Origin of the sequence: Niveibacterium sp. (genome assembly GCF_041909475.1) — a bacterium.
Classification (GTDB): domain Bacteria; phylum Pseudomonadota; class Gammaproteobacteria; order Burkholderiales; family Rhodocyclaceae; genus Niveibacterium.
Window position 1 is genome coordinate 1 of record NZ_JAYRDJ010000007.1, and the last position, 56,680, is coordinate 56,680.

Genomic DNA, 56,680 nt, shown 5'->3' on the forward strand with positions numbered 1-56,680 from the left:
CTTCATGGTGATCATCTCCAAAATCCTGCTCAAAAAATGAGCAGACGAGTTAATCACCCTGGTCAATTTTCAGCGCGCACTACCTCGCTTTTCTGGTCAGTTTTCAACGAGCGTCAACAAACTAACCCGCTGATGGCGCGCGCCGCCTGCGCGGCCTTCGCCCTGCCAGGGTTGCCCTCCGTCGCATTGTCATCATCGGCGCAAAGTATCAGCCGCAAGTCGGGGAACTTCGCCCGCAAGGCCAGCGCCACCGGCTCAAGGTTTCCCGCGTTGAACGCAACGGCGACGGGGAGCCCTGTTGCTTCGTGGATCGTCGCGCCGGTTGCGAAACCTTCGGCGATGCACAGCGCCGCCGCGCCTTGTGGGTTGCCGATGCTGAAATAGCATCCTTTGACCTTGCCACCCGGCAGAAATCTCTTTTCGCCGTTGGCGGCGATGAACTGCAGGGAATGAAGGGCGCCGTCGGATCGCATCGGCACCAGCAAGCGTCCATCCTTGAAGCGTGCGCCATGCGGCTTCACTCCCTTGCGGGCGAGATACGGAAAGTCCGCCGGGGCGGCGCTGGCGCAGTTCCACTCATCGGCCGCACGCAATGCGGCGGAAGCCTGGCGGCGGGCTTCCTCGGCTTCTCTGGCTTGGCGCATTGCAGCCACCTTGGCGCGGTGCGCCGCTTCCTCGCCTGGTGTAAGCGTGCGGCCAATGTCCGCGCGCCATGTTTGCGTGAAACCCGTTCGCCAGTCGCCAAAACTGCCGGCGGGGATGCCGTCGCCGTGCAAGAGATACCATCCGGCATCGTCGCCGCGTTTGCCGTTGCTGGCGAAGCGGCGAAGCTGGCCGTCGGTCTCGATTTCATCCGGGGGCGTAAGACCGGCGGCGCTGATTGCAGTGCGGAACTGTGCGATGGCGTCAGACATAGGCGCCGCCGATCCGCAACAGCGCAAGCACGATGCAGGCGCCGGCCTGTTTCCATAGTTGCCCGTTTGCTGCTGCGCTTTGGCGGGCTTCTTCCAGCCTGAAACTCGAAACCCAAACGGCGCGCTCGATTTTCGCAATCATTGCGCACCTCCTTTGTTCAGGTGGGTGCCGTCGATGCTGTACCGCTTGGCGCGCAATCGGGTTTCGCTCAAGTGGGATTCGCGGATGGTGTGCCACCCGCAGCGAATGGGCAGTTCGTCGCGGAGTTTGGCGATTGCCGCCACCGCGAATGGGCGGCGCTCCGCGTCAAAGTCAATAAGCTGAACTGCCTTGCCGGCTTCCAAGTCGGCCTTGATTGCGTCGCAAGCTGAGGTGAAAATGGCGCTGTCGCTCGCGCTCGGTTTGGCTTCGGTCAGCCGGGCGTTTTTCTTCTCCATGCCCGCCCCCGTCAAGCCCTTGCGATGAGGGCGCGAATGTCTTCAACGCGCCAAAAGGTTGAGCGGCCGTTTCCGATTTTGACGGGCTTCGGGAAACGGCCTGATTTGACGCCATCCCACCAGCAAGACTTCTTCACCGGGATGATCGGGGGAATTGGCGGCTCTGCTTTGGGGTTGCCTATGATCTGTGGTAGGCGCAGAAAACCGGTTTCAGGTAGTTGGTTCATTGCATCCGTCCTTGTCCAAGTTAAGACGGGTGCATCCTCCTTCTTCCGGCGGCGCGAATCACCGCAATTGCGGCGGAGGCCACCGCAGTTGCGGTATCGGCTCAGGATGCGGCTAGACTTTTTCTTGCGGCCGCAAACTTCTCTTGCAGCGTTCGAAGTTTTATTCCCGGTACATTTGGATGGTGCGCAACTAGCGCATCGGCGATTGCGTCTTGGCTTTTGAATACCGACTGCGGTGTGCCCCCCGGTGTCCTGCTGAGCATGATTGAGAGCAGCGCTCCGATGATATTTAGCAAGGTGGTTTCGGCTCGTTTGTTTATGGCGACGTCGCTATCGACCAAACTGTTTGAGGATTGCTCTGTGCCGCGAGGGGTATCACGGTGCGTCATGAAAGCGTGTTTCATCAGCCAATCCGCCATCACGAACGCGTCGATTTGACCCGTCAGCCCTTCATCTGCAATGAATCGCTTTAGCTCCTTGAGCGTGCAAGGAAACTGCAAGGCGGGTTCAAGGAGATTTCCCGTTGGATGAGACGTCAGGCCAGCTGCCTCGGCTCCGGTCAGCTCTGAGTCTTGAGGCTCTACCATCTTGTAGACCCCGTCAGCCCGAAGTTCTAGCCATTCTTCTTTCAATTCTCGCGGGGTGAGGTCCGTGAGTGCCCTGAAGTCCGCGTATCCGATTTTCAGTTCCATGGTTATGCCTATCTGTGCGCGCATTGATTTCATTACTGCTGCATCACGAAGGTTCGGCCACGCCTACTGTCGCCGACATGATCGGTTCAAGCGATACATCTTCAGTCTAAGGCAATCAACCCGGAAGGCATGTGCTTCGCGTGCAATTCCCGCGTTCGGTGCTATTACCAGAGTGCCGATGCGCGTCATCCCGTCAGCCTCGTATTGCGCCATAACGCGCCCCTCCCCAGCAGGGTGGAGCTGCCAGGTTAGCTGGCGCCGTAGCGGTCCGCTTCGCCTGAGACAGTTAGGCCCGGTTCTTGAGCGTCACCACGTTATCGGCGGCGCTGGTCAGTAGTTCGATCCGTTCGCCAAGCATTTGCCAGGCTTCGCGCATTTCGCGGGCGTAGTCGTGCCGCTGGTAGATCCGCTTCATGCGGTTTTGCTCAAGGTGGTTCAGGCAGCGTTCGACGACTTCCGGCAGCACGCCTAGCGCCACCATCATCGTGGCGCCTGTGCGACGTAGATCGTGCGGTGTCCATTTGCCTCCGGGCAGAATGAGCGCATCAGTGCTGGATGTGCGATTGCTCATGGCGCCCCGGTCGCCCCGCTGGCGGTCGCCGATCTGTTTGGCGATGGATTTCACGCATAGGTGCTGGTCGTGGTGCTTTGCGGGCATGACCCACGGCGATGGAATCAGTCGGCCCGCGTCGTCGGTGACAGCGCCTGACAGGGGGCGCAGCTCTTCGAAGCAGCGTAGGGCGAAGTCCGATAGATAGACGACGTGCTCGCGCCCGTTCTTGGCAACTTCTGGCGGAATCGTCCAGGTGCGGGCTTCGAGGTCGATGTGCTCCCAGCGCGCTTGCGTGATTTCACCGACACGGCAACACGTCGTCAGCATGATCCAGATGGATAGCTCGGTGGTCTTCAGCAGTTTGCCGGCCCTGAGTGCAGCGGGCAGGGCTCGGATTTCAGCATCGGACAGCACCCGCTCGCGTTCGTCGGCTTTGGCACCAATATCGGTGCGTTTGATCGCGGCGGCGGGGCTGGCCTCGATCCAGTCGAAACCCACGCAGTAATCGAAGAACTGCCGCAGGTCGGCGGTCATGTGGCGCGCGAGAACCAGGGCTCCGCGCTGTTCGATAGCGGCCAGCAGTTCGCGCACGGAGCCCTTCGTGACATCGGCCAGCGCCAAGGCACCGATCTTGGGGAACACGTCCCGCTCAAAGCGGCGGATCAGTTCGTCGCTTTTGGGTTTACCGCTGCGCTTGCCGGGGGCCGCGAACCAGTGGCGGGCGGCCTGTTCAACGGTGCGGCGCCGGGCAATGCGCTGCTGTTCTGCCGCCGCTGCGGCCCGCTCGGCAAGGTGCCTTGCCTCGTCGGCCTCGCGTTGGGCTTGTTCCAGCCGCGCGATCTGCTCCAAGTGATCGCGAACATTTTTGACGCCGCTTTGATAAAGCTTCGACAACTCGCCGGCCTTGGCTCGCGCCTGCGCCAGCGTAAAGCCATGCACTCCCTTCGGGTCGTACTTGCCAATTGGATAGCGGTCCTGTTTGCCTTCCGCATCGTTGTATCGGAAGTAGAACGCGGCAGCGCCGCCGCGCGTGATGCGGGCGGTGAGGCGCCCGGTCCCCTTGGTGCCGGGGTCCGTGAGCCAGTTTGACGCTTTGCCGTCCTCGGGCCCCGTCTTCAGCTCTTTGTCGGTGATATTGCCCATAGTGCGCCACCCTTGTACCTGTTTGTGCCTGTACTGTGCCTGTTTGGTGCTGGCTCTTACGGGATTCTGCCGGACAGAGGTGGACGATGCAATCGGCCTTAAGCCAACAAATACGGGTGTTTTTGATGTTGTCGAGGGATGGGGTGGATTTGGCTGGACGGACTTTTACCTGTCTACGAACCAGGGGGTAGGGCGTTCGAATCGCTCCGGGTGTACCAACTATTCAGGCAAAAGGCCCAATCTTCGGATTGGGCCTTTTGTTTTTTCTGAGGTAAAAATGAGCGCTCGAACGCGGTCCCGGCACGTCAGGCGCTCACGAATCAAATAAGCGCTTTGTTTTCAGGGCTTGGCGCGGTGGCCGGAGGTCTGTTCTTCCGGTTCGGCCGCTTCCACCGCCTGGGCGGCGAGCAGCGCGTTCTGGTACGGGCCGAGACGGCGGGCATCTGTCCAGCCGAGCGGGTAACCAAACCAGGTGCCATCGCGTTCACGCGCGACGCCGCCGTGGTCGAGATGCAGCCACCAGTGACGATCGGCGCGAATCCATCGCGGCGGCATCTTCAGGCGGGTGGGGGTGCCAGTATCCACGGTCTCCGACGTGGGTGCCGGCATGACGGTTTCGTGGTCGTGGATGTTGGGCGCGTGTTTCATGGCGCAAAATTCTATGCCTGCGTCAGCGTTGCGGGTATCGGCGATTGTTCTATGACACGAAGATTTGCAGTCTGGGTAAAGCGCCTTTGATCACACCGAGGTTTGCCGGCGGCGCGAGCAGCATTTTTGGTGTGCTACCCTGCGCGTCGCCCACTGATGTTGCAGTGCGGCGTTCCCCCCGATGGTCTGGAGTTCGCATGGATTTGCTCGTTCAGTTTTTCGATATCGTGCTGCACCTCGACAAGCACCTAGCCATTCTGGTGGCGCAGTACGGCACCTGGATCTACGCGATCCTGTTCTTGATCGTGTTCTGTGAAACCGGTTTGGTGGTGACGCCTTTTCTGCCGGGGGACTCGTTGCTGTTTGTCGCGGGGGCGCTGGCTGCAACCGGGGGTATGGACATCGCGGTATTGTCCGGTTCGCTGTTTGCGGCCGCGGTGCTGGGGGATAACTGCAACTACTGGATCGGGCGCTGGATCGGGCCGCGGGTGTTCCGTTGGGAGAACTCTCGGCTCTTCAATCGCAAGGCCTTCGACACGACGCACGCGTTCTTCGAGACGCACGGCGGCAAGACCATCATCATTGCCCGTTTCATGCCGCTCGCGCGGACTTTTGCGCCGTTCGTTGCGGGCGTGGCGCGCATGACCTATCGGCGCTTCCTGCCGCTGGATATCCTTGGTGGTGGCCTGTGGATCTTCTCGCTGACGCTGGCGGGCTACTGGTTCGGTAACCTCGCATGGGTGAAGGCGAACCTGAGCCTGGTGATCGTGGGCATCATCGGCATTTCGCTGATCCCGCTGGCGCTCGGCTACATCAAGGGGCGTTTGTCCAGTCGCGCCGTCGCTTGAACCTTGCCCCGCCGCGGCGGGTTAAACTAGGAGGCCGACCGGCAAACCCGGCCGGCCTTTTCATTTCTGACATGAAGAAACTCGTTATCCTAATTTCGGGGCGTGGCTCCAACATGGAAGCCATCGTCCGTGCGTCGATTCCCGACGCGATGATTGCGGCGGTGATCGCGAACAAGCCAACGGCTGCGGGGCTGGACTTCGCACGTGCGCAGGGCATCGAGGCGCAGGTGGTCGACCATACTGGCTACGCGAATCGCGATGCCTTCGATGAGGCGCTGGCCGCAGCGATCGATCGCCACGAGCCGGATCTCGTCGTGCTGGCCGGTTTCATGCGCGTGCTTGGCGATGATTTCGTGCGGCGCTACGAAGGCCGCATGATCAACATCCATCCGTCGCTGTTGCCGAGCTTTCCCGGCCTGCATACGCACCGCAAGGCGATCGAGGCCGGGGTGCGCTTGCATGGCGCCACGGTGCATTTCGTCACTCCGACACTCGATTGCGGCCCGATCATCGCGCAGACGGCGGTTGCGGTGAGTGCGGACGACTCCGAGGCATCGCTGGCCGAGAAGGTGCTGGCGCAAGAGCACATCATCTATCCGCAGGCGGTGCGCTGGTTTGTGGAAGGGCGCTTGCGCGTGGACGGCAATCGCGTGACGGTAACCGATGCCCGTCTGCCCTGCGAAGGGTGGATCGTGCCGTTGCCGGATGCCTGAGGAAGCGAACCGATTGGTGCGATGGCGCCGGCGCTGGATGCGCCCGCTGCCGCTGGCGATTGCAGCATCAGTTCTGCTGCACTTGCTGCTGTTGTCCGCGCCTGGGTGGGATCTGTCGGTGGTGGCGGAGCCGGTGCGTATCGAGGCGACTCTGCAGTTGCCGCCTGTGCAGAAGACTTCGGTCGCGCGCGCCGAGCCGCAGAAACTGCCTGAGGCAGCCCCGCGTCCGCACGTCAAACCGGCGCGCAGCGCGCCGGCGCAACGCACGCTGGCAGTGCCGCGGGAGCAAGGGGCTCAGGCGTCGGTGCCGCCTGCGCAGGTGGCGGAGGAATCCCCGAAACCTTCGGGCGCGGCGGAGGCCGTGTCGGATGTGCCTGCTGCGCCCGAGGTGGCCGAGGCGCCGAAAGACCCGATTCCCGTATCGGTGGATCCGGCGGCGACGCAGGCATGGCCGCGCGAGGGGCGGATCCGCTTCCAGGTGCGTTACGGCGAGACGATCGAGGTGGGCGAGATGATCCACACCTGGTCGCACGACGGTGAGCGCTACACGATGCGCAGCGATGCGGCGACCGTGGGCCTGGCACGTTTGATCAAGCGCTTCAACGGTGTGCAGCAGAGCCAGGGGCGCGTGGGGCCGGAGGGGCTGGCGCCGACCGGTTTTCAGGAAGATCTGAACGGCAAGCAGTCACATGCGGTGTTTGACTGGGCGCAGCGCAAGGTGTTTCTGTCGCGCCCGGATCGTGTTCGGGAAGTGGCGTTTGAGGGCATGGCAGAAGACATCCTGAGCCTTGCGCATCATCTGGCCTTCCAGCCCGATGGCGTGACCAGCATGTCGCTTTACGTCGTCGGGGGGCGTTGGGGCGCGGAAGCGACCCTGAGCCAGGTGGCCAACGAGTTGCTGCGATTGCCCTGGGGCAGTATAGAAACGCGCCATTTCCACTGCGAGGCGCGCAACGGCGAGTTCGTTGTGGATTTATGGCTTTCGCGCCAGCACCGCAATGCACCAGTGCGCATCCGGGTGGATGATCGCAAGCAGGGGCATGTGGTGGACGAGATCGCGCGCGAGATCGAACTGGATGGCGTGAAGGCGGATATCCTGCCTTCGCGTGAAGTGAACGATTCCTACAAGGGTTGATGATGCATATCACCAAGAACCGCCTCGACGAGGCCACTGAAGTCCTGTCCGAGGTGCTGCGCTTCGAGCATCCGGCCGACGCTGTACTGTCGAGCTTCTTCCGCGAGCACAAATCCTTGGGGCATCGAGACCGTGGCGTGATTGCGGAGACGGTGTATGCCGTACTGCGCAACCGTCGCCGGCTCGAAGCCTGGTGCGGCGATCGTGCAACCGGCCGGCGTCTGCTGCTGGCTGCCTTGATCCGCGTGCAGGGGATTTCCTCGCGCCAGCTCGAAGAAGTGGTGTCCGCGACCGAGCAACGTTGGCTGGCCGAGCGCCAGGCTGCCGCGGCGCCGCAACTCAGCTACGCCGAGCAGGCTGACCTGCCGGACTGGCTCGCCGGCCGCCTGGCCGATGTGCATGGCGAAGAGCGTGCGCTGCGCCTGGCGCAAGCGCTCAACCGCCCGGCGCCGCTCGATCTGCGGGTGAATCCGCTGAAGGCCAAGCGCGAAGAGGTTATCGAGCAGTTGCGCGCCGACGGCATCAACTGCGAGGCTGGCCAGTTTTCGCCGCTGGCGATCCGGCTTGCCGAAAAGCCTTCGCTTGCGAAGCACCCGCTGTTCCTCGACGGTTCGATCGAGGTGCAGGACGAAGGCAGCCAGCTACTCGGTTTCCTCGTTGCGCCGAAGCGCGGCGAGATGGTGGCGGATTTCTGCGCCGGCGCCGGTGGCAAGACGCTGCTGTTGGGTGGCCTGATGCGCTCGACCGGCCGCCTGTACGCGTTTGACACTGCCGAGCGCCGTTTAGCGCGCCTGAAACCGCGGGTTGCGCGCTCGGGGCTCTCCAACGTGCATACCTCGGCCATCGCGCATGAGAACGACGCGCGCCTCAAGCGCCTCGCGGGCAAACTCGACCGCGTGCTGGTCGATGCACCGTGCAGCGGACTCGGCACGCTGCGGCGCAACCCGGATCTGAAGTGGCGGCAGTCGCCGGTGGCGGTCGAAGAACTCACCGCGAAGCAGTTGTCGATCCTGTCGGGCGCGGCTCGTCTGTTGAAGAAGGGCGGGCGTCTCGTCTATGCAACCTGCAGCGTGTTGCCGGAAGAGAACGACGCCATCGTCGACGCCTTCCTCGCTGCGCACCCGGGCTTCCGCATCGTGTCGGCGCAAGATGTGCTGACCACCCAGGGAATCAAACTCGCTTGTGGCGAACGCTTGCGACTCGACCCGCTCGAGCACGGTACGGATGGTTTCTTCGCGGTGGCGATGGAGCGGGTTGAATGAGCTCACCGGAAAGCACCGAACAGGCCAGTAACGCCCTGATTGCCGCCGTCCAGGCTGTCATTGCAGAGCTCTCTACGACCGCCTCCCAGCTGCAGCTGTTGAGCGTGGTCGTGATTCTGGTGGTTTCCGGCTTTATTGCCCGGCGCGTAGTTGCCCATTTTTCGGCTCCGACCACCATGGCGCGGCTGATCCGCGCTGTTGCATGGCCACTCGGGGCCGTGTTGTTGTTGTTGGTCGCGCGTGCAGGCTTCCGCTTGGCTGGGTATCGTGGTACCGAAGTCGGCATTGCGATGCAGCTGGCGTTTGCACTTTGTGTGCTGCGCCTGATTGAAGTCGCGCTGCGCCAGGTGTTTTTCAAGTCGTCCTGGCTCAAGGGCGTTGAGCGTTACATCGCGGTCGGGGTTTGGGCGGTGGTTGCGCTGGATCTGCTCGGCCTGCTGCCGGAGCTGATTGACTGGCTCGACAGCATGCGCCTGCACATGGGCAAGCAGCAGGTATCGCTGTGGATGCTGATCAATGGCGCCTTGTCGGCGGCAGCGACCATCGTGACTGCGATGTGGGTGGCCGGCATTATCGAAGACCGCCTGATGGCTTCGCGCCGCATGGACAGCAGCGTTCAGGCGGTGCTGGCCCGCGTGTCGCGGGCGCTGCTGCTATTCGTCGGCGTGATTGCGGCGATGTCGCTGGTCGGGCTGGACTTCACCGCGCTGTCGGTTTTCTCCGGTGCGCTGGGCGTGGGTATCGGCCTGGGTATGCAGAAGATCGCAGCCAACTACATTTCGGGCTTCATCATCCTGCTCGATCGTTCGATCCGCATCGGCAACATGATCTCAGTTGGTGCTGATCGTGGTGAGGTTCAGCAGATCACCACCCGCTACACGGTGCTGCGCGCACCGACCGGCATCAACGTGATCGTGCCGAACGAGACCCTGATCGGCGCGGTGGTGCAAAACGAAACCTACGCCGACAAGAATGTCTGGATCGGCATACCGGTGCAGGTGAGCTATAGCTGTGAAGTGGAACGGGCGCTTGCCTTGCTGGTCGAATGTGCTGCGGCGGGTGGTGATCGGGTTCTGAAGGATCCCCCGCCGGTGGCTCACCTTGTGGCATTTGCCGACAGCGGTATCAACCTTCAGTTGGGCCTGTGGATCTATGACCCGCTGCAGGGCACCATGGGTATCAAGTCGAATATCAATCGCGAGATCTGGCGCCGCTTCCGCGAAGAGGGCATCGAGATTCCCTTCCCGCAGCGCGAGGTTCGCGTGGTGGGGCCGGTGCCCGCCGAGGTGCCGCCAGCCGCGATCGCTCAAGCTGGCGCGGCCTGAACCCGTTATCTTGAGACTGGGCCGGTGATTCGCTGACATGGCGCGTCGCCTTTACTTCGCATAAAATCAATAACTTATAAACACAACCCTGAGGGGAAACGTTTGATGTTTGCTGGAATTTTCGACCTGCCCTGGTGGGGCTATGTGTTGGTAGTGCTGGGCCTGACGCATATCACGATTGCGTCGGTCACCATCTTCCTGCACCGCCACCAAGCACACCGCGCGCTCGATCTGCACGCCATTCCGAGCCACTTCTTCCGGCTCTGGCTGTGGATGACGACCGGCATGGTCACCAAGGAATGGGCGGCGATTCACCGCAAGCACCACGCCAAGTGTGAAACCGCTGAAGACCCGCACAGCCCGCAGATCCTTGGCATCCATCGTGTGCTGTGGGGCGGCGTATTCCTGTATGTGAAGGAATCGCGCAACAAGGACACCATGGAGCGCTACGGCCATGGCACGCCGGACGACTGGATGGAGCGCAACATCTACACGCCGGGCCAGAAGGTTGGCATCGTGCTGATGCTGGCGATCGACATGGCGCTGTTCGGCGTGGTGCCGGGTGCGGTGATGTGGGGCGTGCAGATGATCTGGATCCCGTTCTGGGCGGCCGGCGTCATCAATGGCCTGGGGCACTTCTGGGGCTACCGCAACTATGACTGCGTGGATGCCTCCACGAACCTTGTCCCGTGGGGCATCCTGATCGGTGGTGAAGAGCTGCACAACAACCACCACAGTTTTGCGACCTCGGCCAAGCTGTCGTCGAAGTGGTACGAGTTCGACATCGGCTGGATGTACATCCGCATCATGGAGATGCTGGGGCTGGCCAAGGTCAAGAAGACGATTCCGCAGCCGAAGTTCGCAGACGCCAAGAACATGGTCGACCTCGAGACGCTGCAGGCGATCGTTACGCACCGCTACGACGTGATGCGTCGCTACGCGAACAGCCTCAAGGATGTGTACCGTGAGGAAATGGCGAAACTTGCGCAGAGCGAGAGCAAGATCGATCTCAAGCAACTGCGTCGCTGGCTGGCCGCCGAGCGCACCGAAGGCTTCCCCGCCAAGCTGCAGCAGCAGTTTGAAAAGGCCGTGGCCGACAGCCCGCGCCTGCAGCAGTTGGTGACGATGAAGCAGGAACTGGTCGCGATCTGGGCACGCTCCAGTGCATCGCGTGAGCAACTGGTGAAACAGTTGCAGGACTGGTGCGCGCGCGCGGAGGCGAGCGGCATCCGTCAGCTCGAAGAGTTCTCGCAGCGTCTGCGTCGTTACGCAGTCTGAACTCTGCACTGCACATGAAAACGGGCACCTCAGGGTGCCCGTTTTATTTTGGCGGCGCGCAAACCCCTAGCTACGTCACCCGGCCGGCTTGCGATTCGCCGTGAGGGCTTGGTGCAAGGCCAGATCTTTTTCCAGCTCCCGTGCGACGGAGTCGCAAACCAGCGAGCACAGGTCATAGATGGCCGGGTCCGCCACGCTGATTACGGTGGTGGTGCCACGTGGTGTGCGGGCCACGATGCCAGCGTCGGAAAGCACGCGCAGATGCTTTGAGACGTTGGCCTGGCTGCATTGCGCGATGTCCGTCAGCTCGCCTACCGAGCGTTCGTTCTCACGCAGGGCGTTGAGGATCCGCAGGCGGGTTGGGTCCGACAGCGCCTTGAAATACAGCGCGACACGGTCGATAGCTTGCTCGGGTAAAGCCATTGGGGGTTTATCCATCATCGAATTCTTGCCTCTAATATATCCCAGTGGTTATCAAGCGAACAAGTCTTGAATAAATCGCTTTGTGGTTATATATTGATAGCAGACTTGGAAGAATTCAACGAGGACAAGCTGCAATGAAAATCCGAAATCTGCTTTGGCTGGTGTGGGGCGTGAGCTTCGCGGGTGTCGCGGCCGACGCGGTGCCGGTTGCCGCCGTGGTGCGATCAAGCTCGGCAGGGATGTACCAGGCCGACGCGACGATTCAGGCGGTCACGCAGAGCGTACTAGCCGCGCAGGTGCAGGGCAGGGTGCTGCAGCTCGCGGTGCGGGCGGGCGACCGGGTCAAGGCAGGCCAGTTGATTGCGCGTATCGACGATCGTGAGCTGGGCGCCGCCGAGGCCGCGATCCAGGCTTCGGTGGCCGAAGCACAGGCGAACCTCGCAAAGGCCGAGTTCGACCTCAAGCGCAGCCAGACGCTCGCGAAACAGAACTTTGTCAGCCCGTCGGCCGTGGAGCAGAACGAGGCGCAGGTAAAGGCGTTGCGTGCGCGGGTCGACGCCATGCGCGCGAGTGTTGGTGCCGCCAGTGCAAGCCGCAGCAACACGGTGCTGGTTGCGCCGTATGACGGCATTGTCGCCGCGACGCATGTCGAGGCGGGTGACATGGCCATGCCCGGCAAACCGATCGCGACTGTTTTCCAGCCTGGTGCTCTGCGCGCAGTCGTGTATCTGCCTGAGGTGCAGTTGGCGGCGGTGCGGTCGGCGTTGGCGAAGGGCGCCACGCCGGAAATCGAGATCAGCGGCAAGGTGCTCAGCGGTGTGCGCACCACGGTGTTGCCGGCCGCGGACCCGACGACCCGTACGACGGAAGTGCGCGTCGATCTGCCCGCATCGACGGGCGCCGCGCCAGGCCAGTTCGCGCGGGCCCGCTTTGTACTCGGTGATGCGCAGCGCCTTGCGATTCCGCAGGCTGCCGTGCTCAAGCGCAGCGAGCTGAACGCGGTGTATGTGAAGACCGCCGACGGGCATTTTCAGCAACGACAAGTGCGCTTGGGCGAACGCCTGGGTGAGGGCCGCGTCGAGGTGCTGGCGGGCTTGAAGGCGGGCGAATCGGTGGCGCTGGAGCCCGTCAAGGCCGCCATTGCGGCCGCAGCGAAGTGAGGGTGAGCGAATGAGCCACACCGACAAGCGCTTGGGTATTTCCGGCCGCATCGCGGCACTGTTCCAGCGCAACGCGATCACGCCGCTGCTCGCCCTCGTGCTGTTCCTGCTCGGCGTTTTCGCCGCGGGCATCACGCCGCGCGAAGAAGAGCCGCAGATCAATGTGACGATGGCCAACGTGCTGATCCCCTTCCCGGGGGCATCGAGCACCGACGTCGAGCGTCTGGTGGCCGGGCCGGCCGAGCAGGTGCTTGACCAGATCGCCGGTGTCGAGCACATCTTCTCGGTGTCTCGCCCCGGCGTTGCGATCCTGACCGTGCAATTCAAGGTCGGCGTGCCGCGCACCGAAGCGCTGGTCCGCCTCTACGACACCCTGCATAGCAATCGCGACTGGCTGCCGGCTGGGCTCGGCGTGATGGAGCCTATCGTCAAGCCCAAGGGCATCGACGACGTGCCGATCGTCGCGCTGACGCTGTGGACCAAGGACCAGGACGCCGGCGCCTTTGAGCTCGAAAGCGTGGCGCATGCGCTGGAAGCCGAGATCAAGCGGGTGAAGGGCACACGCGAAGTCAGCACCCTCGGCGGCCCCGGCAACGCAGTGAACGTCTGGCTGGATGCCGATCGCCTCGCGGCGGTCGGCCTGTCGGTCGGTCAAGTCACTCAGGCCTTGCAGGCGCGCAACCTGGTGCTGCCGGGCGGTGAGCTGGCAGCGGACAGCAAGCTGCTGCGCGTCGAGGTCGGCACCTACCTGGCCGATGCGCGCGAAGTGGCGGAAGTGGTGATCGGCAGCCGCAATGGGCGGCCCGTCTATCTGTCTGACGTCGCCCGCGTCGAGGCCGGCGCACCGATGCCGGGCCGCTATGTGTGGCATGGCGTCACCGGCAAGGCCGCCGGGGAATTCCCTGCAGTAACTTTGCAGGTGACCAAGAAGGCGGGTGAAAACGCGGTGGACGTGGCTGCCGCTGTGATCCAGCGCGTTGAGGCGCTGCACAACCAGCTCGTGCCGTCGAACGTCGAACTGACGGTGACCCGCAACTACGGTCAGACGGCCGACGACAAGGCCACCAAGCTGATCCAGAAGCTCGCCTTCGCCACTGCCTCGGTGATCGCGCTGGTGTGGTTCGCGCTCGGCCGGCGAGAGGCGGCGATCGTGGGCACGGCGGTGATCCTGACCCTGGCTGCGACGCTGTTCGCGAGCTGGGCCTGGGGCTTCACCTTGAATCGGGTATCGCTGTTCGCGCTGATCTTCTCGATCGGCATCCTGGTCGATGACGCGATCGTGGTCGTCGAGAACATCCATCGCCACCGCGCGCTAGAGCCGGACAAACCGCTGTGGGAGATCATTCCGCAGGCGGTGGATGAAGTCGGCGGCCCGACCATCCTCGCGACGCTGACGGTGATCGCCGCGCTGTTGCCGATGGCCTTCGTCAGCGGGCTGATGGGGCCGTACATGAGCCCGATCCCGATCAACTCCAGCATGGGCATGCTGCTGTCGCTCGCGATCGCCTTCATCGTCACGCCCTGGCTTGCCAACAAATGGTTGGGTGCCCACCACGGCGGCGCCGGCGAGGCGCATGCCGAAGAAGCCCGAGAAGGCAAGGTGATGGGGCTTGCCCGCAAGGTGCTCGGGCCCTTCCTTGATCCGCACTCCGGCAAATCGGCGCGGCGCAAGCTGTGGGCGGGCGTTGGCGGCGCGATCGTGATCTCGCTCGCACTGCCGGTGATGGAGTGGGTGGTGCTGAAGATGCTGCCCTTCGACAACAAGAGCGAGTTCCAGGTGGTGGTCGACATGCCGCCGGGCACGCCGGTGGAAGACACCGCCGCAGTGCTGCGTGAGATGGGTGCAGCGATCGCCAAGGTGCCGGAGGTTACGGACTACCAGGCCTACGCCGGCACGGCGAGCCCGATCAACTTCAACGGCCTGGTGCGCCAGTACTACCTGCGCGCCTCGGCGGAGCTGGGCGACATTCAGGTGAACCTGGTCGACAAGCATCACCGCAGTCGCAAGAGCCACGAGATCGCGCTGGCGGTGCGGCCCGCGCTGCAGGCCATCGCGAAGCGCCACGGCGCGCGGGTGAAGGTGGTGGAAGTGCCGCCGGGGCCGCCGGTGCTGAGCCCGATCGTCGCCGAGGTCTACGGCCCGGACGACGCCGGCCGTCGCGCGGTGGCGAAGAAGGTGCTGGCAGCCTTTGAGGACACCGCCGACATCGTCGATACCGACAGCACCGACACCGCCGTGTCGCCGCAGGTAACGTTGCGCGTGAAGCAGGGCAAGGCGGCGCAGCTGGGCGTGAGCCAGTCGCAGATCGCGCAGACGCTGTACGCCGCAGGGCAGGGCGCGGACGCGACCTACCTGCACGACGGGCAGAGCAAGTACGCGGTGCCGGTGCGGCTGCAGTTGCCGCCCGAGAAGCTGTCGAACCTCGACGCACTGCTGAAGCTGCCGCTCAACACGGCGGACGGCCGCACCGTGCCGCTGGCCGATCTCGTCGACGTCATTCACGGCGAGCGCGACCGGGTCATCTACCACAAGGACCTGATGCCGGTGACCTATGTGGTTGGCGACATGGCCGGCAAGCTCGACAGCCCGCTCTACGGCATGTTCGGTATCCGCGCGAAGCTCAACGACCTGAAGCTGGACGAGGGCGGCACGCTGGGCCAGACCTTCATCCGCCAGCCGGACGACGCTTGGCAGGGCTATGCGCTGAAGTGGGACGGCGAGTGGCAGGTCACCTACGAGACCTTCCGCGACATGGGCGCGGCTTATGCGGTCGGCCTGATCCTGATCTACCTGCTGGTGGTCGCGCAGTTCAAGAGCTACCTGACGCCGCTGGTGATCATGGCGCCGATCCCGCTCACGATCGTCGGCGTGATGCCAGGGCATGCCTTGCTCGGCGCGCAATACACCGCGACATCAATGATCGGCATGATCGCGCTGGCCGGCATCATCGTGCGCAACTCGATCCTGCTGGTCGACTTCATCAACCTGCAGGTCGAGCAGGGCATCGCCTTCCGCGAAGCGGTGATCCGCTCGGCCGGCGTGCGGGCGCAGCCGATTGTGCTGACCGCGGTGGCGGCCATGCTCGGCGCGCTGTTCATCCTCGACGACCCGATCTTCAACGGGCTCGCGGTGTCGCTGCTGTTCGGCATTGCGGTGTCCACCCTGCTCACCCTCGTGGTGATTCCGATCCTGTACTACGCGCTCAACCAGCGCCGCTTTGCCTGAACTGAAGGAGCTACATCCATGACCACCGAACGCCTCATCCGCATCATCGCCGGCGCCTTTGTAATGCTCTCGCTCGCGCTGGGCATCCCCGGCAGCCCGATCTTCCACAGCCAGTGGTGGCTCGCTTTTACCGCCTTCGTCGGCGTGAATCTCTTCCAGAGCGGCATCACTCGCTGGTGCCTGATGGAAGACATCCTCACGAAGCTCGGTGTGAAGCGCGGCGGTATCCATGGCTGATTGAAGCCAGCTCGACGCGGCGACAGACCGGCAAACGGCGCGCTGCCTGAATGACTGCCATCACGAGGAGACAAACATGGCACACGTCGTTGTTCTCGGCGCCGGTATCGGCGGCATGCCCGCCGCCTATGAGCTGAGGAGTCGTCTTGGCGCCGAACACCGCATCACGGTGGTGGGCGCCCAGCATTACTTCCAGTTCGTGCCGTCCAATCCTTGGGTGGCGGTGGGTTGGCGCAAACGCGCCGACATCGTGCTCGATGTGGCGCCGCTGCTTGCCCGCAAGGGCATCGAGTTCGTCGGCAAGCGGGCCGAGCGCATCGACGCGGCGGCGAATACCCTGGTGCTAGAGGGGGGCGACACGCTGAGCTACGACTACCTCGTGATTACCACGGGGCCGAAGCTCGCGTTCGACGAGGTACCGGGCGCCGGGCCGCATTCAGGGCATACGCATTCGGTGTGCACGGTCGAGCATGCCGAGGAGTTCTGGGCCGACTATCAGGCCTTTCTGCAGAACCCCGGGCCGGTGGTGGTGGGCGCGATGCCGGGGGCGAGCTGCTTCGGCCCCGCCTATGAGTTCGCCTTCATCCTCGACGCCGACCTGCGCAAGCGCAAGCTGCGCCACAAGGTGCCGATGACCTACGTCAGCAGCGAGCCCTACATCGGGCACCTGGGGCTGGGTGGGGTGGGCGATTCCAAGTCGATGCTGGAGAGCGAGTTCCGCAACCACGACATCAAGTGGATCACCAATGCGAAGACGACCCGCGTCGACGCCGGCAAGCTCTTTGTCTCCGAACTGAACGCCAAGGGCGAAGTCGATCGTGAGCATGAAGTGCCGTTCAAGCTTGCGATGATGCTGCCGGCCTTCCGCGGCGTCGATGCTGTGGCCGGCGTCGAAGGCTTGTGCAATCCGCGCGGCTTCGTGTTGATCGACGAGTTCCAGCGCAGCAAGGCCCACCGCAACATTTTCGCGGCCGGCGTTTGCGTGGCGATACCGCCGGTGGAGGTCACCCCAGTTGCCACCGGCGCCCCGAAGACGGGCTACATGATCGAGACCATGGTGACCGCAATCGTCGAGAACATTGCGGCCGACCTGGAAGGGCGCCCCGCGACCGCCAAGGGCACCTGGAACGCGATCTGCCTTGCCGACATGGGCGACACCGGTGCGGCCTTCGTTGCCCTACCGCAGATTCCGCCGCGTAACGTCAATTGGTTCAGGAAGGGCAAGTGGGTGCATCTGGCCAAGATCGCCTTCGAAAAATACTTCCTGCACAAGATGAAATCCGGCAGTTCCGAACCCATATACGAGAAATACGTACTGAAGGCGCTGGGCATCCTGCGCCTGGAGAAATGAAAGGACACTCATGCAACTTGTTTGCCCCCACTGCACCGCGCTGAACCGTGTTCCGGCTGATCGCGTGAAGGACTCGCCCAACTGCGGCCAATGCAAGCAGCCGTTGCTGACCGGCGAGCCTGTTGAACTGACCGAAGCCAACTTTGAAGCCTTTGCCACCAAGAGCGATCTGCCGGTGCTGATCGACTTCTGGGCAGCGTGGTGCGCACCGTGCAGAATGATGGCGCCGCAGTTTGCGCTGGCGGCGAAAGAGATGGCCGGCGAAGTCGTGTTTGCGAAACTCGATACCGAATCCCAGCAACGCATCGCCGGCATGTTCAATGTGCGCAGCATCCCCACCCTGTCACTGGTGAGAGGTGGGCAGGAGCTCGCGCGCGAAGCAGGGGCCCGGCCCGCAGCCGAGATCGTGCGTTGGGCACGCGCTGCGGTCGCCAGCGCCTGAGTGTGTTTGAACGGAGTCAGTCATGAGCGATACCGGTTTCAAACTGCGCCTGACGCAGCAACAGAACTTCCAGTTCCTCGTCGAGTTCCTCGACACCGAGATTCCGCCGATCACGACGGACGAGCCGCCACCGCTGGGTGAGAACGCCGGCCCGAACCCGTCGCGCATGCTCGCGGCCGCGGTGGCGAATTGCCTTGCGGCAAGCCTGATGTTCGCGCTGAAGAAGTTCAAGAACGAGCCCGATCCAGTGACGGTAGAGGTCGACGTCGAGATGGTCCGCAACGAGGCCAAGCGCCTGCGTGTCGGCGCGGTGAATGTCGCGATCCAGCTGGGCAAGTCGGGCGCGCAGTTCGAGCATCTCGACCGCGTGCTCGCGCAGTTCGAGGACTTCTGCGTGGTCACGCAGAGCGTGCGCGACGGCTTCGACGTCAACGTCGCGGTGCGCGATTCGGAGGGCGTTTTGTTGAAAGGCTGAATCCCCAGCTTCTGGGGATCAGCCTGTGGATATCGTCAGGGCAGTTGAGACAAGTCCCTGCCACGAAAGGAAAATCTGCTCGTGCCTAATAATTGGGCACGGTACGCGCCAAGCTGGTGAAGATGTCCCCACAGACTGGGGGCGAAGCTGTGGATTGTCGCTGTATTCCAGTGCTAGTGCTTTGATATGAAAGAAAAATGACGGGCTGCTCAAAGATTGGGCAATCCGTCATTTTCTGTTGATGGGATGCCGCGCGGCTTTAGCTTCCCCAGAGGGCGACCGCCTGTGCACAGGGGCGGTCGTGCTACCGCCCGCCCCGAGTCGAGTGCCGTTTACAGCATCGTCGGTACTGACGAGTCGTCGCGGCTCATCAGCACGCCGTTTTCAACGCGGACCTTGTCCCCGCTATGCCATGCGGGCGCGCTGGTCTGTTTGATCGTGCGCCGGCTGCCATCGTCCATGCGTACGGTGATCTCGTAGTGGCTGTTCGTGCGCATGCGCTTCTCAGCCTCGTTGCCTGCGAAGCCGCCGAGGATGGCGCCACCAATCCGCGCGATCTGCTTGCCGGTGCCTTCACCAACCTGGTGGCCCAGTACGCCACCGAGGACGGCACCACCGATCGCACCGAGGCCGGTGCCTTCTCCTGCCTGTTCGACCGTCCGCACGCTCTCGACCACGCCGCAATCATCGCAGCGCGCAACGCGGGTCGTGCGCGGTGTGCTGTCCGGCGTGCGCGTCGGGATGCCGCCGGCCGCCGTCTGCTGGGGTTCGTTACGCTCAGTCTCCTGCGCGGTACTCGCCGGCACCTGATGCGTGTGGGGTTTGCTTGCGACCGGCTTGTGTGCCGGTTTTTGCGCAGGCTTGGTTTTCACCACGGGCGCTTCGTCGGTAGTGGCTGCGCTGGCGATGACGGGTGCTGACGCGGTGGCGACCGGGGCAACCGGCGCCGGCGCGATGGTCGCGGGCTGTTCCGCCTTGATCGGTTCGTTGATGGGTGTCGCGCTCTGCGGAATCGGCAGCACGCCGAGCATTGCGCCGATGCCGGCCAGGCTGAAGAGGGTAACGGAGCCGGCCGCGATCCACATCATCGGATGCATGCGGGGCGGGTGTTGGCTGACTGCAGACATGACTGGCCTCCTGAGTTGGGGGGTACAGTCAAGATAACGCCCGCAACGGCGTCTGGAGGACGGGGCTTACCTGCGCTTACATCTGTATCCGGGGCCCTACGGACGCAGGCCCGGATACAGTCTTGAACGGGCTCAGATCTCGGCGATCGGCGCGCTGCGGATCTTGCGGAACAGGAAGCGCGCCGGGTCCACGCGGTCGGCCAGCGAATCCGGCAGGGGTGAGGGCTCGTTGCAGATCTGGCTCGCGACGTATTCCGCCAGCAGCGAACACCACACCAGCCCACGCGCGCCAAAGCCCGAAAGCATATAAAGCCCCGCATGGCGCGGCACGCTGGCCATGTCGAAACCACGGCCGCTCATCACCGACGGCATTTCACCCGCGATCGGCATGCGGTCGAGCGACACCGGGCGTTGCCCGACACGGCCACTGAGGCGATCCATCGGCACGTTCTTCGCGAAGCCGGGCAACATTTTCTGCAACTTGTCGAGATTTTCCAGGTGGTCGCCGAGCCGGACATGCGTGGATTCGTCGTCGGCGAAGAAGGTGGCGCCGGCGCAGGTCACGCCATCAATTGCCGGCGTGGCATAGCCTTGCCCGCAAACCACCGTCTTGAGTGCCGGAACGGCATCTTCCGGCAGATGCGAGACTTGCCCACGCGCCACCCGCAGCGGCATCCAGTCGGCGAGCGCGAGGCGCTTGGCGTCGGCCGCGTTGGCAAGCACCACGATCGGCGCTTCGGCGAGTAACTGGCCGTCTGCGGCCACCGCACGCCACATCTTGCCGACGCGTTGCAGGCGTGCAACCGGCGAGCTGTAGCGGCCGGTGATGCGACCCGGAAAGCGCGCCAGATTCGCAACACACAGGCTCGGCGGGTTGATCCAGCCACCGAGCTGGAAGAACCAGCCTCCGTAAGCGACCGGCGCGCCGGCAATGCGTTCGGCATGGCGGCGGTCCACGAAGCGAACGAAGTCCTGCGGTGCCTGGATTGATTCAACGATCGCGCGTTGCTTCTCTTCCTGCTCGGCGTCGCGCGCCAGGTGCAGCACGCCGCACGGCGCCCAGCGGACCTGAAGTTCCTCGGCCTGCAGGCCCTTGATGTGGCGTAGGCCGTACAGGAAGCCTGCACGGGTCATCTGGAACAGGCGGCCGTCGTCTGCCGATGGCAGCGGCCGGAAGGCGCCCGCGAGGTTGCCCGACGCGCCCTGCGCAGGCTGCGAGGCGGATTCCAGCAACTGCACATCCCAGCCACGCGATGCGAGCCGTTCCGCCATCGAAGTGCCCGCGAGGCCGGAACCGATGACGATGGCGCGACGATCCGTCGGCGACAGGCGACGCTCCGAGATCGTCGTCGCACGGCCACACAGCATCTCGCGTTTGCCGGCAAAGCCGGCCTGTTTGTCGGTCAGGAAACCCGCCTCGGCCAGCGCAGTGCGCACCCAGGCCGACACCGACCAGGTTGCGATGCGGGTGTCGGAGTGCGAACGCTCGGCGAGCGCTTCGAACACGGCCGGCGACCACATGTCCGGGTTCTTCCCCGGTGCAAAGCCATCCAGGTAGATCGCGTCCGCCTGTGCATGCAGTTCGGGCAGCAGCATGTGCGCTTCGCCGAAGAGCAGCGTCAGCGTGACGCGGTCTTCGTCGAAATGCATCCGGTGAAAGCCGGGCATCGCCAGCGGCCACTGCGCACGCAGCTTCGCGGCGAGATCCGGCGGCGCGCCAGAGGCGGCGTGGGCTTCGGCAAGATCAGTCACCGGGAACGGGTGCTTCTCGACCGATATGAAGTGCAGCCGGCGGCTGCGTTTCGGATCTGCACGCCACGCTTCCCAGGTGGCCAGGAAGTTATGCCCGAGCCCGAAACCGGTTTCAAGCACGACGTAGTCGTCCTGGCCCTGCCAGCCTGCAGGCAGCCCGCATCCACCCAGGAACACATGGCGCGCCTGGCCCATCGCACCTGCATGTGGGTGATAGACATCGTCGTACTTGATCGAGTACGGCGTGCCGTCTTCGCCAAATTGAAGACTGGCGGTATCGAGTGGGCGGTAATCGGTGCTCACGCTTGCAGGCTCTATCTTTTTGGGGGGATCGGATACGGATTCTTCCGGATGCATCCGCATCCCGGAAAGACCAAGTGCAAACCATCTTGGCGCAAGGGCTCAACCCCGGTCTGGAGAGATGCCGCCTGTGCGCCCGCTACGGTTTGCACCTTAGGGTGATTCTATCCGCGTTCGACGATTTTGCGGCTCTTGCACCGCCGCCACCGGACGGGCGGTTCGTCGTGCACGGTCACGGGCATGCCGAGGCGCACCGCGCTTTGGGGGGGCCGCGGCGCTTAAACACAGACACCACGGCGACGCGCGGCAATCATGCCGCGAACCTGCTCGGCACTGATTTCGCGCGCAATCTGCTCCACCGCAGTTTCGGGCGATGTGTGCTGCAACACCCAAGCAGTCTTGCCGCTATCAATCAGCTTCAGCGCCAGCGAAGAATAGGCTTCGATTAAGCGCGCCACTTCGCACGCGATCGGGTTGTCGCCATCGGGTGTGGCAAGCGCTGCTTCGACTTCCGAGCGCGACAGGGCGGAGAAATTCGGGTCCGGTCTGAGCTGGTTCATGGGCGGGGGCTCCATCCGTCGATTCAAGCTTGGCAATCTAATGCGCGAAACTTACGGATGCGCCACGGCGACTGTGAAGTGATGTCAAATCACCGCACGCGCTTGCAGACCAAACGAAGCGCGTGGCCTGCGCGTCGCGATGTACGCGATGAACACTTCTGGGCATGCTCAAAGCGAGCAATCACGGACACACATCGCCCGCCCCGCGCCCCTAGACTGGCGCCTCGCTCAGACCAGACCAACATGCGCAGACCTGTTGAACTCTCGTATCGCCGCCGCATCAACCTGGTCATCGCCCATGTTGGCCGGCACCTCGATCATTCGCTCGACGGCAGTGAACTCGCGGGCGTGGCTTCAATGTCGCGTTTTCATTTCCACCGCGTGTTTGCGGCGATGACCGGGCTTACGCCTGCCGAATATGTGTTCCTCGCCCGCATGTCGCGCACCATCGAGCGTCTGCGTAGCAGCCGCGATAGCGTTACGCGAATCGCGCTCGACATCGGTTTCGAAAGCGGCCCCGCGCTTGCAAAGGCGCTACGCCGGCATTTCGGCATGAACGCCAGCGAGATCCGCGAGTCGCCGGTGGACCCCAGGCTTGGCATGGTCGGTGAGCACACCTATTCGCGTCGAAGAAAGGACTTGACCATGCTTACCCCCGAGATTACCTCGCTGCCTGAACAACGCGTGCTGTGTGCCACTGAGCGGGGGCGCGTCAACAACGGTATGGGTGTTGCTGCGCGGCGCGCATTCGGCCGGTTGCAGGCGGGCGCAGCAGCCATGGCGGTGATGCCACAGGTTCAACGTGCGATCGCCATGGCGCCGGATTGCCCGCGAGGCCCCGACGACCCCGATCAGCGCTTCATTGCCGGCTACGTGATGGACGGCGAGTTGCCGGCACTGGCGGACGGCCTGCATCTCGAAACGCTGCCGGCTGGGCGTTGGGCGGTATTCCGCCACCTCGGCCCCTACACCACCTTGTGGCAGGCGTGGACCAGCGTTTATCGCGACTGGGTACCGCGCGCAGGTCACGCGTTGCGCGACGCCATGCCGTGCGAGCACTTCGTCAACGATCCGCGTGAAGTTGCGCCAGAACAAGTCATCACCGACCTCTACATTCCGATCGAGTGACGGCGCTCAGTGTGGCGCAGCGCGGACTGTTGCCAGGGATGTCTGCATTGCTTTCTTAGGTGACATCGATGCTGCTCGGCTAGCCAGAGGGTCTGGCTGTTCCCTGCGCAGGACACAAAAAAAACCGCACGGCTTTCGCGTGCGGTTTCTGTTTCACGCCGAAGCGGCGGGCGCGTCGATTACTCGGGTCGCATTTGCGGGAACAGGATCACGTCGCGGATGGCGGGGCTGTCGGTCAGCAGCATGACGAGGCGGTCGATGCCGATGCCGCATCCGCCGGTGGGCGGTAGGCCGAATTCGAGTGCGCGGACGTAGTCGGCGTCGTAGTACATCGCCTCGTCGTCGCCGGCTTCCTTGGCCTTGACCTGCTCCAGGAAACGCTCGGCCTGGTCTTCCGGATCGTTGAGCTCCGAGAAACCGTTGGCGATTTCGCGGCCGACGATGAATAGTTCGAAACGCTCGGTGATTTCCGGGCGGGTGTCGGACTTGCGGGCCAGCGGGCTGATCTCGGTCGGGTAGTCGACGATGAAGGTCGGTTCCCACAGTTCCGCTTCGGTGTTCTCTTCGAACATCAAGAGTTGCAGGGTGCCGAGGCCGGCGTCGCCCTTCACATCGACCTTCATGGCGGTCAGCTTCTCGCGCAGCCAGGCGGCGTCGTTGAGCTGGGCCATCGTGAATCCTGGGTGGTACTTGTGGATCGCCTCGGCCATCGTCAGGCGATGGAACGGCTTGGAGAGATCCAGCTCGCGCCCTTGGTACTGGAACACTTCGGTACCCAGCGCTTCACGCGCGGCGTGGCGCAGCAGGCCTTCGGTGAAGTTCATCAGCAGCGTGTAGTCCGCGTACGCCTCGTAGAACTCCATCATCGTGAACTCGGGGTTGTGCCGCGTGGACGTCCCCTCGTTACGGAAGTTGCGGTTGATTTCGAAGACCTTCTCGAAGCCACCGACCACCAGACGCTTCAGGTACAGCTCCGGCGCGATGCGCAGGAAGAGCTCCATATCCAGCGTGTTGTGATGCGTCACGAAGGGCTTGGCAGAGGCGCCGCCGGGGATCGGGTGCATCATCGGCGTCTCGACTTCGAGGAAGCCGTGGCCGTTCATGTAGTTGCGGATCGACTGCACCAGGCGGCTGCGCGCGACGAAGGTGTAGCGCGATTCTTCCGAGGTGATCAGATCGAGGTAGCGCTGACGGTACTTGGTCTCGACGTCGGTCAGGCCCTTGTGCTTTTCCGGCAGCGGGCGCAGACACTTCGAGAGCAGGCGGATCTCGTTGGCCTTGACCGACAGCTCACCGGTCTTGGTCTTGAACAGGGTGCCGACGCAACCAACGATGTCGCCCAAGTCCCAGGTCTTGAAGTCGGCATACACGTCTTCGCCGACGGCGTCGCGCGTGACATACAGCTGGATGCGGCCGGAGAGATCCTGGATCGTGATGAACGAAGCCTTGCCCATGACGCGCTTGAGCATCACGCGGCCGGCGACCTTTACTTCGACCGGGGTCGCTTCCAGCGTTTCGTTGTCCTTGTCGCCATACAGCTCGTCGAGCTTGCCGGCGGTGTTCTCACGGCGGAAGTCGTTCGGATAGGATTTGCCGGATTCCCGCCATTTCGCGAGCTTTGCGCGACGCTCGGCAATGATGTGGTTCTCGTCCTGAGGGACTTGGGATTCGTTGTTTTCGGACATGGCGGAAGCTCAAGGCAGGGCACGCGGCGACCGGCGAAGGCCGGACGTCCGGGGCACGGGCGCCCCGCGGGTGCAAAGGGCGTAATTTTGACATATTCGGCGCCCCCTGTGGCTTTGACAGGGCTCAGGCGCGATAAGGGCTGCCTGTAACGCCGCCCTGGCGCGCGTCAGTCGAACAGCGCGTCGATATCGGCCTGCAAGTCCGTGTTGTCAGCCTGCTTCGGGCCTTCGAGCAAGCCGCGCGCGACCAGATCCTCGTAGCAGTTCACTTGGTTGCGGCCGTTTTCCTTCGAGAAGTACAGGGCCTCGTCGGCGTGGCCGAGCATTTCGGCCGGCGGTAGCGTCGGGTCGATGCGGGTGATGCCGGCCGATGCGGTGACCTGACCGACTTGCGGGAATTCGTGGGTTTCCACCGCGATGCGGAAGCGTTCGAAGATCGCGCGGGCATCCGCTTCGCTGACGTTGCGCAGCAGCACGACGAACTCTTCGCCACCAAAGCGGAACAGCTTGTCGCGCTGGCGGAACGAGTGTTTCATGACTTCGGCAACGCGCAGCAGCACTTCGTCGCCGAACAGGTGGCCGAAGGTGTCGTTGATGCGCTTGAACTTGTCGATATCGATCACGCCCATCCACGAGGGCCGGGCCGCGAGGTCGTCCTGCTGCCGGCGCTCGGGGTCGGTCTGCTGGGCGCGGCCGACGCTAGCGATGAAGCGGTCGAAGTTCTCGTCGAAAGTCTTGCGGTTGAGGAGCTTCGTCAGCGTGTCGAGTTCTGCGTAGTCGAGCAGATCGAGCTGGTTCTGATAGAAGTGCGCAACATGCAGGAAGGCGTCGCGGACGCGCGCTTCGGGCGCTACATCGCAACGTGCGACGAGCAGGGCGTGTGGGTTGCCCGCGTCCCCCATCGCCAGTGCCAGCCGGTAGATGCCATCCGTGTTGCTTTCGGCTACGCCATCGCTGGAGCGAATTGCGCCGTCGAGGAAGGCATCTTCATGAAGCGCGACCGGCGGATGATCTTCATCCTCATTCGCGACCTGCTCATGGTCGGGCCGCGCGACGGCAACGATTGCGCCGACCGGGCCTTTCGGCGACGCGCTGACGGCGTAGAGCGTGACTTCCGAGGCGCCGAGCACATCGCGCATCGCGGTCACGAGGCGCAAGGTCATCTGCTCGCGATCGCGGCTCGACGACATCGCGCGTACCTGACCGAGCAGCTTGAACATGCTCTGGTCCGGTGCTCCGGCAAGACTGGCAAGACCCTTTTTTTCGCTCATGTCAGCACAGGCTGTGTGGGTTAGTCGCTTAACGGCAGGTGCTGCAAGGGCTTGAGGGCTAGATTTCGCGTCTCAGCACGCCAATCGGCGGTGCCCAGTCCTCGCCACCCTTCTTTTTCCGCGTTACCAGCGTGAGCTGGGCCGGTTGGAAAACGTTGGCATTATGCGTCACTGGCGTCGTAATCAGGTATTGGGCCCGTGTTGCGCGCAAGAACGCACCGACCCGGTCGATGTTCGCGACGTCCAGGTGCGCGAAGGGTTCGTCGATGAAGACGAAGCCACCGGGACGAGCGTCGTCCATCAGCAGGCCGACCAGCAGGATCAGCGATTTCATCACCTGCTGGCCGCCGGAAGCTTCGCCGTCGTTGAGCGTCTGCACGCCCTTCTGGTCGAAGTCGAAGGCCACTTCGAGCCCGGCAGACGACAGCGTGGCGTCTTCGTTTTCCAGCAGCGGGGTGGGGCATTCGACGTGGATGCCGGCAAGATCACCCAGCGCACGGAGGTTCTTGGCGTACTGCCGCACCGTTGCACGCAGCTTCGCGATGTAGGCGGCGCGCGCCTCATCCACCAGGATGCGGGTGCGTTCGCAGTAGCCGCTGCGCTCGCGGTAGTCGCGTTCGCGTGCATCGAGTTCGAGCTTGAGCTTGTCGCGCACGATCAGTACCTGATCGTCGGTCGCCCAGTCACCTTCGTTGAGCCGGCGCTTCAGGCGTGCCAGTTCGTTGCGCGCGCCAGCAAGGCCGTTGAACTGCTCGGCCAGCCCGGCCAGCGTTTCGGGCGCCAGCCAGTGGCGCGGCATGCCGCGGCGCTTGCCGCGCAGGCGCATCAGGCGCGCCGCCTGTTCGAGTCGTTGCGGCTTGTCGTCGGCGTTGAGGCGCACGAGCGCCTCGCGGGCAACGCGCAGTTCATCCTTGCGACGGTTGGCTTCGATGTCGATGCCGCGCAGGCTTTCTTCGCGGCGGGTAACTTCGGCGCGGGCTGCTTCGCGTTGCGCTTCGGCCGTCTGCTGGGCGGCTCGCGCAATCGTCTGCTCCTGCGCAGCGGCTTCGAATTCGGATGCTCTTGCGAGCATCAGCTCCGCGGCTTGCAGGCCGAGCAGCTTTTCGCGGCACGCGCGCAGGCGGGCATCGGCTTCGTCCTGCTGCTTCTGTGCAGCCTGCAGGCGGGCGTCCAGGTCGCGGACTTCGGCATTCAGTGCATCGACCCGCGCGGTGCGGGCGAGGGCGCCGAACCAGAACTCGTGCGGCACGCCCAAGTGCCGGGCGCCGCGGCGCTCGCGGTGGTAGCCGTCGCGGGTGATCCAGTCCTGATCCTTCGGCAGGCGCTTGGCAGCGTCGGCGTTCTCGACCCGCTGAATGCGGTTGAGCAAGTCGGCCAGCCAGCGTGGCGGGTCGCCGGCAAAGCGCACCACTTCCAGCAGGCTGCCGGGCATTGCCCCCGGGCAGGGCGAGCGGTCGGCGACGAGGAAGTGACGGAAGCGCTCCTGCTCGCCGAGCGACCAGGCCGCATGGCGGTCGTTCTCGTCTTCGAGCAGCAGCAACGAACGGTAGGGTCGCAGGATCGCCTCGACGGCACCTTGCCAGGCCGGGTCGGTGACCTCGGTGAGTTCGGCCAAGGCGAAGTGTTCGATACCTTTGTCGTTGAGCAGGCTGCGGAAGCGGCGCACGTCCGCTTCCTGCGGTGGGCCGGCCTTGTCGCGCGCTTGCCGCAACTGCTCGGTCACTTCCTCAAAGCGCGCCTTGAGCGAGCGGACTTCGCTGCGTGCGGCGTCGGCAGCGGCAAATGCGGCGGAGGCTTCCTCTTCACTGGCGAGGGCATCGGCGCCGTGTTCGCGGCTGACACGCTCGCGCAGCGCGTCGCGCTCGGCGAGCAGGCGGTCGATGTCGCGTAGGCGGTCGCGTGCGGTCAGCCACAACGCGTCCTGTTCAGCCAGCAGCGCCTTGGCGTTGGCCAGCGCTTCGCGCGCTTGGGCGCGTTCGCTGTCGAGTTCCGCGAGCCGGGCATTGGCGCTGGCAACGACGGCGGTGCGCTCACGCGTATCGACGCGCGCGCCGCGCAGCTTGCCGCGTGCTTCGGCGATTTCGCGCGTGAGGTCGGCCACTTCGAGTCGCGGAATGATCTCCGCTTCCAGCGCCTGGGTTTCGCGCGTGAGGTCGCGCCACTCCATGTAACGGTCCGCTTCAAGGCGTTTGGCCTCGGCCTGGGCGCGGAGCTTTTCCAGATCCAGCGCGAGCGACTCGAGTTCGCGCAGCGCGGTGTGCTGCTCGGTGCGCGCGGTCTGGTAGTTGTCCAGCACTTCCTTGTCGCCGAACACGTCGAAGACCAGGTCGAGCAGGGCGCGCGGCGAGTATTCGCACAGTTTGTCAGTGTCGCCTTGCTCGAGCGCGAGCACCTTCGCGATGGCGGGGGTCAGGCCGGCGTAGGCGAGCCGAGTCTGGTAGTCGCGCAGGCCCGCCCATTGCGCGCGTTCGTCGAGTTCCTCGATCGCGACGATGCCGTCCTCGATTGTGTACTCGCGCGTCCAGTCGCCGCCGGCGCGTTTGATGCGGCAGGCGAGCGTGACGTCGTCCTTGAGGCAGGGGAAGAATGGGCGCTTGCCGGTCGGCCCCGGCCGGTTGGCGACGGTCGCGCGGATCCACGCCACACCGGCGTTGGCGCGACGCACATAGCGGCGGAACTCGCGTTTGCCGGAGCAGCGCAGCGCGAACAGCGTGCGCAGCGCGTCGAGCAGCGTGGTCTTGCCGGAGCCGTTGGGGCCGACGATGGTGATGATCTGGGCATCCAGCGGCACCGTGAAGCGGCGCCAGAAGTCCCAGTGGACCAGTTCGATTTCGCGGATGTGGAACATGCGGGATCAGGCGTCCGTGGAATCGGTGTTGGGGGCGGCGGGGGTGCTGGGCGAGACGGTAGCCGGCGCGAAGTCGGCCTCTTCTTCGTCTTCTTCCATGTCCTCGGTCTGCGGCAGTGCATGGCCGGCAGCGGCCAGCACATCGGCCAGCGTGCCGTTGACGATTCGGTCGGCCAGCACGCGGTAGTCGAGCAGCACGTCGAGCAGCGGGCCTTCGTGGATCATGCCGCCGCGGCGCTCGATGAAGCCCAGGCGCGCGAGCTTGCCGAGAGCGAAGTTGCGCACCTTGGTTTTGCCTCCGAGCTGGCTGCCAAAGTCGGCCAGCAGCGAAGCTTCGGAAATCGCGCCGGAGACTTCCTCGCCGTGAGTGATCGGTTTGTCCTGGCCGAACATGTCGTTCTGGCCGTCGTCGTCGCGCTCGCGGCGGCCGAGCTGGCGCTCCCGCTTGGGCAGGATGATCAGCGCCCAGATCACGATCAGCAGCGCGATCTCGTCGCGTGTCAGGCCCATTGTGCTGGCCTGGTAATCGCGCCCGCCGAATACGGCGTCGAGCATGTCTTCCTGCAAGCCGACCGCGACATGCGCCGCGAACGGGTTGTCGAGCAGCACGAGGCCAACTTGCGCGAGGCGATGCTCCAGTTCATGCCGGAAGGTTTCGTCGACCAGCGCGCGCTTCACCTGCGTATCGGTTCGGGGCAGCCAGCGATGGGCCAGCAGGCGCGCGGTAAGCGTTGTGATTTCGTGTTCCATGCCGCGTCAGTGAAGTGCAGAAAGCGCTGGGTGGAGGTAAGCGACGGCCGCGATGTTCAGCGCGACGGTCACCCAGAAGCCCGCCAGGAAGGACATCTTGCGATTCTTGTGGCGGAACATGTGCTGCGCCAGCAGGCCGCCCGGCCATCCGCATGCCAGGTCCAGCAGATGCAATGTGGACTCCGGAGTCCGTCGCCCCGCGCCTGCTGCCTTGCTTTTGTCGAGGTTGTAGGCGAGTAGCGAGATCACGCTCATCACCGCATAGGCGGCGCCGAGCAGCATCATGTCGCTCAACTGCCAGGCCACCAGCGGCACGGTCAGCGCAACCAGGCCTGCCAACCAAGGGAATGTCGGTGTTCCGCGGCCGCCGCGCGGCTGGCGCGACAGGTTGTCGGCAGAACCCATCCACGCGGGCGCCTTGACCGAGGTCGCACGTGCGCGCCCTTTGGCATCGACCCCGGCGATGTAGATCACCGCCAGCCCTGTTTGCGGGCGCCGTGTCCGCGGCTCGAACGCTTTGATGTGAAAGAAAAGCGCTTCGCCGCTGGTGTCGGGCGCAATGAGCCCCCAACCCTTGTCGTCATGCCATTGGGTGATCGTGCCTTGGCGCATCGGTAGGCCTGCTTAGCTGTCGCGGCGGCGGACTACGCCTGCCGACATGGTGGCGACTTCGTCCTGATGCACCGGGATCTGGTGATCCTCAAGAACGAGTTCGTAGGGGAGTTGCGTGAGGTCGGCAACCGGGCCTTCGGCCTGGGCTTCCACACCACCCAACAGAGACAGCAGTGAAAGGCGGTAGCTCGCCGGCGCGAACCCGCCACCCAGCACCAGCCGCTGCGCGGGCGCTGTCTCGGCGACGTTGATCAGCCGGTCGGTGAGCTTCCACAGCAGCGACAGGTCTTCCGATTCGGGCGCGAGGTTCTGGTCGACCGTCTGCGGTGTCGGCAGGCTGTTGTCCGCTTCCATGCGTTGCACGTCTTCGGACAGCGCGCTTTCGGCACGGTCCAGCAACTCATGACCGCCGGCGACAAACTGTGTCTGCGGTGCGGCACCGAGGGCGTTGTTTGCCAGTGCGGCGATTTCGGCGGTCGACTTGCCGCGCAGCCAGACCATCACGTCCGATGAGGACACGCCCGATTCGCCCAAGGTGACGCGTTGCGATTCGATCTTGTTGAGCGCGCGCTGGAAGGCGGCATCAACCCGCGCAAGCTTGCTCTGTGCGAGGCCGATCGCATGGGCGACGCGGCCGATCTCGGGCGTGACCTCTTCGACATCAAGCAGGGAACGCAGGATGCCGGTGCCCTTGTCGAGCCAGCGCATATTGGCCGAGAGGCGGCTGCGGGCTTCGACGATGCGGAATTCGGAACCGGAGGCGATCGCTTCCTCGAAGGACTCGCTCAGCGCATTGAGCTTGGCGAGCAGGTGTTGCAGCACTTCGGGCGTGACCGTGCCCGTTACCTGCATGCCGGCGAGCTGGGTGGTCAGGAAGCCCAGTTCGGCGTCTTCGTCCTCGCCGAAGCGCAGTAGCACGGACACTGCCGCCATTGCGTTGCGGCCGGCATCAGTGAGCTGGTACTGGCGGTCTTCGCCGAACACCATCAGGCCGTTTTCGCGCAAGCGCGCGAGCACGGTTTCGAGCTTGATCGGATCGAGGTAGGCGAAGTGGCGGCGCAGTTCGTCCGGGCCCCAGCGCGGGGTCTCGGCGCGGCCGCCCATCTCGCGCAGCACGTGCAGGCGGATGAAGACTTCTTCCTCGCCACCGCGGAACAGCGTGATGAAGGCGGCGATCAGTGACTGCGCGCGGGCCAGCGACCACAGCGCTGGCACATCGTCGAGCGTGACGCCGGCAGCGAGAAAGTCATCCAGCGCACCGCCATCCACCGCGGCCTGCCATGAATCGGTCTGCGCCATGGTGGCGTGACGGCGCGTGCCGCCAGCGTCAGTGGCGGTCTTGCGCGGCTGCGCCGGGTCGTGGATGTGTGCGTCTTGCATGCAGGGCGGGGCGGGCAGTACAGCCGCCCCGGTCTCCTTAGACGCCTTGCTTGAGGCTGGCCTGGATGAAGCCTTCCAGGTCGCCATCGAGCACAGCCTGCGTGTTACCGACTTCGTAGTTGGTACGCAGATCCTTGATACGCGACTGGTCGAGCACGTAGGAGCGGATCTGGTGGCCCCAGCCGATGTCGGACTTGGTGTCTTCCAGCTTCTGCTGCTCGCTCTGGCGCTTGCGCAGCTCGGCTTCGTAGAGGCGCGCGCGCAGCATTTGCCAGGCTTCGTCGCGGTTGCGGTGCTGCGAACGGTCGTTCTGGCACTGCACAACGATGCCGCTGGGGATGTGCGTCAGGCGCACCGCGGAGTCGGTCTTGTTGATGTGCTGACCACCCGCGCCCGAGGCACGGTAGGTGTCGGTGCGCACGTCGGCCGGGTTGATCTCGATCTCGATCGAATCGTCGACTTCCGGGAACACGAACACCGAGCAGAAGCTCGTATGGCGCCGCGCGTTGGAGTCGAACGGGCTCTTGCGCACCAGGCGGTGGATGCCGGTTTCGGTGCGCAGGTAACCGTAGGCGTATTCACCCGAGACCTTGATCGTCGCGCTCTTGATGCCAGCGACTTCGCCTTCGGATTCTTCCAGCAGCTCAACGGTGAAGCCCTTGCGCTCGCAGTAGCGCAGGTACATGCGTTCGAGCATGCCAGCCCAGTCCTGCGCCTCGGTGCCGCCGGCGCCAGACTGGATCTCGATGAAGCAGGGGCGCGGGTCCATCGGGTTGTTGAACATGCGTCGGAATTCGAGGCCGACGACGACCTCTTCAACGCTGCTCACGTCCGCATCGACCGCTTCAACCGTGTCCCAGTCCTCTTCGGCCTGGCCCATGTCGAACAACTCGCGGCAATCGGTGATGCGCGCGACGATGTCGTCCAGCGTCAGCACAACCCCTTCGAGTGACTTCTTTTCCTTGCCTAGTTCCTGGGCCCGCGCAGCGTCATTCCAGACGTTGGGGTCTTCCAGTTCGCGATTGACTTCTTCGAGACGGCGATGCTTCGTCTCGTAGTCAAAGATACCCCCGTAGGGCGTGCTCGCGGGTCTTCAGATCCTCGAGCTTGTTGGCAATCGCGTTGATGCGTTCTGCGTCCATATCAGCCTCCGATAAACCGATTCGAGGAGGCGGGCACCCCCTTGGGGGGCAGCGCACGCTTCAAGCGTGGGGGCCGGGCCATGGGCGCGCTCCAGACGAATTCGGAAAAACCGCAAATTATACAGTGCAAGGCCCGGCCCACGTGAGGCCTTGCCTGGATTGGGCTGGCGCCCCGGTGCTTACTGCCCCGGCGGGCGCCGGGGTGCTTTCGGTGGCACCAGCAAATCGTGTGGGCGTCGGGCGATGTGCTTCAGCACCCGCCCGAACAACTGCCGGCTGTAGCCGAAGCGCACCTTGCGCGACTTCATCGCGGTGTAGAGCGCAAGGCTGAAGCTGACCAGCAGGTTGGTCAGGCCGATCGCCGCAACGCCGAGACCGCAGCTCACCAGCAAGTAGAGCGGCACGTCAAAGCCAAGCGCCGTGATGCCGTACGCGAAGTTGGCTGCGCCGAAGGTGACATGGCGGATATCGAGCGGCAGGCCAAGCATAAAGCCGATCGTGCCCATGCAGCCAAGCATGCAGCCGAACAGGAAGTTACCCATCAGCGCTCCGAGGTTGTTCTCGATGTAGCCCGCCATGCGGTTCAGGCGCGCCTCACCAAGCCAGCGCCGCAGCCGCGGGATCTGGCGGATGCGTTGCGGGATCCGCGCATAGACACATTTGTTGTCGTAGTAGCCCGAAATCAGGCCCGCCAGGAACAGGCAGACACCGGCCACTGCAGCATGCGGAATGGCCATGCTCATTACCGGGCGCAGGTCGTGCAGCAGCAAGTCGGCCTTGGCGGCGTTAACCATCGGTTGTCCGAACACGTACGGCCAAGCAAAGCCGATACCGAGACAGACCCCAAACGCAACGACGACGTTGCCGAGGATCGCGATGAACTGGCTGCGAAGCACGTCGATGATCAGCGTTTCGAGGCGATCAAGCGGTGGCTTGCCATCCTTGGCTTCGTCCATCGTCGCCGCGATCAGTGCTGCCGTCATGGCGGGCTGCTTGGTCGCGATCGTGAAGTGGAACAGGTGCACCACGATGAAGCCGAGGCCGTAGTTCAGGCTGAACGCGATGGCCTCCCACAATGGTGGCAGATGCGCCTTGGCGGCGAAGATCTTGATGATCGCCATGAACGCGACGATCAAGCCGGCACCCGCGGCAGCGCGGAAGAGCTGGTTCTGCTCCGCAGCGTTGCTGGCTACGTAGTGTTCGCCGGTGCGGCTGGCGTGTTCCGTCACCTGCAAGGCGAGCAGGTCGGTCACCCGTACCAGCACGGCGCGCACGCTGTTCTTCTCCGATTCGTGCTGCAGCAGTTCGCGGAAGAAGGCCAGCTTGCGTTGTTGCTGTGCTTCCGAGCTGTCCGGCGCCGCAAGGTGCACCAGCACGCGCATGCGATCGATGGTTTGGCCAGCGCGCTGCGCGTCGTAGGTCAGCGCGATGCTGGCGCCGCCCTGGCGTGCGAGTTTTCGGATCCGGGCGATGTGCTTCTCGCACTGGTCGAGCAGCACATCGAGATGGCTCGCGTCGGGCCAAGGCAGGGCGGGGTCGGCGAGCGTCGCGAAGGCGGCGGCGGACCAGGCCTGGACTTCGTCTGTCTGCGCGACGAAGGGCGATTCGCGCGAGGCGGCGTCGCTGTCGTAGCGCAGGAAGTCCGGTTCCAGGCCGAGCGATGCGAGGCGGAACGAAAGTATCCGTAGCGCTTCGATCATCTCGCCATCCATCCGGCGCTCGTTGGCGCTGTGCGCAGCGCCAAAGCCGATCACTTGCAGCAGTTCAACGACAACCTGCTCCGGCAGTTCGGTGATCCAGTGCTGATCGCGTGCCTCGCGGACCAGCGCGGCGAACAGATCCTGCAGGTAGGTATCGTCGTGCGCTGGGGGCAGAATCTTGGCGACCAGGCGTTTGGTGATCGCGCCGACGATGCTGTCGTTGGTCAGGATGCCGAGGTCGGCGAACAGCGAGCGCTGAACGCGCGTAGCGAACACGCCGGAGAGGTAGCTGCGCAGGCCTTCGGCCAGGTGCGGCCGCGTCTGCAGCACCGAGATCATCGCGCGCAGCCGCTGGGTTGCTGCGCCGGGCGCTTCGAGCTCGCGCGGGCGCAAGCTGGCAATGATCTCCAGCAGCGCATCGGCCGAACGCTTGTCGGGCGAGGCGGCAATGTCCTCCAGTATCGGTACGAGTGCTCTCATCGGGTTCTCGGATACACGCAGGACGGACTATTCTGGCACACTGTTGGAGCGCGATCCGCTTCCCGGCGAGACGTCAGCCTCAAAACTTGGTAAAGTGCCGCCCCTTTCGCGGGTGGCATGCATTGCCTCCGTTTCCAGATTACGGAGACGTACGAAGATGGATGAAGCAGACGTTGCCCAGCAAGAAGTCGAGCTGAGCCTGAAGTTGGCGCTGGAGCGCAAGGAGCCTTCGCTGGCTGCGACCGGCGTGTGCCACTTCTGTGGCGAAACGCTGACCGAAGGGCAGAAATTCTGCGATAGCGACTGCGAGGAAGACTACCGTCGTCTGCAGTGGCAGAAATCACAGCGCGTTCGCGGCTAAGGCCGTAACACGCAAGTATCACAAGGAAAAGACATGGCCCGCATCACGGTTGAAGATTGCCTGAAGACGATTCCGAATCGTTTCGAAATGACCCTCGCTGCCGCAATCCGCGCGCGTCAGCTTGCCCGTGGCCACACCCCGCAGGTGGATGGCAGCAAGAACAAGTTTGCTGTGACCGCACTGCGCGAAGTCGCCTCCGGTCACGTCGACCGTACGATCCTCTCGAAGCTCGAAGCCTGACGGCTTCCGGCGGACGCCAGTTCGCCCCTGACTGAAACGGCCGCTTTCGCGGCCCCCTCAGTTGAGTGTTTCAATCCTCAGCCTCGGCGAGAAGCTCTGCTTCTCCGGCCGGGGCTTTGGCCGTTTCCGTTGCGTAGAGCTGGCGGAAGCGTAGGCGCTGCGGGTAGGGGAAGAAGTCTTCGACGTAGCCCTCACGGATCTTGCGCTGGGTCTCTTGCCAGAAGGTGGCGTCGAGCAGATCCGGGTGGTACTTCATGAAGGCTTGGCGGACTTTCGGCAGGCCGAGCAGGAAGGTGCCGAATTCCTCCGGGAACACGTCGTTGCGGGCGACCGAGTACCACACCTCGCCACTCATCTCGATATCTTCGTTGGGTGCAGGCGGGATTCGACGGAAGTTGCAGTCCGTCATGAACTCGATTTCGTCGTAGTCGTAGAACACGACCCGGCCGTAGCGGGTGACACCAAAGTTCTTCCACAGCATGTCGCCAGGGAAGATGTTGGCCTGCGCCATCTCGCGGATCGCACTGCCGTATTCCTGAACCGCGTGGTCGGTCTGTGCCGCGTCGGCTTTCTCCAGAAACAGATTCAGCGGGGTCAGGCGGCGCTCGATGTAGAGGTGCTTGATGACGATCGTGTCGCCCTCTTCCTCGACACTTTCGCTGCAAACGTCGCGCAGTTCTGCCACGAGGTCCGGATGGAAGCGATGGCGGGGTAGCGCGACGTCTGAGAACTCGAGCGTGTCGGCCATGCGGCCCACACGGTCCACCTGTTTCACCATCTGATACTTGCGTTTGACGATGGCGCGGTCCATTTCCTTCTGGATTGCGCGCTGGTCCTTGATGATCTTGAACACGTAGGGATACGAAGGCAGCGTGAACACCGCCATCACCATGCCGCGGATACCAGGCGCGACGATGAACTGGTCGTTCGAATGCAGCAGGTGCGCGATCAGATCGCGGAAGAACATCGTCTTGCCCTGCTTGCCGAGGCCCAGCATCGTGTAGAGCTCGCTGCGCGGCTTGTTCGGCATGATCGAGCGCAGGAAGTGCACATAGCCGGATGGCACTTCCATGTCGACCAGGAAGTATGCGCGTGACAACGAGAACAAGAGCGAGATCCGCCACGGTTCGAGCAGGATCGTATCGATGTACAACCGCCCTTCGGGGTTGTGGCGCACGACCACGGCGAAGGGGGTTTCGACATAGCCGTTGATCGCCTTGCCGATGATGTAGGCGGCCTTGTTCCGGTAAAACGGCGAGTAGAGCACCTGAATCTGGCTGTTCACCTCGCGCGCAGGCCATTCGCCTAGATGCGCCTCAACGGTGCGAAGAATGTGCTCGACGTCGCGGTCGAGATCTTCGAATGGCACCTGCCACGCAAAGTCTTCGATGATGCGTTTGACGCTGGCCCGCATCCCCCCTTCGTGGGGGTAATAGCTTGAGTAGGTGGGTGGGTACGACTGGATGTACTCGGTCGAAATCGCCGGCCGCGCAAAGATGTAGTCGTTGTGAAAGTAGGTGCGGTGCAGGATCTTGCAGCACACCGAGTTGAAGAAGGTCTCGGCCAGCTCGGGCTGCTTGTGGTTGATCAGAAAGCCGATGTACAGCAGTTTGGCTTGTTGCCAGGTGCGATCGTCGATGCGATCGGCGTGGAATTCGGCGTGCATGCGCATCACCGTTTCGTTCACACGATCGTCGTAGAACTGCACCCGTTCCCGTACCGCCCGCAGCTCACCCTGCCAGTCGGCCTGTTCGAAGCGCTGTTTTGCGCTGCGAGAGGTCTCGCTGAAGATGCGGTAGTGGCGGTTGAAGCCGTCGATCAGCGCTTGCGCAATGGCCAGCGCGGTGTTGTTGTCCGCTGCCGGAACGTCCATGCCGTCTCCCCCGGTGGTGTCCGTTTGTGCTCTGCACACAAGGGGATTCTAGCCCGCTGCGCATGGGCTCGGGGATGCGTGGTTTCCCGCGCTACTGGTGCGCGATCACCTGATTGCGGCCATGCTGCTTGGCCTGGTAGGCAGCGGCGTCCGCGCGCCGGAAGAGGGTATCGAAGTCTTCGTCGGGTTTCAAAGCCGCCACGCCCATGCTGCAGGTAACCGGGATGTCGCTCGGGCGGAGCCCTTCGATGTGCCGCCGCATGCGGTCGGCGCCAAGCGCCGCTTGCTTGACGTCGAGGCCCGGCAGCAGCAACAGCAACTCTTCGCCGCCGTAGCGAACGGCAACATCCTCGGCTCTTGCGCCGTTGCGCAGCACGCTGGCTACGGCGATCAGTACCTTATCGCCCGCGGCATGGCCAAAGGTGTCGTTGATACGCTTGAAATGGTCGAGGTCGATCAGCACCAAGGACAGCGGTTTGTGCGTGCGCTGGCTTTCTGCCATGAGTTCGGGCGCGAGTTCCTCTAGGCGGTGCCGGTTGTAAAGCCCGGTCAGGCGGTCGCGCTGGGCCATGTCCTTCACCATCTGATGCTGCGCATCGAGGCTCGCAAACAGGTCGGACAGGGTAATCAGGTTGCGAAGCCGGACTTCGAGTTCCTCGGGCAGTACCGGCTTGTGCACGAAGTCGTTGGCGCCTGCGCGCAGAATCTCGATCCGCTGGCCCGCGTTGTCGCTCGCGGACAGGGCAAGAATCGGCGTGCGCCCCGCGGCGCCGGGGCGCGCGCGTATGAAGTGGATCAGGTCGAGGCCCGTTTGCAGGCCGGCCAGAACGAAGTCGGTGACAACCACACTGAAGCTGCGATGGCGAAGCGCATCGACGGCGGCTTCAGCCGAAGCCTTGACCTCGACCGTCAGACCCATGTGTTGCATGATTTCGCGGCAGAACCGGGCGGTCGCTTCATTGTCCTCGACCAGCAACACGCTGCCGTTGAGCCGCCGGGTTGCGCTCGCTGTCCATGTATCGACGTACGCTTCAAAGGCCGCTTGGTTCGACTTGTGAAAACAGGCCGAGAAACCGGCGGCGAGCGCAGCGTCGATATGTGCCTTTTCGCGGTCGGACGTGATGGCGACGAAGCTCACCACGTTTGACCTCTGGCGGGCCCGGGCGCACATCAAAAGCTCGGTGGCGTGCATGTCGCCGAGTTCGAGCGCGACACAGGCGAGGTCGAAATCTTCGCGTTCCAGTGCGATCAAGGCTTGGCAACCGTTCTCAACGGTCTGCACCTCGATGTTTCGCGCCAGGAAGATCGATCCGAACACGTTGCGCATGAAGCGCGATGGGTCGGCAACAAGTACTTTCACGCGGGCTCCGGTGGGGTGGCAGGGGCGATACTCCACCCCGCACAGCCACGATTACGGCAGGCGAGCCAAAATCCTTGAAGGCTCGCCTGCCGCAGGGCGCTCAGCGTGTCGGCTGGAAGGCCGGATCGCCCATCTGCCAGAGGAAGAACGACCACACGTCCGCCGTTTCGTCGAGCGCCTGCCCGACGTTCGAGCCGATGCCGTGGCCGGCGTCGTAATCGACGCGCAGAATCACCGGTTTCCCGTTCGGGTTGGCGGTTTGCAGCCGCGCGGCGAATTTTCCGGGCAGCCATGCGTCAACGCGTGGATCGTTCGCACCGGTGGTGACGATGACGGCCGGGTAAGCCACACCATCCTTCACGCGGTGGTACGGGCTGATCGCGTACATCGACTTGAAATGGTCCGGGTTCTTGACGGTGCCGAACTCTTCGATGTTGGGCGGGCCATTCGGCGTGGTTTCCATGCGCAGCATGTCTGAAATGCCCACTGCGCTCTGCGCCGCGGCCAGCAGATCCGGGCGTTGTGTGATTGTGCCGCCGATGGTGATACCGCCTGCGCTGCCACCAACGCCCGCCAGCGTTGCGGGTGAGGTGTAGTGGTTCGCGATCAGCCATTCCGCGCAGGCGATGAAGTCGCTGACGGTGTTCTGCTTGGTCTGGATGTAGCCGCCCTGATGCCAGTCTTCGCCCAGTTCGCCGCCGCCGCGTACATGGCAGACTGCCTGCACGCCGCCGCGCTCCAACCACGCAAGCCGGGTAGCGGCGAAGCGTGGTTCCATCGAGATACCGTAGGCGCCGTAACCAGACAGGATGGTCGGGCGCTTGCCGTCATGCGCGACGTTCTTCTGCGACAGGATCGACAGCGGCACCATCGTGCCGCCATGGCTCTTGACCATCACGCGCTGGGCTTCGACGCCCGAGGTATCGACCTTGAGCGGTTTCTGCAAGCTGGTCGTTTCCGCGCGTTTGCCCGTGATCTTCAAGACTTGAGCCGGGCGCGTCCAGCCTTCCAGGCGCACCAGCACGCTGCCGTCGTTCCCGGGGCTGATCTCGCGCACAGTGCCTTCGAATGGCAGTGCAACGGTGCTGAGCTTGCTCGCCTTGTCGAGCCTGAAGAGCCGGCTCACGCCACCGTCGAGCGCCTTCACGAAAACGGCGTCCTTGGCGGCCATGGGTGCCTGCAGCACCGCTTCGCTGGCCGGCATGGCGACGGTGGCCTTGCCGCTGGCGAGGTCGTACTTGAGCAACTCGCGGCGTGACGCACGCTTCTGCGATACCGCATAGACGGCGGAGCCCGACAGCACCGCGTGGGTCACCTTGTCGTCCGGGTTGATGATTCGCCGCCACGGGGTATTGCCGCCTTTCACCCTGTCGAGCGGTGCGATCCAGTACGAACGATTGACCGAGTCGCCATGCAGCACTTCGGCGAGCACCCACTTCGAGTCTTTCGATGTCGTCAGGTAGGGCAGATCCGCCAGACCGAACTCGCGCGACGGCGTGGCACCCCAGCCGAACACGGCCACATCCTTCGCCGGATCGTCGCCCAGGTGGTGCAGGAAGACTGCGCTCTTGTTGTAGCGTTCGTCGGCAGGGTGGCGGTTGTAGTAGAAGCCTTTGCCGTGCGGCAGCCACGCGATGCCCGGCTCGTTGAGCCCGGCGCGATCGATCGACTCGCCGAGTAGTTTGCCGCTTGCCACGTCGATGATGCGCAGCACACTGTTTTCCGAGCCGCCCATCGAGATGCCGACGGCCAGCAGCTTGCCGTCGGGCGAGGCGCTGTACCAGTCGATTGCATGGTGGCCGCCTTCGCCGGGCATCGAATCCGGGTCAAGCAGCAGGCGTTCGGCGCCTTCGCTGCCCTGGCGCACCCACAGTTTGCGGGCGTTCTCGCCCGGTGCACGCTTCAGGTAGAAAACCTTGCCCGCCGCCTGTTCGTAACCGCCGGTGACCTCGCCGAGGTCCGCCAGCTCACCGAGACGCTTGCGCAGCGCATCGCGGCCGGGGATCTTCGTCAGCACGCCGTTGGCGTAGTCGGCCTGCGTCTTGAGCCATGCCTGAAACTCTGAGGACTTCATGTCCTCCATCCAGCGATACGGATCGACCACGCTTACCCCGTGGTAGACGTCGGTGACCGGAATCTGCGGTGTCGCAGGCGCTGCGGCGAAGGAACAGGTCGGCAGCGCGATCAGCGCGGCAGCGAGGGCATGGAATCGCATCGTCTCTCCTTGTGGGAAGGCCGTATCCCGGCGCAGGGGTGCGCCGGGCGGCAACGGAGCAATGCTACGACAGGCGCCGCGTGGCGCGATGTCGTTATGTATCGGCGGCGGGCTTCAGCGGGCCACACCCAGCAGTTCGTCGATGTGGGCGAGGGCCGAGTCGTCCTTCACCACTTGGCGCAGCCAGTCGTGCAGCGGCATGTTGGCCCAGCTTGCGGCCTTGTCGGCCAGATAGGCGACCGGGCTGTGCGGTTCGGTGCGGCGGAAGTACTCCGCCACCTGCGTCAGCATCGCGACCGCTTCGGTGCGCGTCATCGCCCCGGCCTGCCGCGGCGCATGGTGTGCCGCGGGGGCGTGCGCCGGATGCGGCGGGGCGTCGTTGGCGGGCGCCTGGCTGACCAGGGTGCCGGCGCTGCCGCCGCGTTCCATGATCAAGCGGCTGACGAGGTGGTGGATGCGTTCATGCAGTTCGCGTAGCAGCCGGAAGGAGGGCGCTTCGTCGCCCAACACGGTGTCGGCGGCGCGATCCAGCGCGCGGATCGCAGCATCGAGCGCATCGAGTGCGCCACGAGTGGCTTCGAGGCGGGCAAGTGGCGTCGCGCGTGTTGCCGCCTCCCACGCAACCGCCAGTTCGGCGTGCTCATGCGGTTCGCTGTCCTCACCGCGGCCGCCGGCAGCGCGGGCGCGCTCATGGTCGTCCCAGCTCAGCGGGCTGCCGTCACCTTGCAGCAACGGTGCGGTCTTGACCACGTCGAGCGCACGCTGAATCAGCCAGCCCAAGGCGCCGGCACGTTCTTCCGTGTCGCCGCCTTCGGGCATTGGGTGCAGCGTTTCGGGGAAGGCGTCGAGCAGGCCGGCCGCCAGCTGCAGCCCTTCGGCGAGGCCGCCGAATCCATGCAGGCGGCCGTTTGCTTCGGCGAAGCGGGCGGCGACGCGCAGATCCTTGGTGCGCTGGGTTAGCAACGCGGTGGCGACGTCGATCACGCGGCGCCAGTCGGCCACCTTCAGCGTCGTGACCCATTCGCCTTGATCGAGCGAGGGGTCATCTTCGCGACGCGCCTCATCGAGTGCGTCGAATTCGCTGGAAAAGGACATGTCCTCGCCGGTGCTGTTAGCACCCGGCAGCGGGGCGAGCAAGGGAAGGAGTTGAGGGGCGAGCGTGCTGGCGGGATCGATCGGTGCGTTCATGGGGCGAATCTCCGGGTAGTCCCGGAGATTCTAATGTCATGCCGCTGTTCGCTCCCGTGATGCCATTCGCATCGCAGGGCGGATCACGCTGAGGCCAGTTTCGGTTTTGCGAAGCGGGCGCGCAGGTCTTCGAAGCCGAGGTAGATCACCGGCGTGATGAACAGCGTGATCAGCTGCGAGAAGATGAGGCCACCCACCACCGATACGCCAAGCGGCTGGCGCAGCTCGGCGCCGGCACCGAGCCCGAGCGCCAGCGGCAGCGCACCCGCCAGCGCGGCGAGCGTGGTCATCGTGATCGGCCGGAAGCGCAGCGCGCAGGCCTGGCGGATCGCCTCCAGCGGTGTTGCACCGCTGCGCTGCGCCTCAACGGCGAAGTCGATCATCATGATCGCGTTCTTCTTCACGATGCCGATCAGCAGCACGATGCCGATGCTGGCGATGATGGTGATCTCCATGCCGAACAGGCGCAGCGTGAGCAAGGCGCCTACCGCGGCCGACGGCAAACCGGCCAGGATGGTGATCGGGTGGATGTAGCTCTCGTACAGCACGCCCAGCAGCACATAGATCACCAGCAATGCGGCGATGATCAGCACCACCTGCGCCCCTTGCGATTGCTGAAAGGCCGCCGCGTCGCCGGCGAACGCGGTGAGGATACCGTTCGGCATGCCGATGCGCTTTTCCGCTTCGTGCAGGCGTTTCGTTGCTTCGCCCAGCGCCGCACCCGGCGCGAGGTTGAAGGACACCGTGACCGCTTGTAGCTGGCCCTGGTGGTTCACCGCGGTCGGGCCGGCTATACGCTGCACGGTGGCCACGTTCGAGAGCGGCACCAGGCTGCCGTTGGCACTGCGAACCTGAATGCGGCCGAGGGCGCGTTCGTCGCGGCGGAAGGCGTCTTCAAGTTCCAGGATCACCTCGTAGCTGCCGCTTGAGGTGTAGATCGTCGAGACCTGCCGATCGCCGAAGGCGCTGTAGAGCGCGGTGCGGATGTCGGCGAGTGCGACGCCGTAAAGATTCGCGCGTTCGCGGTCGACATCCAGCCGCGCATTGAGCCCCTTGAGCTGTGAATCGGTGGTGACATCGCGGAACAGCGGGTCGGCCGAGAGGGCTTGTTTCAGTCGATCTGCCCACGCGGTCAGCTCGCCGCCATTGACGCTTTGCAGCACATACTGGAACTGGCTGCGCGATTGCCGCCCGCCTAGCCGCAGGTTCTGCGTGGGCGTGAAGTACACGTCGATGCCGGGCAGCTTCTTCGCCTCCTTGCGCATGCGCTCCACGATCACCGGCATCGCATCGCGCTCGCTGCGGGGCTTGAGTCGCAGGAACATCCGCGCGTTGGTTTCGGAGACCGATGCGGCGAAGCCTTCCACCGCGGGGTCGCTGCCGATCACCTTCATCATCCGCTCGGCGTGGCGCAGCAAGGCTTCGTACGACGCGTCGCTCGACGCTTCGGCAGTGACCTGGATCTGGCCGATGTCTTCCTGTGGGAAGAAACCCTTCGGGCTCGCCGCGAACAGCCACACGCTGGCGAAGATCGTCAGTACCGCGACCGCACCGACTGCGATGCGATGTCGCAAGGCCAGATCCAGACTGCGTGCATAGCCCCGCTGTACGCGCTCAAAACCGTGCTCAAAGGCCAGCAGCATGCGGTTCTGATGCTGCTCGGCTTCCGGTCGCAGGAAGCGGCTACCCATCAACGGGATCAGCGTCAGCGACACGATTGCCGACACGATGATCGCCAGCATCACGACCACCGCAAACTCATGGAAGAGCAGGCCGATCACGCCCGGCATGAAGAAGATCGGGATGAACACCGCGACCAGCGACAACGAGATCGAGATGATCGTGAAGCTCACCTCGCGCGCACCGGTGACGGCAGCCTGCATTGGCGGCATGCCTTCTTCCACATGGCGCACGATGTTCTCCAGCACCACGATCGCGTCGTCCACCACAAGGCCGACGGCGAGGGTGAGGCCCAGCAGCGAGATGTTGTCGAGGCTGTAACCCAGTACGAACATCAGGCCCAGCGTGCCGAGCAGCGAAATCGGCAAGGTGACCGATGGGATCAGCGTGGCGGCGGCGTGGCGCAGGAACAGGAACATCACCAGCACTACCAGCGCGATGGTGCCCATCATGGTGAGCTGCACGTCGTGGATCGCTTCGCGAACCGATACCGAGCGGTCGTTGATCACTTTGATCTGCACCGATGCCGGCATCTGCGCCTCGAGTCGCGGCAGGATCGCGCGGATCGCGTCGACGGTGGCGACGGTGTTGGCGCCTGGCTGCTTCTGCACCGCCAGCACGATCGAGCGATGACCGTCTGCCCAGCTGGCGGTGGTGGTGGTCTCGATCGAATCGACCACCTTGGCGACATCGGACAGCCGCACCGGCTGGTTGTCCCGGGCGGCGACGATGATCGACTGGAACTCTTCAGCGTGGCGTAGCTGGCGGTTCGAGTCGAGCACCAGCGTCTGGTCGGGGCCGCGCAGCACACCCAGTGGGGAATTCGAGTTCGCCGCCTTGATCGCGCTCGCGAGTTGATCCAGGGTCAGCCCGCGTGCCGCCAGCTTGTCGGGATCGGCCTGAACCCGCACGGCGAACTTCTTTTGCCCCCAGTTCATCACCTGGGCAACGCCATCGATCGTCGATAGCGTCGGTGAGACGAGGTTGTCCGCGTAGTCGTTTAGTTCGGAGAGGCTCAGTGCCGGCGCGGTGAGAGCGAGAATCAGGATCGGCGCATCCGCTGGGTTGAGCTTGCGATACGACGGAATCGAGGTCATTTCCGTCGGCAGCGAACGCTGCGCGCGCAGCAGCGCGGCCTGCACATCACCCGCAGCCGCATCGATGTTGCGGTCGGCCGCAAACTCCAGCGTGATCGAGGTGTTGCCGAGCGTGTTGCTCGAACTCATCGTGACCAGCCCGGCGATCGTCGAAAACTGCTTTTCGAGCGGCAACGCAACCGATGATGCCATTGTTTCAGGGCTTGCCCCTGGCAAGGTCGCATTGACGTTGATCGTGGGGGTGTCGTAACTCGGCAGCGCGGCCACCGGTAGATAGTGGTAACCCAGGATGCCCGCCACGACGGCGGACAGCGACAGCAGGACAGTCATCACCGGCCTGCGAATGCAGAGCTCCGACAGGTTCATTGCTGCACTCCGGCTTTCGGGCCGCCTTTGCCTTGTTCCTTGTCCGCATCGCGCAGTTTGGTACCGGGGCGCAGGTTCTGGCCTCCGACGGTCACGACTTTCGTGCCGGGCTCCACGCCATCCAGTACGGCGTACTCCGCGTCCTGATAGAGGATCTTCACCGGCAGGGACTTGGCACGACCATCGGCATCCGCAGCGAACACGAACTGGCCGTCAGGCCCGACCTGCACTGCGGCCAGCGGCGCACTCGGGGCGTCGCGGTAGGCGTCGAGCGTCAGCCCGACGGTGACTTGGGCGCCGGGCCAAAGACGCAGCTTCGCGTTGTCGAAGCGCGCTTTGACACGAACGCCCCCGGTGCTGCTGTCGACTGCGCTGTCGATGAAGTTGAGCTCGCCTTGCTGCTCACCCTGATCATCCTTCGCCAGCACATGAACCGGCCCCTTTGTTTGGGCTGCGCGCAGTCGGGCGAGTTGCGCTTCGGGCAGCGAGAACGCAATGTCGATCGGGTCCAGCCGCGTCAGCGTCGTAAGGGCTTGGGCGCTGCCCGGTTGAACCAGACTGCCAACGCGCACATTGATCAGGCCCACCCGGCCTGCTTGCGGTGCGGCGATCACGCCGTAGTCGGCGGCCACCTGGGCTTCGGCGATGGCGGCGCGATCGGCGGCGACCGTGGCTTCCAGCGCGTCGACGTTGCTGCTGCTGGCGTCGACAACACCTTGCGACACGAAGCCGCGCGATTTGAGTTCGATGTTCCGCGTCAGCGTGCGTCGGGCATCGGCCAGCAGTGCTTCGTCCCGCAGGTGCTGGGCCTTGAGTTTGTCCAGCGCGGCGCGTTCGGCACGGCCGTCGAGCCGGAAAAGCGGGGTACCCGCCGCAACCGTGTCGCCTTCCTTCACCAGCACCTCGCGAATCGTGCTGGAAATCTGCGCACGCACCTCCACGCTGCTCACTGGTGTGACAAAGCCGCTGGTCTCGAACACGACCGGGATCGTGCGGCGTTCGACCGCCGCGAAACGCACGCTGATGGTCGGGTCGCCGCCCTTGGCGTTGCCGCTCGGAGCAGGTTTGAAGTAGGCATAGCCGGCGACGCCAGCTGCCAGTGCGAACGCCGCAATCAGGAGTTTCTTGTTGTGCATGGGGGTCGGAGTCGCGAAAAAGGTGCGCCCGGAAAGCGCCGGGGCCCCACATTTTGCCAGTGCAGATGGTGAGCGGATGTGACTCGCGGAAATTGAGTTGGTTCGCAATGTAATGATTCCGCCGTTGCGCGGATGGCACGCCTTGGTGCGGTGCCGCGAAATCGGCGATAATTCAGCGCTTGGTCTGCGCGACGTTCGTGGCGCGGCCTGCAGCGCAGGGCCACGGCCACCCTCAAAGGCGGGGGCGGATCGTGGCGCGGGGGGACGCATCGCCGTGCAGCACGCGGCGATGCGACGCGCACCAGCCTTGCCGACAATACATCCAACGACCCAATCCTGAGGAAGCAACAGTCATGAGCGCCCAGTCTTTGATCACGGTCCCGGCCGGCGGCCAGAAAATCATTCCCGGTCAGCCGACTCCCAACAACCCGATCATTCCGTTCATCGAGGGGGACGGTATCGGTGTCGACATCACCCCGGTGATGATCAAGGTGATCGACGCTGCGGTGGCCAAAGCCTACGGCGGCGCGAAGAAGATCCACTGGATGGAGGTCTACGCCGGCGAGAAGGCGACCGTGAAGTACGGCCCGGATCAGTGGCTGCCCGCTGAAACCTTCCAGGCGCTGAAGGACTACTCCGTCTCGATCAAGGGCCCGATGACCACCCCGGTCGGCGGTGGCATCCGCTCGCTGAACGTGGCGCTGCGCCAGGAACTGGATCTGTACCAGTGCGTGCGCCCGGTGCAGTACTTCAAGGGCGTGCCGTCGCCGCTCAAGCAGCCGGAACTGACCAACATGGTCATCTTCCGCGAGAACACCGAAGACATCTACGCCGGCATCGAATGGCAGGCGGAGTCCGAGCCGGCCAAGAAGATCATCAAGTTCCTGCAGGACGAGATGGGCGTCAAGAAGATCCGCTTCCCGGAAACCTCGGGCATCGGCATCAAGCCGGTTTCCAAGCAGGGTACCGAGCGCCTGGTGCGCGCTGCGCTGCAGTACGTGATCGACAACGACCGCAAGTCGCTGACGATCGTGCACAAGGGCAACATCATGAAGTTCACCGAAGGTGGCTTCCGTGACTGGGCCTACGCACTGGCGAAGAACGAATTCGGCGCGGTGGAAATCGACGGCGGCCCGTGGTGCAAGTTCACGAACCCGAAGACGGGTCGTGAAGTGATCGTCAAGGACGCTATCGCGGACGCCTTCCTGCAGCAGATCCTGCTGCGCCCGGCCGAATACGACACCATCGCCACGCTGAACCTGAACGGCGATTACATCTCCGATGCGCTGGCCGCACAGGTCGGTGGTATCGGCATCGCGCCGGGTGCGAACATCTCCGACAAGTACGCCTGCTTCGAAGCCACCCACGGCACCGCGCCGAAGTACGCCGGCAAGGACAAGGTGAACCCCGGTTCGCTGATCCTGTCGGCTGAAATGATGCTGCGCCACTTGGGCTGGAAGGAAGCCGCCGACCTCGTGATCAAGGGCATGGAAGGCGCGATCGCCGCCAAGACCGTGACCTACGACTTCGCCCGCCTGATGGACGGCGCGACCGAAGTGTCGTGCTCGGCCTTCGGCGACGCGATGATCGCTCAGATGTAATCGCTGCCGGTTTCCGGTGAGCAACGGGCGCCTTGCGGGGCGCCCGTTTTCTTTGGTGCCACCTCCGCTTGATATCATTCGCGCATGAACTGGCTTGCAATAGAAACCTCAGGCAATACCTCGTCGGTCGCGCTGCAAACGGGCGACGGCATCGAAAGCCGCGTGCTCGGTGGCGGCAATGCGCCTGCTTCGGGCGAAGTCATTGCCAGTATCTCGGGCCTGCTCGCCGATACCGGCATCTCCCTCGATCAGCTCGAAGGTATCGCCGTCAGCGTTGGTCCTGGCGCCTTCACCGGTGTGCGTGTGGCGTGCTCGGTGGCACAGGGGCTGGCCGTCGCGCGAGGTGTTGCGGTGGCGCCGGTCGTGTCGCTCGACGCGGTTGCGCACGCCGAGGCGGCCGACACCGTGCTGGCGCTGCTGGATGCGCGAATGGGCGAGGTCTACTGGGCGCGCTACCGGCGCGACGCCAGCGGGTTGCTGCAACGCGAAGCGATCGGCGTTTGCGCGCCGGACGCGCTGACGCTGCCCGACGGGGAGCGTTGGACAGTGTGTGGCGCGGGCTTTACTGAATACCGCGCCTCGTTCGCGCCAGCCGTGTTGACGCTGCTCGACGAGGGCGACGTCCGTGCGTTGCCCGATGCGGCCGGCCTGCTGCGCTGGTGCGCGGCGCATCGGCCCGAAGTGGTTGCGCCGGAGGCGCTCGCGCCGCGTTACGTGCGCGACAAGGTGGCGCTGACGACGGCCGAACGTGTGGCGAAGGCCATGAAAGCATGACGTCGGCGCTGCGGGTTCGCCCGATGACCGTCGACGATCTGGACTGGGTCTGCGAGGCGGAATCGGTGCTGCATGCGTTTCCGTGGAGCCGCGGGAACTTCCTCGACTCGCTTGAGGCGGGTCACGCTTGTTGTGTGTTGGAGCGCGACGATGCACCGCTCGGCTATGCGATCAGCCTGAAGATCGTCGACGAAGCGCATCTGCTCAACATCAGTGTGTTGCGCGCGGTGCAGGGGCAGGGGCTGGGGCGCTGGTTCCTCGACGTGCTCGGGCAAGGTTTGTGGGAACACGGCGCGCGCCAGATGTTCCTTGAAGTGCGCCCTTCGAATGCGCCGGCCCTGCGCCTGTACGAGCGCGCGGGCTTCGCGCCGATCGGCCGACGCCGCGATTACTACCCCGCGGCGGAGGGCCGTCGTGAAGACGCGATCGTGATGCGGCGCGAGCTAACGGCGGCGACCTAACCCGCAAGGCCGGGGCGCTTACGCGCTGGCCAGCCCCTTGAAGAACACGCGGGTGAGGTAGGGTGCCATGTCGGCGAGGTCGTAGTCGCCGTCGAGCACCCAGTCGCGCATCAGGCCGCCGACGAAGGCAGTGATGGCGACGGCCGCCTTCGCCGGGCTGGTATCCGGCGGCAGCTGGCCACGCGCTGCGGCGGCTACGAGCACCGATTCGATCTCGCAACGGCAGTTGCGTTTGCTCTCCTCCTCGCGCGCGAGGTACTCGGCGAATTCGGCTCCACCGTCGAATCCGCGGAAGAGGATTTCCAGCACGGCGCGCATCCGCGCATCGCCGGCAACCAGTTGCAGGATGCCGCAGGCCTGGCGCTCGAGTGCGCCGAGCGGGTCGTCGCCCGATTCCGCCGCCAGCGTGTCGAGCATGGTTTCCATCGGTGACGTCGCGCGGTCACATACCGCCTCGAAAATCTCGGCTTTGTTCTTGAAGTGCCAGTAGACGGCACCGCGCGTCACGCCTGGTGCGCGCGCAATCATGTCCAGCGTCGTCGATGCGACGCCCTTGTCACAGAAGAGCGCTTCTGCCGCATCAAGCAGTTGCGTGCGGGTGGCTTCTGCCTGTTCTTTGGTTCGTCTGACCATGTTCTCTGTGTACTAAGGTGTGGTGTCGGCTGCGCTGATACGGGTCAAGTAGCGTGGGTGATACACAACGACACGATCAGTGATTTACAAACATTCGTGTATGTATCTAAAATCACCATCGTTTGTCAATTCGGATTGTCCCGGTACGCCCGGCGGCAACGCTTCTCTCCCCTTGCAGAGGACACCACCATGCATCCCTCCCGGATTTCTCCCCCGTCGGTGCGCAGCGCGATTGCGCTGGCGGCGCTTTCCGTTGTTTTAGTTGCCTGCGGCAAGCAGGGCGGCCAGCAGGGGCACGGCGGCATGCCGCCGGCCGATGTGGCCGTGGCCACCGTTGCGCTGCGCGATGTGCCGGTCGATTTCGAGTACGTCGGCCAGGTGGCCGGCTCGCGCGAGATCGAGGTGCGCGCGCGCGTCACCGGCATCATCGAGAAGCGCCTGTACGAAGAAGGTAGCCTGCTCAAGGCCGGCCAGCCGATGTTCCTGATCGACCAGGCGCCGTTCCGTGCGCGCGTTGCCGCCGCCGAAGCGGCGCTGACGCAAGCGCAGGCGCGCCTGAAGCAAGCCGAGCGCGAATACAACCGGATCAAGCCGCTGGCGGCCGAGCAGGCGGTGAGCCAGAAGGATGCGGACGACGCCGCATCGGCCTTCGAACTCGCTCGCGCGGCGGTGAAATCGGCTGAAGCCGATCTGACGACCGCACGCATTGACCTCGGCTACACCGAAGTCCGCGCGCCGCTTGGCGGTGTGGCGGGACGCGCGCTGAAGGTGGAGGGTGGGCTCGCCGCCGCGGGGGGGGACAGCCTGCTCGCAACGCTGGCGCAGACCGATCCGGCCCATGTGAACTACGGCGTTGGCGAGGAAGAAGCGCTGCGCCTGCGTGACGAAGCGAGCAACGGCAAGCTGGTGCTGCCCAAGGATGGCTTCGCGGTGAAGCTGAAGCTCTCCGATGGCTCGATGCTCGATCGTGTTGGCCGCATCGACTTCCACGACTACAAGGCCGATTCGAACACTGGCAGCTTCGCTGCCCGTGCGAGTGTGCCGAACGCCGACGGCAAGCTGGCGCCGGGCCAGTTCGTGCGCGTGATCCTGAGTGGCGCGACGCGCCCGCAAGCCGTGGTGCTGCCGCAGCGTGCGGTGCTCGATTCGCCGAACGGCAAGTACGTTTATGTGGTGGGCCAGGGTAAGGAAGGCGCGACGATCGCGCAGCCGCGTCCGGTGCAGGTGGGTGAGTGGGTCAAGCTCGACGGTGATCTGGCGAATGCCTGGGTGATTCGCGACGGCCTCAAGCCGGGTGACCAGGTGATCGTGGACGGCACTGCCCGCATCTTCTTCCCCGGCGCGCCGGTCAAGGTTGGCGGCGCTGCGCCGGTAGCCCAGTCCGCCCCGGCTGCCAAGCAATAAGCCGGAGGCACTGAGCCATGTTCTCCCGATTTTTCATAGACAGGCCGATCTTTGCCTTCGTCATCTCCATTTTCATGGTGCTGGCGGGCTTGGCGGCGATGCGCAGTCTGCCAATTGCGCAGTACCCCGAGATAGCGCCACCGGTAGTGCAGGTGACCGCGGTATACCCCGGCGCCTCGGCCAACGTGCTGGAGCAGACGGTCGCAGCGACGCTGGAAAACGCGATCAACGGCGTCGAAGGCATGATGTACATGCAGTCGACCTCGACCTCCAGCGGCGTGATGACGATTGCCGTGACCTTCGAGATCGGCACCAAGGTCGATCAGGCGGCGCTCAACGTCAATAACCGCGTCAAGCAGGTTGAAGCCAAGCTGCCGCTGGAAGTACGGCGCCAGGGCGTGACGGTGGAGAAGGGCTCTTCGTCCTTCCTGCAGGTGCTCGCGTTCTACTCGCCGGATGGCCGCTACGACGATCTCTTCACGTCGAACTACGTCACGCTGAACGTGCTCGATGCCTTGAAGCGCATTCCGGGTACGACCAACGTGCAGATCTTCGGCGCCAAGGACTACGCGATGCGCGTGTGGATCCGCCCGGATCGCATGACGCAGCTGAAGGTGACGGTGGCTGACATTGCCGCGGCGCTGAATGAGCAGAACGCGCAGTTCGCGGCCGGCAAGGTGGGTCAGGCGCCGACCGGCGGCGGGCAGGAGATGGTCTATACCGTGACCACCAAGGGCCGGCTGTCGAGCGTCGAAGAGTTCGAAAACATCATCGTGCGCGCCAACCCGGATGGCTCTTCGCTGCGCCTGAAGGATGTTGCTCGCGTTGAGCTGGGCTCGAAGGACTACGACTTCATCGGCCGCATCAACGGCCACCCGGCAACCCTCGTCGGCATCTTCCTGCAGCCCGGCGCCAACGCGCTGGATGTTGCGGCAGAGGTGAAGAAGACGCTCGCCGGCATGTCGGATCGCTTCCCGCAGGGCTTCACCTACAGCGTGCCCTACGACACCACGCGCTTCGTTGAAGTCTCGATCCGCGAAGTGCTCAAGACGCTGGGCGAAGCAATGGTGCTGGTGTTCCTTGTCGTCTTCCTGTTCCTGCAGAACTGGCGTGCGACGCTGATCCCGACGCTGGCGGTGCCGGTGTCGCTGATCGGCACCTTCGCCGGCCTGCATCTGCTGGGCTACTCGATCAACACGCTGACGCTGTTCGGTATGGTGTTGTCGATCGGTATCGTCGTCGATGACGCGATCGTGGTGCTGGAAAACGTCGAACGGATCATGCACGAGGAAGGGCTGCACGCTCGCGAAGCGGCGATCCAGGCGATGAAGGAAGTGACTGGCCCGGTCATCGCGATCGTCCTGGTGCTGTGTTCGGTGTTCGTGCCGATCGCCTTCCTCGGCGGGCTGACCGGCGAGCTGTTCCGCCAGTTCGCGATCACGATTTCGATCTCGGTCACGCTGTCGGGCATCATCGCGCTAACGATGACGCCGGCGCTGTGCGTGCTGATCCTCAAGCACGAGCACAAGCAGACCAACCCGTTCTTCCTGCGCTTCAACGACTGGTTCCACCGCGCCACCGGCCGCTACATCGGCGGCGTGACCTGGGTGATCCGCCGCTCGGGCATCGGCGCAGCGTTGTTCCTTGCCATGGTTGCGGTGACCGCCGGGCTGTGGAAGTTCACGCCGGGCTCGCTGGTGCCGGACGAGGACCAGGGCTTCTACATCTCGGCGGTGTTCCTGCCGGACGGCGCATCGCTTGAGCGCACCGACAAGGTCGTCAAGCAGGTCATCGACGCGGTGAAATCCAACCCTGCGAACCAGGACGTCGTGGCCTTCACGGGTTTCGACTTCATCGGCGGCGGTTACAAGAACAGCGCGGCCACGCTCTTCGTCACGCAGAAGCATTGGGACGAGCGCAACGTGCCGGTCACCGCACTGGTTGGCGAGCTGTATGCCAAGACCGCGGGCATCAAGGAGGCGCTGGTGCTGGCCTTCCCGCCGCCGGCGATCTTTGGCCTGGGCAGCACGGGTGGCTTCGAGTTCTACATTCAGAACCGCGGTGACGGTGGCTCGAAGAAGATGGCCGAGGTTGTTGGCGCCTTCCAGGCCGCGGCTTCGCAGAGCAAGGTGCTCGCTGGCGTGCAGACGCTGTGGCGCGCCAACTCGCCGCAGCTGTACGTGGATGTGGACCGCAACAAGGCCAAGGCGCTGGGGGTGAATATCGACGATGCGTTCAACACGCTCGCGGCGTCCATGGGCACCTACTACGTGAATGACTTCAACAAGTCGGGCCGTGCCTGGCAGGTGCTGATGTCGGCCGATTCGAGCTATCGCAAGCGGCCGGACGACATCGGGCGCATCTACGTGAAGAGCAGCAAGGGCGGGATGGTGCCGCTGTCTGCCTTCGCCCATGTCGACTACACCGCGGGCCCGGATCTGCTGGAGCGCTACAACAACCTGCCGGCCGTGAAGCTGCTCGGCAACGCCGCACCGGGCTACAGCTCGGGCCAGGCCATCGCCGAGGTTGAGCGGATCGCGAAGGAAGTGCTGCCGCCGGAATTCAGCTACGACTGGACGGGCTCGTCCTACCAGGAGAAGCGGTCTTCGGGCACTTCGGGCCTTGCACTCGGCATGGCGGTGGTGATGGTGTTCCTGATCCTGTCGGCGCTGTACGAGAAATGGTCGCTGCCGTTGTCGGTGCTGCTGGCGCTGCCGTTCGGCACCTTCGGCGCGCTGGCTGCGGTGTGGCTGCGCGGCTTCACGAACGATGTGTACTTCCAGATCGGTCTCGTGACGCTGCTGGGGCTTGCGGCCAAGAACGCGATCCTGATCGTCGAGTACGCGTTGCTGAAGAACCAGGAGGGCTTCCCGCCCGCCGCGGCAGCGATCGAAGCGGCACGCCTGCGCTTCCGCCCGATCATCATGACCTCGCTGGCCTTCATTCTCGGTGTGCTGCCGTTGGCAATCTCGCACGGTGCCGGCGCCGGGGCGCGGCAGAGCGTGGGTACCGGGGTGATGGGCGGCATGCTGGCGGCCACCTTCCTCGCGGTGTTCTTCGTGCCGCTGTTCTACAAACTCGTGATCGACCGCCGCCTGAAGACGCCGGACGATGAACTGATTGCACCCCCGCATCACCCGCTCGCCGAACTGGAGCAGGAAGGGAAGAGCCATGACTGAACGAAACAACAACGCTGACGCAATGCGCCGTGGCCGCTTTGCGCTGACGCTGGGTGCCGCCCTGGTGCTGGCCGCCTGCGCCGGTACGCCGAAGGCACCGCCGCAAATGGAACTGCCCAAGGCGGCCGAGCAAACCGCACCCGCCGCGATCACCGAGTGGTGGCACAGCTTCGGCGACCCGGTGCTGGACGCCTATGTCGCGGAAGCGCTCGCGCACAACGGCGACGTCGAACTGGCCGCCGCCCGCGTGCGCCAGTCGCGCGGTGCGCTGGCCGCGGCGCGCACCAACCTGCTGCCGACGGTGGATGTAGGTGTCACCGGCGCACGGGTGCGCAGTGCGGACGACACGCGCCAGCCGGGTCAGCCGAAGTTTGCCAACACCTTCACTGGCGGCTTCACGGTGGCGTACGAGATCGACCTGTTCGGCCGCCTTGCTGCCGAACGCGAAGTGGCAGCGCAGAACCTGGCCGCCAGCCAGTACGGCCAGGAAGTAACCCGCAGCGCGATTGCAGCGCAGACTGCACGCGCCTACTTCACGCTGCGCGCGCTGGATGCCGACGAGACGCTCTACGCCGGTACCCTGAAAACCCGCGACGAGTTGCTCGCGTTGCAGAAACGCCGCTTCGATGCCGGTGTGATCGGTGCGTACGCTTACGCCTTGGTCGAGGCTGAGCGTTCCAGCGTGGCGGCGGCGCTGCCGCGCATCCGTGCGGCGCGCGAGCAGGCCGAAGTGGCGCTGTCGCTGCTGCTTGGCCGCAGCCCGCGCGAGCTGGCTGAACGCTTGCCGGAACGCGGTAGCCCGGTCGACGTGCTGGCGCGTGCGCCGGAGATCCCGGCTGGACTGCATGCCGAACTGCTGCAACGCCGCCCCGATGTACGTGCGGCCGAGGCGCAGCTCGCAGCGTCGAGCGCCAACGTGGAGGCCGCACGGGCACGCTGGTTCCCGACCATCAGCCTGACCGGCTTCTTCGGCGGTGAGAGCGGTTCGCTGTCGGATCTGCTATCGGGTGCCACGCGCAACTGGAACGTCGCTGGCGCGATCGCGCAGCCGCTGGTCGGGCTCGCACGCGTGTCGGCCGATGTCGACCAGGCCAAGGCGCAGCGTGATCAGGCGGAGCTCACTTACCGCCAGGCGGCGCGGCAGGCCTATGCCGATGCGCTGTCTGCGCTGTCGTCCGCGCGTGGTGCGCGCGAAGCCCTGCAGGCAACCGAGACGCTGCGCAACAGCCGCACGCGGGTCTATGAGCTGGCGGCGAAGACCTTTGGGGCAGGGCAGACCAGCCGGCTCGATCTGCTGGACGCAGAGCGTGAGCGGCTGGAGTCCGAACGCCAGCTCGTGACGGCACGGCGCGACCGGCTGACTTCGCTGGTCGACGTTTATCAGTCACTCGGCGGCGGCTGGAGCGAACAGCCCGGCAGCTAAGTCAGGCAACGCGCGATGTTTGAACCAAAAGGGCCGCTACTCAGCGGCCCTTTTGGCTTTTTAGGCGCCCTTTGTCAGCACAGGCGCTGCAGCGAATCTGCGTGCTTCGGCGGCTGGGCTTCGCGCCTAGTCGTTTGCACGCACGACGAATACCGAGCATTCAACCTTGCGCAACACCCGCTCGGCGACCGAACCCAGCACCAGACGCTGGAACCCGCGTCGGCCGTGCGAGCCGATCACGACGAGATCCACGCCGTTGGCGATGACGGCGTGTGCGATCTGATCGTCGGCGCGTTCGTTATCAGATTCGAGCAAGACGGTTTCCATCCGCAGGCCAGGCCGGTCGAGCTTGGCTTTCGCTTCGGCCAGCACCGCCTCGCCCTCGGCTTTCCATACGCGTTTGACATCGGTTCGCGACAGCAGCAGCGGATCGCTGCTCTGGCGGATTGGCATTTGCCCTTCGT

At 64.3% G+C, this 56,680-nt stretch carries 48 protein-coding genes (1 of these 48 cut by a window edge); 21 read left to right on the forward strand and 27 right to left on the reverse strand.

Annotation, left to right across the window (positions count from 1 at the left end; translation table 11 throughout):
• Positions 1 to 113: 113 nt before the first annotated feature.
• The 7 genes from ACE3P0_RS06915 to ACE3P0_RS06945 form a co-directional block, all read right to left on the reverse strand.
• Positions 114 to 914 carry a toprim domain-containing protein gene (locus ACE3P0_RS06915; RefSeq protein WP_374401223.1) on the reverse strand — a complete coding sequence of 267 codons (801 nt, stop codon included), beginning with the start codon at positions 912 to 914 and terminating at the stop codon, positions 114 to 116.
• Positions 907 to 1,056 carry a hypothetical protein gene (locus tag ACE3P0_RS06920; protein WP_374401225.1) on the reverse strand — a complete coding sequence of 50 codons (150 nt, stop codon included), beginning with the start codon at positions 1,054 to 1,056 and terminating at the stop codon, positions 907 to 909. Before ACE3P0_RS06920 ends, ACE3P0_RS06915 begins: the two co-directional genes overlap by 8 nt.
• A complete protein-coding gene (locus tag ACE3P0_RS06925) occupies positions 1,053 to 1,352 on the reverse strand; it encodes a hypothetical protein (RefSeq protein ID WP_374401227.1) in 300 nt (99 codons plus the stop codon). The genes ACE3P0_RS06920 and ACE3P0_RS06925 overlap by 4 nt, the downstream gene beginning before the upstream one ends.
• Positions 1,353 to 1,363: 11 nt before the next feature.
• On the reverse strand, positions 1,364 to 1,579 hold the full coding sequence (locus ACE3P0_RS06930) for a helix-turn-helix transcriptional regulator (protein ID WP_374401229.1): 216 nt from the start codon (positions 1,577 to 1,579) through the stop codon (positions 1,364 to 1,366).
• Positions 1,580 to 1,680: 101 nt separating this feature from the next.
• Complete coding sequence (locus tag ACE3P0_RS06935) at positions 1,681 to 2,271, reverse strand: hypothetical protein (protein WP_374401231.1); 591 nt, start codon at positions 2,269 to 2,271, stop codon at positions 1,681 to 1,683.
• Between the two features lie 286 nt (positions 2,272 to 2,557).
• Positions 2,558 to 3,967, reverse strand: coding sequence for a tyrosine-type recombinase/integrase (locus ACE3P0_RS06940; protein WP_374401233.1), 1,410 nt, complete (start codon positions 3,965 to 3,967; stop codon positions 2,558 to 2,560).
• Positions 3,968 to 4,306: 339 nt separating this feature from the next.
• Positions 4,307 to 4,615, reverse strand: coding sequence for a hypothetical protein (locus ACE3P0_RS06945; RefSeq protein ID WP_374401235.1), 309 nt, complete (start codon positions 4,613 to 4,615; stop codon positions 4,307 to 4,309).
• Between the two features lie 197 nt (positions 4,616 to 4,812).
• On the opposite strand from ACE3P0_RS06945, the gene ACE3P0_RS06950 reads away from it, so the two are divergent.
• The 6 genes from ACE3P0_RS06950 to ACE3P0_RS06975 all read left to right on the forward strand — a co-directional run bounded on the left by ACE3P0_RS06950 (position 4,813) and on the right by ACE3P0_RS06975 (position 11,176).
• Complete coding sequence (locus ACE3P0_RS06950; protein ID WP_374401236.1) at positions 4,813 to 5,463, forward strand: DedA family protein; 651 nt, start codon at positions 4,813 to 4,815, stop codon at positions 5,461 to 5,463.
• Between the two features lie 71 nt (positions 5,464 to 5,534).
• Complete coding sequence (gene purN, locus ACE3P0_RS06955) at positions 5,535 to 6,176, forward strand: phosphoribosylglycinamide formyltransferase (protein WP_374401238.1); 642 nt, start codon at positions 5,535 to 5,537, stop codon at positions 6,174 to 6,176.
• Between the two features lie 37 nt (positions 6,177 to 6,213).
• Entirely contained in the window at positions 6,214 to 7,311 is a 1,098-nt protein-coding gene (locus tag ACE3P0_RS06960; RefSeq protein WP_374401240.1) for a DUF3108 domain-containing protein, read from the forward strand.
• Positions 7,311 to 8,573, forward strand: a complete 1,263-nt coding sequence (locus ACE3P0_RS06965) for an RsmB/NOP family class I SAM-dependent RNA methyltransferase (protein ID WP_374401242.1) — start codon at positions 7,311 to 7,313, stop codon at positions 8,571 to 8,573. The genes ACE3P0_RS06960 and ACE3P0_RS06965 overlap by 1 nt, the downstream gene beginning before the upstream one ends.
• Positions 8,570 to 9,898, forward strand: a complete 1,329-nt coding sequence (locus tag ACE3P0_RS06970; RefSeq protein WP_374401244.1) for a mechanosensitive ion channel family protein — start codon at positions 8,570 to 8,572, stop codon at positions 9,896 to 9,898. The genes ACE3P0_RS06965 and ACE3P0_RS06970 overlap by 4 nt, the downstream gene beginning before the upstream one ends.
• A gap of 105 nt (positions 9,899 to 10,003) precedes the next feature.
• Positions 10,004 to 11,176, forward strand: coding sequence for a fatty acid desaturase (locus ACE3P0_RS06975; RefSeq protein WP_374401246.1), 1,173 nt, complete (start codon positions 10,004 to 10,006; stop codon positions 11,174 to 11,176).
• A 75-nt stretch (positions 11,177 to 11,251) separates the two neighbouring features.
• Here ACE3P0_RS06975 and ACE3P0_RS06980 read toward each other — a convergent pair whose 3' ends face one another.
• Entirely contained in the window at positions 11,252 to 11,599 is a 348-nt protein-coding gene (locus tag ACE3P0_RS06980) for an ArsR/SmtB family transcription factor (RefSeq protein WP_374401248.1), read from the reverse strand.
• A 134-nt stretch (positions 11,600 to 11,733) separates the two neighbouring features.
• Here ACE3P0_RS06980 and ACE3P0_RS06985 point away from each other — a divergent pair, with 134 nt between their 5' ends.
• The 6 genes from ACE3P0_RS06985 to ACE3P0_RS07010 all read left to right on the forward strand — a co-directional run bounded on the left by ACE3P0_RS06985 (position 11,734) and on the right by ACE3P0_RS07010 (position 18,490).
• Entirely contained in the window at positions 11,734 to 12,759 is a 1,026-nt protein-coding gene (locus ACE3P0_RS06985; protein WP_374401250.1) for an efflux RND transporter periplasmic adaptor subunit, read from the forward strand.
• A gap of 10 nt (positions 12,760 to 12,769) precedes the next feature.
• Positions 12,770 to 15,985, forward strand: a complete 3,216-nt coding sequence (locus ACE3P0_RS06990; RefSeq protein WP_374401252.1) for an efflux RND transporter permease subunit — start codon at positions 12,770 to 12,772, stop codon at positions 15,983 to 15,985.
• Positions 15,986 to 16,003: 18 nt separating this feature from the next.
• Entirely contained in the window at positions 16,004 to 16,222 is a 219-nt protein-coding gene (locus ACE3P0_RS06995; RefSeq protein WP_374401254.1) for a DUF2892 domain-containing protein, read from the forward strand.
• Positions 16,223 to 16,298: 76 nt separating this feature from the next.
• Entirely contained in the window at positions 16,299 to 17,573 is a 1,275-nt protein-coding gene (locus tag ACE3P0_RS07000; RefSeq protein WP_374401256.1) for an NAD(P)/FAD-dependent oxidoreductase, read from the forward strand.
• A gap of 10 nt (positions 17,574 to 17,583) precedes the next feature.
• Positions 17,584 to 18,015: a thioredoxin TrxC gene (gene trxC / locus ACE3P0_RS07005; protein WP_374401258.1), complete on the forward strand. Its 432-nt coding sequence runs from the start codon at positions 17,584 to 17,586 to the stop codon at positions 18,013 to 18,015.
• Between the two features lie 22 nt (positions 18,016 to 18,037).
• Positions 18,038 to 18,490 (forward strand): OsmC family protein, encoded by a 453-nt coding sequence (locus ACE3P0_RS07010; protein WP_374401259.1) that lies wholly within the window; start codon positions 18,038 to 18,040, stop codon positions 18,488 to 18,490.
• A 332-nt stretch (positions 18,491 to 18,822) separates the two neighbouring features.
• Here the strand turns inward: ACE3P0_RS07010 and ACE3P0_RS07015 are convergent, their stop codons facing one another.
• The 3 genes from ACE3P0_RS07015 to ACE3P0_RS07025 all read right to left on the reverse strand — a co-directional run bounded on the left by ACE3P0_RS07015 (position 18,823) and on the right by ACE3P0_RS07025 (position 22,229).
• Positions 18,823 to 19,617 (reverse strand): glycine zipper 2TM domain-containing protein, encoded by a 795-nt coding sequence (locus ACE3P0_RS07015; RefSeq protein ID WP_374401261.1) that lies wholly within the window; start codon positions 19,615 to 19,617, stop codon positions 18,823 to 18,825.
• Between the two features lie 132 nt (positions 19,618 to 19,749).
• Positions 19,750 to 21,672: a bifunctional tRNA (5-methylaminomethyl-2-thiouridine)(34)-methyltransferase MnmD/FAD-dependent 5-carboxymethylaminomethyl-2-thiouridine(34) oxidoreductase MnmC gene (gene mnmC / locus ACE3P0_RS07020; protein WP_374401263.1), complete on the reverse strand. Its 1,923-nt coding sequence runs from the start codon at positions 21,670 to 21,672 to the stop codon at positions 19,750 to 19,752.
• A gap of 275 nt (positions 21,673 to 21,947) precedes the next feature.
• Positions 21,948 to 22,229, reverse strand: coding sequence for a hypothetical protein (locus tag ACE3P0_RS07025; RefSeq protein ID WP_374401265.1), 282 nt, complete (start codon positions 22,227 to 22,229; stop codon positions 21,948 to 21,950).
• A gap of 243 nt (positions 22,230 to 22,472) precedes the next feature.
• Between ACE3P0_RS07025 and ACE3P0_RS07030 the strand changes: the two genes are divergently transcribed.
• Entirely contained in the window at positions 22,473 to 23,357 is an 885-nt protein-coding gene (locus ACE3P0_RS07030) for a GyrI-like domain-containing protein (protein WP_374401267.1), read from the forward strand.
• A 179-nt stretch (positions 23,358 to 23,536) separates the two neighbouring features.
• Here ACE3P0_RS07030 and lysS read toward each other — a convergent pair whose 3' ends face one another.
• The 8 genes from lysS to ACE3P0_RS07070 form a co-directional block, all read right to left on the reverse strand.
• Entirely contained in the window at positions 23,537 to 25,042 is a 1,506-nt protein-coding gene (lysS, locus tag ACE3P0_RS07035; protein WP_374401269.1) for a lysine--tRNA ligase, read from the reverse strand.
• A 167-nt stretch (positions 25,043 to 25,209) separates the two neighbouring features.
• On the reverse strand, positions 25,210 to 26,313 hold the full coding sequence (locus tag ACE3P0_RS07040; RefSeq protein WP_374401271.1) for a GGDEF domain-containing protein: 1,104 nt from the start codon (positions 26,311 to 26,313) through the stop codon (positions 25,210 to 25,212).
• Positions 26,314 to 26,371: 58 nt separating this feature from the next.
• Positions 26,372 to 29,161: an AAA family ATPase gene (locus ACE3P0_RS07045; protein ID WP_374401273.1), complete on the reverse strand. Its 2,790-nt coding sequence runs from the start codon at positions 29,159 to 29,161 to the stop codon at positions 26,372 to 26,374.
• 6 nt (positions 29,162 to 29,167) lie between these two features.
• Positions 29,168 to 29,911 carry a hypothetical protein gene (locus ACE3P0_RS07050; protein WP_374401275.1) on the reverse strand — a complete coding sequence of 248 codons (744 nt, stop codon included), beginning with the start codon at positions 29,909 to 29,911 and terminating at the stop codon, positions 29,168 to 29,170.
• 6 nt (positions 29,912 to 29,917) lie between these two features.
• On the reverse strand, positions 29,918 to 30,523 hold the full coding sequence (locus ACE3P0_RS07055) for a DUF1294 domain-containing protein (protein ID WP_374401276.1): 606 nt from the start codon (positions 30,521 to 30,523) through the stop codon (positions 29,918 to 29,920).
• A gap of 12 nt (positions 30,524 to 30,535) precedes the next feature.
• On the reverse strand, positions 30,536 to 31,903 hold the full coding sequence (locus tag ACE3P0_RS07060; protein WP_371814721.1) for a hypothetical protein: 1,368 nt from the start codon (positions 31,901 to 31,903) through the stop codon (positions 30,536 to 30,538).
• A gap of 37 nt (positions 31,904 to 31,940) precedes the next feature.
• Positions 31,941 to 33,045 (reverse strand): peptide chain release factor 2 gene (gene prfB, locus ACE3P0_RS07065; RefSeq protein WP_374401279.1). Its coding sequence is split into 2 segments (ribosomal slippage): positions 31,941 to 32,963 and positions 32,965 to 33,045, totalling 1,104 coding nucleotides; the frame shifts between segments, so codons are not numbered across the junction.
• Between the two features lie 179 nt (positions 33,046 to 33,224).
• Entirely contained in the window at positions 33,225 to 35,225 is a 2,001-nt protein-coding gene (locus ACE3P0_RS07070; protein ID WP_374401280.1) for a site-specific recombinase, read from the reverse strand.
• 157 nt (positions 35,226 to 35,382) lie between these two features.
• Between ACE3P0_RS07070 and ACE3P0_RS07075 the strand changes: the two genes are divergently transcribed.
• Together ACE3P0_RS07075 and rpoZ are read left to right on the forward strand one after the other, a co-directional pair.
• Positions 35,383 to 35,586, forward strand: coding sequence for a DUF2116 family Zn-ribbon domain-containing protein (locus tag ACE3P0_RS07075; RefSeq protein ID WP_172203054.1), 204 nt, complete (start codon positions 35,383 to 35,385; stop codon positions 35,584 to 35,586).
• Positions 35,587 to 35,619: 33 nt separating this feature from the next.
• Positions 35,620 to 35,826, forward strand: coding sequence for a DNA-directed RNA polymerase subunit omega (rpoZ, locus tag ACE3P0_RS07080; RefSeq protein ID WP_374401282.1), 207 nt, complete (start codon positions 35,620 to 35,622; stop codon positions 35,824 to 35,826).
• Between the two features lie 70 nt (positions 35,827 to 35,896).
• On the opposite strand, the gene aceK is transcribed toward rpoZ, so the two are convergent.
• The 6 genes from aceK to ACE3P0_RS07110 form a co-directional block, all read right to left on the reverse strand.
• On the reverse strand, positions 35,897 to 37,699 hold the full coding sequence (aceK, locus tag ACE3P0_RS07085; protein WP_374401284.1) for a bifunctional isocitrate dehydrogenase kinase/phosphatase: 1,803 nt from the start codon (positions 37,697 to 37,699) through the stop codon (positions 35,897 to 35,899).
• Between the two features lie 91 nt (positions 37,700 to 37,790).
• Positions 37,791 to 39,059: a diguanylate cyclase gene (locus ACE3P0_RS07090; RefSeq protein WP_374401286.1), complete on the reverse strand. Its 1,269-nt coding sequence runs from the start codon at positions 39,057 to 39,059 to the stop codon at positions 37,791 to 37,793.
• 100 nt (positions 39,060 to 39,159) lie between these two features.
• A complete protein-coding gene (locus tag ACE3P0_RS07095; RefSeq protein WP_374401288.1) occupies positions 39,160 to 41,274 on the reverse strand; it encodes a prolyl oligopeptidase family serine peptidase in 2,115 nt (704 codons plus the stop codon).
• 114 nt (positions 41,275 to 41,388) lie between these two features.
• On the reverse strand, positions 41,389 to 42,462 hold the full coding sequence (gene tssA / locus ACE3P0_RS07100; protein ID WP_374401290.1) for a type VI secretion system protein TssA: 1,074 nt from the start codon (positions 42,460 to 42,462) through the stop codon (positions 41,389 to 41,391).
• Between the two features lie 83 nt (positions 42,463 to 42,545).
• Positions 42,546 to 45,605: an efflux RND transporter permease subunit gene (locus ACE3P0_RS07105; RefSeq protein ID WP_374401292.1), complete on the reverse strand. Its 3,060-nt coding sequence runs from the start codon at positions 45,603 to 45,605 to the stop codon at positions 42,546 to 42,548.
• Complete coding sequence (locus tag ACE3P0_RS07110) at positions 45,602 to 46,741, reverse strand: efflux RND transporter periplasmic adaptor subunit (protein ID WP_374401294.1); 1,140 nt, start codon at positions 46,739 to 46,741, stop codon at positions 45,602 to 45,604. Before ACE3P0_RS07110 ends, ACE3P0_RS07105 begins: the two co-directional genes overlap by 4 nt.
• A gap of 353 nt (positions 46,742 to 47,094) precedes the next feature.
• On the opposite strand from ACE3P0_RS07110, the gene icd reads away from it, so the two are divergent.
• From icd to rimI, 3 genes are all read left to right on the forward strand, one after another.
• Positions 47,095 to 48,342, forward strand: coding sequence for an NADP-dependent isocitrate dehydrogenase (gene icd, locus ACE3P0_RS07115; RefSeq protein ID WP_374401296.1), 1,248 nt, complete (start codon positions 47,095 to 47,097; stop codon positions 48,340 to 48,342).
• 84 nt (positions 48,343 to 48,426) lie between these two features.
• Positions 48,427 to 49,116: a tRNA (adenosine(37)-N6)-threonylcarbamoyltransferase complex dimerization subunit type 1 TsaB gene (tsaB, locus tag ACE3P0_RS07120; protein ID WP_374401298.1), complete on the forward strand. Its 690-nt coding sequence runs from the start codon at positions 48,427 to 48,429 to the stop codon at positions 49,114 to 49,116.
• Positions 49,113 to 49,577 carry a ribosomal protein S18-alanine N-acetyltransferase gene (rimI, locus tag ACE3P0_RS07125; RefSeq protein ID WP_374401300.1) on the forward strand — a complete coding sequence of 155 codons (465 nt, stop codon included), beginning with the start codon at positions 49,113 to 49,115 and terminating at the stop codon, positions 49,575 to 49,577. Before tsaB ends, rimI begins: the two co-directional genes overlap by 4 nt.
• 18 nt (positions 49,578 to 49,595) lie before the next feature.
• On the opposite strand, the gene ACE3P0_RS07130 is transcribed toward rimI, so the two are convergent.
• Positions 49,596 to 50,210: a TetR family transcriptional regulator gene (locus tag ACE3P0_RS07130; RefSeq protein ID WP_374401303.1), complete on the reverse strand. Its 615-nt coding sequence runs from the start codon at positions 50,208 to 50,210 to the stop codon at positions 49,596 to 49,598.
• Between the two features lie 189 nt (positions 50,211 to 50,399).
• Here ACE3P0_RS07130 and ACE3P0_RS07135 point away from each other — a divergent pair, with 189 nt between their 5' ends.
• The 3 genes from ACE3P0_RS07135 to ACE3P0_RS07145 are packed head-to-tail and all read left to right on the forward strand — an operon-like array spanning position 50,400 to position 56,216.
• The gene (locus ACE3P0_RS07135; protein ID WP_374401305.1) at positions 50,400 to 51,614 is read left to right on the forward strand and encodes an efflux RND transporter periplasmic adaptor subunit; all 1,215 of its coding nucleotides are present in this window, start codon (positions 50,400 to 50,402) and stop codon (positions 51,612 to 51,614) included.
• A 17-nt stretch (positions 51,615 to 51,631) separates the two neighbouring features.
• On the forward strand, positions 51,632 to 54,793 hold the full coding sequence (locus ACE3P0_RS07140) for an efflux RND transporter permease subunit (protein WP_374401307.1): 3,162 nt from the start codon (positions 51,632 to 51,634) through the stop codon (positions 54,791 to 54,793).
• Positions 54,786 to 56,216: an efflux transporter outer membrane subunit gene (locus ACE3P0_RS07145; protein ID WP_374401309.1), complete on the forward strand. Its 1,431-nt coding sequence runs from the start codon at positions 54,786 to 54,788 to the stop codon at positions 56,214 to 56,216. Before ACE3P0_RS07140 ends, ACE3P0_RS07145 begins: the two co-directional genes overlap by 8 nt.
• A gap of 126 nt (positions 56,217 to 56,342) precedes the next feature.
• Here ACE3P0_RS07145 and ACE3P0_RS07150 read toward each other — a convergent pair whose 3' ends face one another.
• Positions 56,343 to 56,680: the 3' portion of a universal stress protein gene (locus tag ACE3P0_RS07150; RefSeq protein ID WP_374401311.1), read on the reverse strand. Its footprint extends 118 nt past the window's final position; only the last 338 of its 456 coding nucleotides appear in the window; its start codon lies off the right edge, out of view; its stop codon occupies positions 56,343 to 56,345.

Bases quoted from the DNA above. Each gene is read 5' to 3' on its own strand.
- ACE3P0_RS06915 (WP_374401223.1), bottom strand. From the start codon at position 914: ATGTCTGACGCCATCGCACAGTTCCGCACTGCAATCAGCGCCGCCGGT.
- ACE3P0_RS06920 (WP_374401225.1), bottom strand. From the start codon at position 1,056: ATGATTGCGAAAATCGAGCGCGCCGTTTGGGTTTCGAGTTTCAGGCTG.
- ACE3P0_RS06925 (WP_374401227.1), bottom strand. From the start codon at position 1,352: ATGGAGAAGAAAAACGCCCGGCTGACCGAAGCCAAACCGAGCGCGAGC.
- ACE3P0_RS06930 (WP_374401229.1), bottom strand. From the start codon at position 1,579: ATGAACCAACTACCTGAAACCGGTTTTCTGCGCCTACCACAGATCATA.
- ACE3P0_RS06935 (WP_374401231.1), bottom strand. From the start codon at position 2,271: ATGGAACTGAAAATCGGATACGCGGACTTCAGGGCACTCACGGACCTC.
- ACE3P0_RS06940 (WP_374401233.1), bottom strand. From the start codon at position 3,967: ATGGGCAATATCACCGACAAAGAGCTGAAGACGGGGCCCGAGGACGGC.
- ACE3P0_RS06945 (WP_374401235.1), bottom strand. From the start codon at position 4,615: ATGAAACACGCGCCCAACATCCACGACCACGAAACCGTCATGCCGGCA.
- ACE3P0_RS06950 (WP_374401236.1), top strand. From the start codon at position 4,813: ATGGATTTGCTCGTTCAGTTTTTCGATATCGTGCTGCACCTCGACAAG.
- purN (WP_374401238.1), top strand. From the start codon at position 5,535: ATGAAGAAACTCGTTATCCTAATTTCGGGGCGTGGCTCCAACATGGAA.
- ACE3P0_RS06960 (WP_374401240.1), top strand. From the start codon at position 6,214: ATGCGCCCGCTGCCGCTGGCGATTGCAGCATCAGTTCTGCTGCACTTG.
- ACE3P0_RS06965 (WP_374401242.1), top strand. From the start codon at position 7,311: ATGATGCATATCACCAAGAACCGCCTCGACGAGGCCACTGAAGTCCTG.
- ACE3P0_RS06970 (WP_374401244.1), top strand. From the start codon at position 8,570: ATGAGCTCACCGGAAAGCACCGAACAGGCCAGTAACGCCCTGATTGCC.
- ACE3P0_RS06975 (WP_374401246.1), top strand. From the start codon at position 10,004: ATGTTTGCTGGAATTTTCGACCTGCCCTGGTGGGGCTATGTGTTGGTA.
- ACE3P0_RS06980 (WP_374401248.1), bottom strand. From the start codon at position 11,599: ATGGCTTTACCCGAGCAAGCTATCGACCGTGTCGCGCTGTATTTCAAG.
- ACE3P0_RS06985 (WP_374401250.1), top strand. From the start codon at position 11,734: ATGAAAATCCGAAATCTGCTTTGGCTGGTGTGGGGCGTGAGCTTCGCG.
- ACE3P0_RS06990 (WP_374401252.1), top strand. From the start codon at position 12,770: ATGAGCCACACCGACAAGCGCTTGGGTATTTCCGGCCGCATCGCGGCA.
- ACE3P0_RS06995 (WP_374401254.1), top strand. From the start codon at position 16,004: ATGACCACCGAACGCCTCATCCGCATCATCGCCGGCGCCTTTGTAATG.
- ACE3P0_RS07000 (WP_374401256.1), top strand. From the start codon at position 16,299: ATGGCACACGTCGTTGTTCTCGGCGCCGGTATCGGCGGCATGCCCGCC.
- trxC (WP_374401258.1), top strand. From the start codon at position 17,584: ATGCAACTTGTTTGCCCCCACTGCACCGCGCTGAACCGTGTTCCGGCT.
- ACE3P0_RS07010 (WP_374401259.1), top strand. From the start codon at position 18,038: ATGAGCGATACCGGTTTCAAACTGCGCCTGACGCAGCAACAGAACTTC.
- ACE3P0_RS07015 (WP_374401261.1), bottom strand. From the start codon at position 19,617: ATGTCTGCAGTCAGCCAACACCCGCCCCGCATGCATCCGATGATGTGG.
- ACE3P0_RS07025 (WP_374401265.1), bottom strand. From the start codon at position 22,229: ATGAACCAGCTCAGACCGGACCCGAATTTCTCCGCCCTGTCGCGCTCG.
- ACE3P0_RS07030 (WP_374401267.1), top strand. From the start codon at position 22,473: ATGCGCAGACCTGTTGAACTCTCGTATCGCCGCCGCATCAACCTGGTC.
- lysS (WP_374401269.1), bottom strand. From the start codon at position 25,042: ATGTCCGAAAACAACGAATCCCAAGTCCCTCAGGACGAGAACCACATC.
- ACE3P0_RS07040 (WP_374401271.1), bottom strand. From the start codon at position 26,313: ATGAGCGAAAAAAAGGGTCTTGCCAGTCTTGCCGGAGCACCGGACCAG.
- ACE3P0_RS07045 (WP_374401273.1), bottom strand. From the start codon at position 29,161: ATGTTCCACATCCGCGAAATCGAACTGGTCCACTGGGACTTCTGGCGC.
- ACE3P0_RS07050 (WP_374401275.1), bottom strand. From the start codon at position 29,911: ATGGAACACGAAATCACAACGCTTACCGCGCGCCTGCTGGCCCATCGC.
- ACE3P0_RS07055 (WP_374401276.1), bottom strand. From the start codon at position 30,523: ATGCGCCAAGGCACGATCACCCAATGGCATGACGACAAGGGTTGGGGG.
- ACE3P0_RS07060 (WP_371814721.1), bottom strand. From the start codon at position 31,903: ATGCAAGACGCACACATCCACGACCCGGCGCAGCCGCGCAAGACCGCC.
- ACE3P0_RS07070 (WP_374401280.1), bottom strand. From the start codon at position 35,225: ATGAGAGCACTCGTACCGATACTGGAGGACATTGCCGCCTCGCCCGAC.
- ACE3P0_RS07075 (WP_172203054.1), top strand. From the start codon at position 35,383: ATGGATGAAGCAGACGTTGCCCAGCAAGAAGTCGAGCTGAGCCTGAAG.
- rpoZ (WP_374401282.1), top strand. From the start codon at position 35,620: ATGGCCCGCATCACGGTTGAAGATTGCCTGAAGACGATTCCGAATCGT.
- aceK (WP_374401284.1), bottom strand. From the start codon at position 37,699: ATGGACGTTCCGGCAGCGGACAACAACACCGCGCTGGCCATTGCGCAA.
- ACE3P0_RS07095 (WP_374401288.1), bottom strand. From the start codon at position 41,274: ATGCGATTCCATGCCCTCGCTGCCGCGCTGATCGCGCTGCCGACCTGT.
- tssA (WP_374401290.1), bottom strand. From the start codon at position 42,462: ATGAACGCACCGATCGATCCCGCCAGCACGCTCGCCCCTCAACTCCTT.
- ACE3P0_RS07105 (WP_374401292.1), bottom strand. From the start codon at position 45,605: ATGAACCTGTCGGAGCTCTGCATTCGCAGGCCGGTGATGACTGTCCTG.
- ACE3P0_RS07110 (WP_374401294.1), bottom strand. From the start codon at position 46,741: ATGCACAACAAGAAACTCCTGATTGCGGCGTTCGCACTGGCAGCTGGC.
- icd (WP_374401296.1), top strand. From the start codon at position 47,095: ATGAGCGCCCAGTCTTTGATCACGGTCCCGGCCGGCGGCCAGAAAATC.
- tsaB (WP_374401298.1), top strand. From the start codon at position 48,427: ATGAACTGGCTTGCAATAGAAACCTCAGGCAATACCTCGTCGGTCGCG.
- rimI (WP_374401300.1), top strand. From the start codon at position 49,113: ATGACGTCGGCGCTGCGGGTTCGCCCGATGACCGTCGACGATCTGGAC.
- ACE3P0_RS07130 (WP_374401303.1), bottom strand. From the start codon at position 50,210: ATGGTCAGACGAACCAAAGAACAGGCAGAAGCCACCCGCACGCAACTG.
- ACE3P0_RS07135 (WP_374401305.1), top strand. From the start codon at position 50,400: ATGCATCCCTCCCGGATTTCTCCCCCGTCGGTGCGCAGCGCGATTGCG.
- ACE3P0_RS07140 (WP_374401307.1), top strand. From the start codon at position 51,632: ATGTTCTCCCGATTTTTCATAGACAGGCCGATCTTTGCCTTCGTCATC.
- ACE3P0_RS07145 (WP_374401309.1), top strand. From the start codon at position 54,786: ATGACTGAACGAAACAACAACGCTGACGCAATGCGCCGTGGCCGCTTT.